We start from the raw sequence: 57671 nt of genomic DNA on the forward strand, positions 1-57671 counted from the left end.
CGGGGCTCCGCTGCGCTGCACTCCTCGCGCTCACCGGACCGACCTTCCGTTCGCGACTGCGGGGCTCCGCTGCGCTGCACTCCTCGCGCTCACCGGGGACGGCTCCGCAGCCAGGGGGTGAGCAGGCGGCCCACGCCGGCCAGGATCAGGTCCAGCACCAGGGCCAGCAGGACGCAGAGCAGCGTGCCGGTCATGATCTGCGCCTTGTAGAAGTTGTTCTGGAAGCCGGCGAAGATCAACTGCCCCAGGCCACCCCGACCGATCACCACCCCGACGGTGACCAACGCGACGGTGGAGACCGTGGCGAGGCGTACCCCGGTGAGGATGCCGGGCAGGGCCAACGGCAGGTCGATGCGGAACAGCCGGGCCCACCGGCCGTACCCCATGCCCTCGGCGGCGTCGCGCACCTCCGGGGGCACCTGGTTCAGCCCGGCCACCGCGTTGCGGACGATCACCAGCAGCGCGTACAGCACCACCACCGTCAACACGGTCACCGCGCCGATGCCCAGATAGGGGGCGATGAACGCGAACAGGGCCAGGGAGGGGATCGTGTACAGCACGCCGGTCAATGCGAGAATCGGCCCAGCGAGACGGCGGTACCAGTAGGCCACCACCGCCAGCGGCAGGGCCACCAGCGCGGCGAGCAGCACGGCCCGGCCGGTCAGGGAGGCGTGCTCGCGCAGCGCGGCGAGAATGGTGTCAGAGTTGTCCCGCACGTACTGCCAGGAGAACCACGGATTACCCGGCTCGGCCCGGTAACTCAGGTGGAAGGACACACGTGGACGTTACCCCCGGGGGCACCGGCGACGCAGGACACACTGCCGCCTCGATCACGCTCGACGGCATCCGCAAGCGGTACCCCGACGGCACCGACGCCGTCCGCGAGCTGAGCCTGGAGGTGCCGGCCGGCGAGCTGGTGGTGCTGATCGGCCCGTCCGGCTGCGGCAAGTCGACGGTGCTGCGGATGATCAACCGGCTGATCGAGCCGACCGGCGGCCGGATCATGCTCGGCGACGAGGACATCACCCGCGTCGACCCGGTGAAACTGCGGCGGCGGATCGGCTACGTCATCCAGAACGTGGGGTTGTTCCCGCACCAGACGGTGACCACCAACGTCGGCACCGTACCCCGGCTGCTCGGCTGGTCGAAGGAGCGGATCCGGCAGCGCAGTGGCGAGCTGCTGGAGCTGGTCGGGTTGGACCCGGCCCAGTTCGGACGCCGCTACCCGCACGAGCTGTCCGGCGGGCAGCGGCAACGGGTCGGGGTGGCCCGCGCGTTGGCCGCCGACCCGGTGGTGCTGCTGATGGACGAGCCGTTCTCCGCCGTCGACCCGATCGTGCGGACCCGGCTGCAGGAGGAGTTCCTCCGGCTCCAGGCCGAGGTCCGCAAGACCATCGTGCTGGTCACCCATGACCTCGACGAGGCAGTCCGGCTGGGCGACCGGATCGCGGTGCTGTCCGAGGGCGGCCGGCTGGAGCAGTACGACACCCCGGCGGCCCTGCTCGGCACGCCCGCCTCGCAGTTCGTCCGGGACTTCGTCGGGGCGGACCGGGGCATCCGCCGGCTGGCGGTCACCCCGGTCACCCGGGAGGTGCTCGACGGGGAGGCCACCGACGCCACCCTGCCGGAGCTGCCGCTGGGCCGCTCGGCGTACGACGCCCTGGCCGCGATGCTCACCGCCGGCACCGACGCGGTCCTGGTCACCGCCGACGGCCGGCTGGCCGGCACGCTCAGCCGCGCCCGGGTCCTCGATCTGGGGCAGCCCGGCAGCTAGCCGGCGTGGAAGTGCCACCCGGACCGGTCCAGCGGGTCGGTGCGGGGGCGGGCCGGCCGCCTGCGGGTCAGGCCCGGCCACCCAGGCTGGCCAGCCCGATGATCCAGCCGGCGAAGAAGCCGTAGCCGGCACCGGTGCCGGTGGCCTCGAACGCGGCCTGCAGCGGTCCGTCCGTGGTGAGTAGCGCCGCCACCAGGGTCGCCGCCGCCCCGGCCAGGGTGTACGCGGCCCAGCCGGAGAAGAACTGGCTGGCCGAACCCGGCACCCGGGCCACCTGGCCGGTCGGCAGCAGGTAAAGCAGCGCGGCGGCGAACACCAGCAGCAGGATGGCCCGCAGGTCGGTGGCGAGCACCCCGTGCGCCGGGTCCGCCGACTCGACCCGCCAGGCCGGCCAGGCGAGCAGCCGCAGATACCAGCCACCGGCGGAGTTCGGGTCGGTGTGCGCCTCGGCCCAGCTCACATACCACGGGCTGCCGCAGACGCCGACGAGGATCAGCGCGGCGAGGGTGCCGGTGCCGGCGGCGGTGCCGTACCCGCGCACGGTACGGGGACGTTGGGTGAGGGCCATGCGGCGGGAAGTGCCCGACCCGCCCCGACCGGCAAACCTCTCCCGCCAGCCGGCGACGCGACCGCTCAGTGCTTCATCAGGTAGTCGATGAACGCGGCCCGCAGCAGCGGCGCGGACTCCTCGTAGCCGTGCCCGGTCAGCTCCCGCCACAGCGCCGCCGCCTCGTCGATGGTCGGCCCGACCGAGTTGGGCGCCCCGTCGAGCGCGGCGGCCTCGTCGGCGTTCGGCAGGTGCCGCAGCACCGACCAGAAGAAGCCGACGTCCCGCCGCTCCCGGGCCCGCGCGAAGGCCCGCTCCCGCAACTCCTCCGTAGAGAGGGCGTCGAGCTGGTCGAAGGTGTGGCCGGTGCCGGCGGAAGGAGTCTCGGTCATGCCCGCGAGCCTAACCGGCGAGATCCTTCCCGGCCCGTCGTCCACGCCCGCCCGTACGGTCGCCACCGGTCCGGGCCCCGCTGGGATGGTCCGCCGCCCGATCGGGGTCACCGTTCGTCGGCGTCCCAGCGCGGCGGGCCGCTCTGCCAACGGGGGGCCTCCCAGGGGTCGGGCGGGGTGTCGGCGTCGGTCGTCCGCTCCGGCAGCGCCGGGGTCCAGTTGCGCGCCTCGCCGGCCGGGGGCATCGACCACCCGGAGCTGATCGCCCCGTCCCGCACCGGCGGCAGCTCCACCGGCTCACCCCGGGCCGTCCGGGGTCGGCCCCACGTCTCGACCATCCGGGTGACCACCAGGCCACCCGCGAGCGCCACCCCACCGACGGCCCACCGGTCGGTCGGAGCGCCGGTCCCGGTCGCCCAGGCCAGATAGGTCACCACCAGGGCGACCGCGAGGAGGGCACCGAAGATCCCGCCCCGCCGGCCGTACGCGCTGGCACCGCCGAGCATGGACACGCCCACCGCGAGCACCGTCCAGTCCAGCCCCGACCCCGGCGTCACCGGGCCGGTCGCGTTGGCGGCGACGAGCACCCCGGCGAGCGTGGCGAGCACGGTGGAGGCGGTCAGCGCGGCGGCGGTCACCAGGGCGGCCGCCATCCCGCGACGCAGGGCCGGATCGGCCACCGGCCGGAACCGGCCGACCAGCCGACGTACCGCCCGGATCGCGCCGAACGCTCCGAGCAGGACGGCCACCGCGGCGAAGCCGGCGAACAGGTAGTAGGCGTTGCGCCGGGGGTCGTAGTCGGCCTGCACCGCCACCGGCAGGGTCCACCGCTCGATCCACACGATCATTCCGGCGGCGGCCGCGAGGCTCGCCGCCCAGCCGGGCACGTGCAGCACCACCACCGCCCAGGCCAGGGCCAGCCCACCCAGGGCGGCGGCGACCAGGGCCGGCACGACCGCCGTGGACACCCCCCGGTCGCCCTGCTCGGCGAAGTGCAGCGCGGCGGCCAGCGCGACCGGGCCGATCGCCAGGTTCACCGCTGCGGTACGCAGGCTCAGCCCGGCGGCGACGACGAGCAGACCCAACGCGACCGCGTCGACGAGCAACCGGCGCAGGCCCGCCCCGCGCAACGCGTCGGGGTTCTCCCGCCAGAGCAGGTAGGCCAACGCGACGAGGGCGAGCAGCAGCACCAGTTCCCAGACCACGTGCACGCCCAGCCGGTCGCGGCCGGGCTCCCCGTGCGTCGGGTCGTCGAAGACGGTGTCCAGTGCGGTCACGGGCACCTCTGCCGACGCCGCCCGGCCCGGTTCGTCGTACACCATGCGGTGCGCCTCCCAGGTGACCGGCCGTCCCCGGTGACGGCTGACTGTTCTCCGGTCGCCAGGCACCGTACCCGCGCGCAGGGCCGGGCGTAACCCCTCGGTCAGCGGCCGGATCGGTCCTGCCGGTCGTCGGCGTCGTCGTCGGACTCGGGGACCCGGCAGGAGCGTTCGAGCCAGAGCGCGGCGGCGACCAGTGCCAGGGAGGCGAGCGCGCCGGCCCCGGCGGCCGGCCGGTCCTCGATCGCCGCGTTGGTCGGCTCGACGAAGAGCCAACCGGTCAGCCCGGCGTAGAAGCCGAGGAAGATCGCCCCGGCCAGCGCGGACGCCTTGGCCAGCACCACGAACCGGGCCACCAGCAGCGGGTTGACCGGTTCCCGGCCGGGCTTGCGCTCGATGCGGCCCCGGGTGTTGACCGCCGCGTACGCCTCGAGCACGGCCAGCGCGGCCAGGGTGACCACCGGCAGCCAGGGCAACCGGGGGATCCCGCTGTAGTAGAAGCTGCTGATCAGCAGCCAGGCCAGGGCCGCGGCGGCGAGCGCGGCGACCACCAGGGTCGAGAACCGGGTGGGGCCCATCCTCGACCCGTCGGGTTCCTGGTCACGGGGCGGTCGGGGCGCTGTCATGCCGGCCGGCTCCACTGGTTCATAAGTCCGACTCTAACGTCAGATCGGGGCGCGGGTTCAGTTCCAGGGCGTCACCGGCGACCGGTTCGGCGTTGAGCAGGTCGGTGAGCCAGCCGTGGCCGGTCAGTCGCCCGTGCGGGTCGATGTCGATCCACGGTCGGAGCACGAAGGCACGCTGGTGGGCGCGGGGGTGCGGCAGGGTCAGCTCCGGGTCGTCGCTGAGCACCGGCTGGCCGCTGTCGTCCCAGACGGCGACGACGTCCACGTCGAGGGTGCGCGGGCCGAACCGGCGGGCCGGGTCGCGGACCCGACCGGCGGCCCGTTCGGCGGCCTGCGCGCGGGCCAACCAGTCGCCCGGGGCCGCCGCCGGGTCGGCGACCATCACCGCCGCGTTGAGGTACGCCGGCTGGTCGGCGTCCCCCCAGGGGGGCGTCTCGTAGACGCCGGAGAGCACCAGCACCGTGTCACCGAGGCGGTGCACCGCGGTCCGCAGGTGGCCAAGCCGGTCGCCCAGGTTGCTGCCGATCGACAGCACCGCCCGGGTCACCGGGTACGCCGCAGGGTGACCGACACGTCGGCGAAGGGGTGCGGGATCGGGGCCTCGGGTTTGTGGACGGTGACGGTGGCGGCGGTGACCAACGGTTCGGCGAGGCAGACCGCGAGCAGCCGGTCGGCGAGCGTCTCGATCAGGTTGACCGGCTCGCCGGTGAGCACCGCGACCAGCCGCTGCGCCAGCTCGCCGTAGTGGACGGTGTCGGTCACCTCGTCGGAGCGGGCGGCCGGGGCGAGGTCGAGTTCGAGGACGGCGTCGACCACGAACTCCTGCCCCTGGGCGCGTTCGAAGTCGTACACGCCGTGTCGGCCCCGGGCCCGCAGGCCGGTCAGGGCGATCCGGTCGGTCATCGTCGTCCTCCCTCTGCCCGGCCGGCGTGGGCCGGGTCCTTCCCGATGGGGGTGGTGGCGAGCCGGGGGTGGCCGGTGGCCGACCAGACGGCGAGCGCGTCGACGGTGCCCAGGACGTCGTGCACGCGGACCCCCCAGGCGCCGGCGGCCACGGCGAGCACGCTGGTGGCGACGGTGGCGGCGGCCCGGCCGTCGGTGTCGCGGGGGGTGCCGTCGGGTGCGGCGAGCAGCCGCCCCAGGTAGGACTTGCGGCTGGCCCCGAAGAGCAGGGGGAGGCCGAGTTCGAGCAGTTCCGGCAGGCGGGCGCTGAGTTCCCAGTTGTGCGCGGCGGTCTTGGCGAAGCCGAGCCCGGGATCGATCACGAGCCGGTCGGCGGCCACCCCGGCGGCCAGCGCGTCGTCGACCCGCTGGGCCAGCTCGGCCCGGACGTCGGCGACCACGTCGGTGTACGCGGCCAGCTCGGCCATTCCGCGCGAGTGTCCCCGCCAGTGCATCAGCACCCAGGGGCAGCCGGCGTCGCGGACCACCCGGGCCATGTCGGGGTCGGCCAGTCCGCCGGAGACGTCGTTGACCACGGCGGCCCCGGCGGCGACGGCCGCCTCGGCCACCGGTGCCCGGGTGGTGTCGATGCTGACCGGCACGCCGGCGGCGGCGAGTTCCCGGATCACCGGCAGCACCCGGGCCGCCTCGGTCCGTGGGTCGACCCGGTCGGCGCCCGGTCGGGTGGACTCGCCACCGACGTCGACCAGGTGCGCACCCTCGTCGCGCAGTCGCACCCCGTGTGCGACGGCGGCGTCCAGATCCGCGTACCGGCCGCCGTCGGAGAAGGAGTCGGGCGTGACGTTGAGGACGCCCATCACCACCGGGGCCTGCGCCCGTACCAGATCGGTCACGACTAGACGGTACCGGTCGCGCCGGGGCGTCCCGGGAACCCCCACCGGCCCTCTCCACGGCCGGACTGACGTGCCGATTAGAACAGGTGTACTATCGGTCTTCCGGGCCGAATCGGGTCGACTCTTCGCGGCTTGTCGCAAAGGGGGGCGGCCCGTACGCTGTGGAATTGCCCAGCATCAAGAGATGGCGAAGCCTGGAGGGAGGGCCAAAGCGGGAAAATCCCCCCAAATCTCGCCACTCTCCGTGGTGGGAGACCCGCACCGCGTCAACGATGCCGTGCACAGTGAGCACATTCCCGCCAGGCTTGCCTACTGCACCACCGCGGCGCCGCCGGCCGCGTTATGGGGAGGTTCCAGTGATCGCCTTCGAGCTGATGGAGACGACGTCGTCCGGCGTCGCGCAGGTGCTGCACACCCTGGCGACGGCGCCACTCGCCGAACCAGCCCCCAAGGGCATCGACACCAACGGTGTCGTCACCTTCTTCGCCAGCAAGATCGCTCCCATCCTGCTCGCGGTGCTCGGGGTCATCTTCATCGGGCGGGCCAGCCGGGGTGAGATCTCCAAGGTGCTCACCAGCTCGGCCATCGCGATCGTCGGGCTGGCCTTCATCGCCGGCGCGGCCACACTCTTCTTCATCGGTGACTATCTGATCGATCTGATCTTCGAATAGGCGCGGGCGAGACATGCGGCTGCGCACCGACGACGACATCTACCGGGCCCGCCTGGTCTACCTCGGGCCGCCCGGCTACACCCTTCCGGTCCACCTGCCCTACGCCCAGTACGGCCTGTTCATGCTGCTCGTACCCCTCTACATGTTCATCCACTGGCTGTTCACGTTGCAGGTCGAGCTGTTTCCCGCCTGGGAGATCGCGCTCGCCATCGTGAGCACCTCGTTCATCTTCCGGTACGTCGACCCGGACCGGCCGGCGCGGATGGTCATCCGCACCGCGCTCACCGACTGGCGACGCACCCGGGAACCGGCCGCCGAGCTGCGGGACCCCCGCCTGGTCGGCAGCCGGATCAGGATCCGGGAGGAACTGGCATGACCGGGTGTACCCGCATCGGGCAGTCGGACCACATGGGTGAGGCGGTCGAATGAGTCGCTCTTCCACGCCGGGTTTCCCGGCCGGACGACACAGCGCCCCACACGGTAACCGTGCGCGCTCGTTCGACTACCCCCAGGAGGAGTTGCGGGACGACGAGCCGTACGACCCGACCCTGCTCACCGGCCCAGGCAAGGTCGGCGTCTTCCAGGCACCCCGCCCAACCCCCGGCGGGGGCACCCCCCCGGTCGAGCCGGTCTCCGCCGCGCCGATGCTGGTGGGTGACGGCACCGACATCGACTCCCCCTTCCTCGATCTCTTCGGCGGCGGTCCACGCCCCGGCACCCCCCCGGCACCCGGTGGGCCGCCCCCCGGCTCCGCCGCGCGGCGCGGCCCCGGCCGGCAGCCCCAGCCCGCCCCGCACCGAATCGCCGCCGCGTCGACGCCACCGGCGGCGATCGAGGCGCAGGCGCCTCCGGCGGCCATCGAGGCGGCCCCGCCGACCGAGCGACCGGCCCGTACCCGGGTTCCACACCAGCAGGGCGACCGGTCGGCGGTCGCCGGTGACCGGCCGACCGAACCACCGCAGCGGGCACCGCGCCGCGTCCCGGCCGAGTTGTTCCCCCGGGACACCGGCGAGCCGCTCACCGCCCGCGAAGCGGCCGAACGGGCCCGCCGGGAAGCCACCGAACGGGCCCGGGAAGCCGCCGACCGCAGTCGCCGGGAAGCCGCCGAGACCGCCCGCCGGGAAGCGGCCGAGCAGGCCCGGCGGGAAGCCGCCGAACAGGCCCGCCGGGCGAGCGCCGAAGCAGCCCGACGGGAGGCGATCGCGCAGACCCAGCGCGAAGCCGCCGAACAGGCCCGACACGAGGCCGCCGAGACGGCGCAGCGGGAAGCCGCCGAGCAGGCCCGCCGGGCGGCGGCCGACGCGGCCCGGATCGAGGCCGCCGAGCGCAGCCGGCGCGAGGCCGCCGAGTCGGCCCGGCGGGACGCCGACGAACAGGTCCGAAGGGCCGCAGCGCTGACGGCTCGGCCCCGCCCCACCCCGGTGGAGTCCCCGCCGACGACCTGGCCCGACCACGTCGAGCCGGTCTGGCCGGAGACCACCGACCCGGCCTGGCCGGAGCCGGCCGAACCGGTCCGCGTCGAGTCCGTGACCGCGCCGGCCGGCGCGCTGACCGCCGAACCGACCCGGCGTGCACTCGTCGAGCCCGACCCCACCGAACCCGGCCCCCGCGAACTGGCCGCGCCGAGGCAACGTGCGGCGAGCCGCCGGACCGAGGCGACCAAGCCCGTCCGGGTACGCCCCCCGAAGATCAAGTTCGGTGACCGGGACCCCTCGATCGACCTGGCGATCACCGAGATCGCCGGACACCTGACCTTCACCCCCAACACGGTCACCGCCTGGTACTGGCTCCCCGAGGTCCGATGGGCGTTCCGCCCGGACGCCGAACGCGAGGCGCTGCTCTCCGCGATCTCCGAGCAGTACGCCGGCCTGGCCGGTTTCCGGCTGCACCTGCGCCGCACCACCCGGCCGTTCCCGGCCGACGAGTGGGCCCGCACCATCGACGCGCACACCGCGTCACCGCTGCCCGACGTCCCCGGCACACCCGGCTGGGCCGACCACCTGGTCGCCGCACAGCAGCACCTGATGTCGGTCAACCACGCCGAGGGACAGACCTACCTGGGGGTCACCTTCGCCCGTCGCTCGCTCGGCGACTCCCTCACCGAACGCCTGCTGCGCGCCTTCGGCAGGGGCACCGCCGACGGGGAGCGTCGCAAGCTGGGCCGCACCGTCGAGCAGTTCGACGAGGTGCTGGGCAGCTTCGGCATGCGGGGTCGGCGGGTCACCGCACAGGAGCTGGAGTGGTTGCTCTACCGCTCGGTGGCGCTGTGCATGGCCCCGCCCGGCACGCTCTCCCCGGTGACCAACGGGCGGTGGGAACGCGGTGACCTGCTCGCCCTCACCGAACAGGTCGAGCGTTACCGCACCCCATACGGCACCACGGTCAAGCTGGTCAACCGGATGACCGGGGAGGAACGGCACGTCGCCGTGCTCGCGGTCGGCCGGATGGAGCCGTTGGAGATCCCCGAACGGCACGAACCGTGGCTGCACTTCCACGAGCGGCTGCCCTGGCCGATGGAGATCTCCACCCGGGTCGACATCCTCGGCTCCGGTGACTCCTTCCGTAACCTCGAACACCGGCTGCGGATGATCCGCTCGCAGCAGCTCGACTACGCCGAACACGGCATCGACGCCCCGCCCGAGCTGGAGCGGCTCGCCAAGCGGGCGCTGGTGATCGGTGACGAGATGACCACCGGCCTGCCGGTCGACTCCGCCCGGGCGCACGGCTGGCACCGGATCGCCGTCGGCGGCCGGACCCGCGAGGAGTGCATGGAACGGGCCCGCCGGCTCATCCAGCTCTACTCACGCGAGCTGCGCATCTCGCTGCAACACCCCAAGAACCAGGACTGGCTGGCCCGGGAGTTCATCCCCGGGGAGCCCATCGCCAACACCGGCTACGTCCGCCGGATGCCGGTGCCGCTGCTGGCCGCCGCGCTCCCCCAGGCGGCGTCCACCGTCGGTGACCGGCGGGGCGACCTGATCGGTCGTACCGCCGGGACCTGCCGCCGGCCGGTCTTCCTCGACCTGCACTTCCCGATGGAGGTACGCGAGCGGTCCGGCCTCGCCGTCTTCGTCGCCGAACCCGGCGGTGGCAAATCGACGCTGCTCGGTGCGCTCGGCTACCTGGCCGCCCGGCGGGGGGTCCAGGTCACCCTGCTCGACCCGTCCGGCCCGTTGGCCCGGCTCTGCGCCATGCCCGAACTCAAGCCGTACGCCCGGGTGCTCAACCTGACCGGCTCGGAACCGGGGACGCTGGCCCCGTACGCGCTCATCCCCACCCCGCTGCGCAGCGAGTTCAACAGCGGCGCGGCGGGTGACCGGGAGTTCGAGATCGCCGTCTCCAACGCCCGGGCCGAGCGACGCATGCTGGTGCAGGACATCTGCATGATGCTGGTGCCACCGCAGGTGGCCAGGGAGGCGTCCACCGCCACCCTGTTCCGGCACGCGGTACGCCAGGTGCCCGCCGAGGAGACCTCCACCCTGGACGACGTGGTCACCTGCCTGCAGGGGCTCGACGACGACGCCGGCCGGGAACTGGCCCACCTGCTGCTCGACACCGCCGAGATGCCGCTGGCCATGCTCTTCTTCGGCCGCCCGCCGGAAGGGCTGCTCGGTGCCGACGCGGCGCTCACCGTGATCACCATGGCCGGTCTCCGACTGCCCGACCTCAAGATCGAACGCGAGTACTGGTCGGCCGAGGAGGCGCTGGCGCTGCCGATGCTGCACACCGCGCACCGCCTCGCCGTACGCCGCTGCTACGGCGGGTCGATGTCCTCCCGCAAGCTCGTCGGCCTGGACGAGGCGCACTTCATGGAGGGCTGGCGCTCCGGCCGGTCCTTCCTGGTCCGCCTCGCCCGCGACTCCCGCAAGTGGAACCTCGCCGCCCTGGTCGCCTCACAGAACCCCAAGGACATCCTCGGCCTCGACGTCCAGAACCTCGTCTCCACCGTCTTCGTCGGCCGGATCGCCGAGGACACCGAGATCGCCTCCGAGGCGCTCCGGCTGCTCCGGGTCCCGGTCGACGACGGCTACGAAGCCACCCTGGCCTCCCTGTCCGCCGTCGACACCACCTCCGCGACCCGGCTCGGCTTCCGCGAGTTCGTCATGCGGGACGTCGACGGCCGGGTGCAGAAGGTCCGGGTTGACGTGTCGTACGTCGAGGGGCTGCTGGACCACCTCGACACCACCCCCGCCGCAGCCGCTCAGGCCGCCGGGATACTACCGACCGTCCTGGCTGATCTGGAGGCGTGACAATGGCGAGGACCCGGGCACGGATCACGGCGCTCCTCCTCGCACTCGGCGTACTCGCCGGTGCCACGATCGCCTGGCCGGTGATCGGGGCCACACCGGCGTACGCCGCGACATCCGTGACGGCACAGGCTGCGGCGGATCTCTGCACCACCAAAGAGTGGCAGGCCGACTTCCGCGCCTGTGTGAAGAAGCTCGATGACATTACGTCCGACAGAGCCGCCTGCCTAGAGCCTCCTACACCCAGCACTCCTGACTCTGGCCTTGCTGGATGGTTCGCGACCGAGCCTGCTGCCGCGACAGCGGGAGGTGTCGCCGGCCGATACAGCCTATATGGATATGCTGGCTACGATTACAACACCTATGATCTCGGGTGCGGAGCCTCCGTCCTTCATGCAGATTACAAATTCACCACCACAGTGGCCAATGGCGAGTTTATGCTCGCCACGGCCGTAGTGGGTGCCTCGAACGCGCTGCGTGAACGCGCCTGGGATCCCAGCTCGATGTGGGGTTGGGCCGACCCTTTGGTAGAGAAGGCAACCAAGGCGGTCTACCAAAAAGTCTTCAGCGTTTTCGGAATCGTTACGCTATGCGTAGTAGGCCTATACCTCCTTTGGCGTTCCCGCCAGTCCGACATGAGCAATGCGATGACTACCGCAGGCTGGGCATTGCTCGTCATGGTCGCTGTGACTGCTCTCGCCGCCTGGCCAGTGAAGTCTGCCAACATAGCCGACGGCACGCTTATCACGTCGCTTGGCGTCGTGCATGACGCCGTCGGACCACAGGCAAAGGATCCAGAGCCTGGTCGCTGCATCGACCCGAATCCCGATCGATGCAAGGATCTCCGCCCTCCAGCCGTCCGCGCAAGTGACACCGCAGCGGAGACCATGCTCTACCGAAACTGGCTGCGTGGCGTCCTCGGCTCCGCCGACAGCGAAACTGCGAAAAAGTATGGACCTGCACTTTACGATGCCCGATCCTTGACTTGGGGTGAAGCCAAGTCGATCCGCAGCAACCCCGCGACCCGCGAGGCGACGGTTCAGGCGAAGAAACAGCAGTGGATGAAAGTCTCCGAGCTGATCAAGGCGGAAGACCCGGAGGCTTACGAATATCTGCAAGGCAAGAGGGACATGGACCGGATCGGCTCCGGGTTCATCGCGGTGCTCGCTTCGCTGCTCTTCGCCATGTTCGACCTCACCGCCTCGTTGTTGGTGTTGCTCGGCTTCATGATCTTCCGTTGGGCGGTCATCGCCGCACCGATCCTGGGCACGATCGGCCTGCTCCGCCCGGCCAGCGCCGGGTTGCGGCGGCTTGCGAACGCCGTGGTCGCCGCCGTCTTCAACATCGCCATCTTCGGCACCGGGGCGGCGATCTACCTGTTCGCCGTCGACCTGATCATGAGCACCCCCACCCTGCCGGGCTGGCTTCAGGTGGTGCTGGTCTGGCTCTGTGGTGTGGTCGGTTGGTTGTTGCTCCGGCCCTACCGGAGGATCACCCAGCTCGGCGGCAAGGACAGTAGTGAGGCGGTCGGCTCGGCCGGGTCGTGGCACCGCCGGTTCTTCCGGGACATGCGCGTCGCCGCCCGCCTCGACGTGGCCGAGCCGGGAGGTACGGCCGAGCCGAAGCTCACCCGGCGGCGCGGGGCCGCGCTGGAACCGGTCACCCTGCGTCCTGAGGCCAGACGCGAGGACCCCAGCCACTCCACGGTCAGCACGCCGGCGCAGCGGGAACGCCCGGATGGACGCGAGCGCGCCGACGAGACCGAGGCGAAGCCACCGTCGCGGGAGACCAGCCGGCCGACGGCCGCACCCCGCCCCCGGCGCCGCACCCCGGCGAGCTGGACCGAGCCGGACGTACCGGAGGAGGCCCCGTCCTTCGTGGTCTACCGACCCGGCTCCGCCACACCCGCACCGACACCGGTGAAGCCCAGCCCCCGTATACGCTCCGAGGCCAGGTGACGCAATGCGGCGAGCAATGGAATTCCTCGTCACCCGGGCTTTCCGTTCCCGGATCGGCATCGCGCTCATGATCGCCGTGTCAGTCCTGGTGGTAATCGGAGCAGCCCGTTTGGTGGCTGGCCCGGGCGAATTCAACACGGGATTGAATAGGCCACGTGAGCCCATTACCACCGTCGACCCGGACGAAGGTGATGACGGCGTCTTAGAAGCGCCATCACCGGAGCCTCCAAGTGTTGCCCCTGGCCAGCTAACACCCGCCCAGACGGCGACCCGATTCGCCGCAGCATGGCTAGACCACACAACCTCTGAGGCCGACCAGTGGCGTAGCAGGCTGAATGCGATTTCCACACCGGCGCTCATGGAAAAGCTCACAGGGGTGGGCCCTGATGATGCCCCCAGAGCTCGTGTCGTCGGCGAGCCGGCGGTGCGCCCGCGGAATGCAGCGTTCGCAGAAGTTGTGATACCACTGGACGCCGGAGCTCTTCGCCTCGAACTGGTCGCGCCGGATGGCCGGTGGCTGGTTGACACTGTGGACTGGGAGCGGAAATGAACTCGAAGCCCAGTTCACCTCGCCGCAGGATCCGAATCGGCGTCGCCTTGGGGCTTTCTGTAGCTCTCTTGTCGCTCCTGTGTTGCGCGGGGGGAACCGCCGCCTTCTTCCTGACCAGCCTCGGTACCGACCGGCAGTCCCCGACCGCCGCAGATTTGAGCTGCGAAGAAGACCACAAGGTCAAGCTATCTGGGACCATCCCTCGTCTGGGGAAATACGGACAGACGCAGATGCGTAATGCCGCAGTCATCATCAAGGTCGGTCAGGAGATGAAGGTTCCGCCCCGGGGCTGGGTGATCGCGGTGGCGACGGCGATGCAGGAATCGGCGTTGCGCAACCTGTCCAACAGCACCGTCGCCGGTTCCAGTGGCATTCCCAACGAGGGGGTCGGGTCTGACCACGACTCCCTCGGCCTGTTCCAGCAGCGGGCCGGCTGGGGCAGCGTCACGCAACGGATGAGCCCCGACTATGCGGCCCGCAAGTTCTACGAAAAGCTGCTGAAGCTCGACGGTTGGGAGCGGATGCCCCTGACCCGGGCCGCGCAGAAGGTGCAGATCAGCGCCTACCCCGACGCGTACGCAAAGCACGAGGACGTCGCCAGTCAGATCGTCAACGCACTGGCAGGTGGGGCCGCCCGGACGGTCCAGATCGCCGACCGGTCGGTGTGTGACCGGGCCTCCGCGCGGACCATCGCCGCTTCCGGATGGACCGCACCGATCGAGGGCGGGGTCGGCTCCGGCTTCCGTACCGCGAGTCGACCGCGACACAACGGCGTAGACATCGGCGCACGCAAGCGCACCGAGATCCATGCCGCTGCCACCGGTCGGGTGCTCGTTGCCCGCTGCGATCCGGACCACGGTGGCAATCTCAGCTGTAATGTCGACGGCTTCCCCGGAAAGGGGGGGTGTGGCTGGTTCGTCGACATCCTGCACGCCGGTGGTTTCGTCAGCCGCTACTGCCACATGATCGAAAAGCCGCGGGTGACCCCCGGGCAGCTCGTCAAGGCCGGTGAGGTGATCGGCCTGGTGGGCAGCAGTGGCAACTCCTCCGGCCCACACCTGCACTTCGAGGTGCACGTCGACAGTGACCGTAGCTTCGCCGGTGGGATCAACCCGGTGCCGTTCATGCGGCAACGTGGTGCACCGCTGAACGGCTCGGCATGAGACCGACGCGACGATGAGCGGACCGCTGCCGGACCCCTTCGCCGGCCAGCCCGACTGGGCGCCGCTACCGCCGAGGCCGATAGAGATCGTTCCCGCCACCAGCCGGGTCGAGCTTCGTGGCCGCCGCGTCCTCGTCGGGCTTCCGGGCCTCGGGTGGCGGGGAGACCTACGCGCCGACGAACGGGTGGTGCAGGGCAGCCGCACCTACGTGCCGATCATTCCCGAACACGAGTGGTACCGGGCAGAGTCCGACCAGGTCGAAGTTTTCGCCCCGCTCGTCCCCGTGGAACGGGTCTGGGTGGAGACCCTCGGGGCCCGCCCATCGACCACTGATGCTGGTCGTGGCCAGGGCATTCGTCTGGTCTCCCTGGACGGACCGACACACCCCGCCCCCACCCCGGTCTTCGAGACGGATGCGGTCAACGGCCGACGGGTGGTGCATGTCGAGGACTCCACGGAACACCGCGATCTTCGCGCGGTGACCGAGTCGTATTCGGGTGCCGACGGCGACATCTGCGTGCGGGTCACTCCGGAACTGGAGTGGTACCGCTGGGCCTGGCGCGGACAACCGCCCACCACCCTTGAGGTTCCGGTCCACCTGCTGTGGATCGAATAAGGTTACTGAACTAACTTCCCTGCACAGACCCGCCAGCCCTCCTTCTGATCGACGACCTCAAAGCTCCACGCGTCGGCCAGACTCTGTTGCAGCCCGTCGATAGTGGCACTCCGCCTGACGACCGCGCGGACCACAGCAGCCGACCTGCCGGTCATGGTCACGCGAACATCCTCGATGTTGACAGAGAAGACAGCGTCCAACTGCCGCTCCCGGCTGACCATCTGGTTTCGAAATTCACTAACCGATGGTATTAGGCCGGTGCAGGTGAAGAGCTTGGCTCTGTTGTCGTCACGGGCGACAAAGGTAGCTTGCAGATAGCTGACCACCACGACGTCCGGGGCGCTGCGGTCGGGGGTGGCGGCCCGCTCGTACAGCACGTAGCCGGTCACTCCGGCCCCCACACAGAGCAACGCCAACACCCCGCCGACGACGGTGAGGACGGTCCGGAGCCGGCGAGGCCGACGCGGCGGCACCGGCAGCGGCGCAGGGGGTGCCGACTGGTCCGGTGGGGTCCGCTGCGCCGGTACGCGGGACACCTGGGAACCGGCGGGGGGCTGCACTGATTCCACCCCCTGAGGCTATCGGCTGGCCGCCTCGTACCCAATGCCCCGGAAGCTGCAGATCGTGACAGGACGACCCCGGCAGGTGAGAGTTCTCCACCATTCGCGACAAGCCCGGCGCATCGCCGTCGTGCATCCCGGGGGAGCGGCCCGGGCTGGGATACGGTCTGCAGTCGGGGGTATCCAACCTCGAAGGAGGGGTGGACACGCCTCGGAAAGAGGGGTGGACGCGGTGGCCGGTCCGAAGGCTCGTACGAACCGCGCCGCAGCCCTGCACCGTCGGGCCGCCGCCACCGTCGCCGCGGCCACCGTCGTCCTCGACGAGATCCGTCCCGCCCCCGCCGACCAGCGTCGCCAGTACGAACTGGCGGACCGGCTGCGCAGCGCCGCCGCCCTGCTCGCACCGGGGTGGGCCGGCGTCCCGCTGGAGACCCTGTCGGCGGACGCCCCGTGTGGTGAGGAAAATCCGCCCTTCGTGCGGATCGGGGTGGCGGCACCGTTGGAGGATGCCCGTTTCCCGGCCCTGGTGCCGTTGTTCGGGTCGGGGCACCTGACGCTCGACGCGGACGCCCGGGACCTGCGGGTGCGCGGCCTGCTGCGGGCCGTACTGCTGCGGGTGCTGGCGGCCATCCCCGCAGGTTGCCTGCTGGTGCGCGGCGTCGACGGCACCACCAGCCGACCCGGCGCGGGCGTCGCCCCGGGCGGTAGCCGGGGCGACGGTGTCGGGTTGGGGGGCGACGGCGTCTTCGCCCCGTTCGCGGCGCTGGTCGACGCGGGTCTGCTGCCGCCTCCGGCGGCGGACGTGGCCGGGCTTCGGTCGGTGCTGACCGAGGCAGAGCAGTGGGTGTCTCCGGGTGCCGGTCGTCCCCGTCGGCACGACCGGACCCTGTTGCTGGTGATCGCCGGGTTGCCCGAGTCGACCGGGTCGAGCGACCTGGACCGGATCGTGGCGCTGGCCGAGCGCGGCCGGGGTGCCGGTCTGCACCTGGTGGTGGCCGGTTGGCCGGTACTGGGTCGGCCGCCGTTGCCACAGGCCACGCCGGTGCGGCTACGCACCTCGTACGCGCTGGTGGGTGATCCGCCAGGCAGCCCGTTCAGCGGACCGGGCACCGAGTCACCGGGTGGGCTGAACTGTCCCGTCCTCGTCGACGAGGATCCCGGTCCGGAGCTGATCGGGGCGGTGTGTCGTCGGCTGGCCGACCAGGTGGAGGCGGGTTCCCGGTTGGGTCTGGCCGAGTTGTTGCCGCCCGGGGATGCCGAGTTGTGGACGACGACGTCGGTCGACGGCCTGTCCACCACTGTCGGGGATGCCGGGGGCCGGCCGGTCACCGTGGGCTTCACCGAGTTGACCCCGCACTGGTTGGTCAGTGGCCGGTCGGACGCGGGTCGGTCGGCGTTCCTGACCACCGCCCTGCTCGGCCTGACCGCCCGGTACGGCCCGGACGAACTGGCGCTGTACCTGGTGGACCTGGGCGACGGCGAGTCGTTCGTGGAGTTCCTCCAGACCGAACGGGACCGGTCGTGGTTGCCGCAGGTCCGCGCGGCGGGTATGGCCGCCGACCCGGAGTACGTCCGGGACCTGTTCGACCAGTTGGCGGCGGAGATCCACCGACGGGAGGAGGCGGCGGCGCGGGCCGGTGGTCAACGGTTCGCGGAGCTGCGTGACCATCAGGTGCTGCCCCGCATCGTCTGTGTCCTCGACAATTTTCCGCTGCTGTTGTCGGATCGGGATCCGGTGGCTGCCGAGGTGCTGGCCCGGTTGGACGGGCTGGCCCGCTCGGGGCGGGGGTACGGCGTCCACCTTGTCTTGGCCGGGGCTGGTGACCTGGGTGTCGGTGCGGGGTCGGCCCCCCGGGACTCGGTGCTGGGGCAGTTCCCGGTGCGGGTGGCGCTCGCCGGGGGCAGCGCGGTGCTGATGCCGACCAACGATGCCGCCGCCGGTCTGGCGGTGGGTAGCGCGGTGGTGAACACGGCCGGTGGGCTGGGTGGTCCACGCGGCGCGACCCGGGGGCACGAGCGGTTGGTCCGGTTCCCCGATCCGCACGACGCCCCGGAGGTGGTCGAAGGGCTGCGGCGTCGCCTGTTCGCAGCGCGGCCGGAGGGTGCCGTACCGCCGGTGGTGTTCGCCGGGTGGGCCCGGCCGTTACTCGGTAACGACCCACGGATGCGGGCCGCCGTCGCCGGGCGGTCCGGTGCCCCGGCGGCGCTGCTGGGTCGGGCGGTCGACGTGGCACGGACGACCGTGGCGGTGCCGCTGGGTCCGGTGGCCGGGCGCAACCTGGCGGTCCTCGGGCCGGGCCTGGCGGCGGCGGCGCTGCTGGCGACGGCCGCCCGGAGCGTCGCCGCGCACCACCCGCCGGGCGGCGCGGAGTTCGTGGTCGCCGCGCTGACCGAGGGGTCCGCCCCGCTGGCCGCCGCGCTCGCCGCCGAGTTGGGTGGGTGTCACCGCGTGTCGACGGTGGACGGGCCGGGCCTGCTGACCGCCTCCACCGGCACCGGCCCGACCTATTTCGTGGTGTTCGGGGTGGACGTACCCAATGCGGAGGAGCTGCCGCCGGAGCGGCTGCGCACGCTGCTGCGGGAGGGCCCACCGGCGGGTCGGCACCTGTTGGGCTGGTGGCGGACGGTTCCGCCGTTCGCGGGGTTGGTGGAGCCGGACGACGAGGTGGGCAAGCTGGCCGCGGTCGCCACCGTCGACGTGCCGGGTGCGCAGCTCGCTTCGCTCTTCGGCCATCCGGTGCAGTGGCGTCCCCGACCGGCCCGGGTGGTTCTCTGGGACAGTGCCGACGACCGGGGCACCGTCCTGGTGCCGTTCGCCGACGAGGAGGAAACCTCGTGACCGGCCGCGTGGGGAACGGGTACGGCCTGACCGGGCGCGGCCTGACCGCGAGGGACCGACCGCCACGGGGGCCGCAGCTGGGCGACCGCGAGGGGGACCTGAGGTGACCGACCGCGAGGGGGACCTGGCCGTGACCTGTCGTGCGGAGCGTCGGGCGTGAGCATCGATGACGCGGTGACGGTGGCACCGGTCCGGCAGCGGCCCGCCGGTGAGCCGGCCCCGTCGATGACCGCAGCGTGGACCGAGTATCTGGCCGCCGCCCGCCAGCTCGACGGGGTACGCCGGGGTGCGGCGACGGCTGCCGCGGCGCAGTCCCGCGCCGTGGAGGCGGCCCGTGCGGAGTTGGCCGAGGTACGCGCCCGGTTGGTGCCGCAGCAGGCGAGGCTGCGCGAGTTGGGTGTACCGGCGATCTCGTTGGCCCCGACGCCGCCGGAGCTGACCGAGGCCACCAGGGTGATGCTGGGCGGTCCGGCGGCGGTGCTGGCCGGACTGCGTACGGCCCAGGGCTGGGTGGAGGGCGCGGACGCGGCGTTGGCCGCGCGCGGTGCGCCGCGTCCGGCGGCCTGGCCACCCCGGTGGCGCAACCTGCTGGTGTACGGTCCGCTGGCGCTGATCGTGCCGGTGGTGCAGTTGGTGCTGTTCCTGACGGTCGACTCCGGCCCGGTGAGCGTGGCGGCGCTGGTGGTGGGCCTGCCGATGCCGGCGGCGGCGTTCGCGGCCGGCTGGGTCGGGATCAGCCGGCTGTTCCCTCCAGGACCGGACGGGAGGTGGGAGCGTACCCCCCGGCTGGGGCTGCTGACCTGCCTGGTGCCGGCGGTGGTGACCACCGCCGGGATCATGCTGGCCCTGCTGGCCGGCTGACCGCCGGCCCCGGCCCGCACCGCTGACCCCGGCCCGCACGCCAGCTCAGGGCTCAGGGCTCAGGGCTCAGGGCTCAGGGCTCAGGGCTCAGGGCTCAGGGCTCAGGGCTCAGGGCTCAGGGCTCAGCGGGGGATGATCAGTGACATCGCCTCGGCGCGGGACTTCGCGTCGTGCTGGAGCACGCCGCGCACGGCCGAGGTGATGGTCTTGGCGCCGCTCTTCTGGATGCCGCGCATGGCCATGCACATGTGCTCGCATTCGAGTATCACGATGACGCCGCGCGGTTGCAGTCGGCTCATCAGCAGGTCGGCGATCTGCGAGGTGAGCCGCTCCTGCACCTGCGGACGCCGGGCGAAGACCTCGACCAGTCGGGCCAGCTTGGACAGGCCGGTGATGCGACCGTCGGGGCCGGGGATGTAGCCGATGTGCGCGCTGCCCCGGAACGGCAGCAGGTGGTGCTCACAGAGGCTCATCATGTCGATGTCCCGGACGAGCACCAACTCCTCGTGGTTGGCCTCGAAGGTGGTGCTGAGCACCTGGGCCGGGTCGACCCGGAGGCCGGCGAAGAGTTCGGCGTACGCCCTGGCGACCCGGGCGGGGGTCTGCTGGAGGCCGTCGCGGTCGGGGTCCTCCCCGACCGCGATGAGGATCTCGCGGACCGCCTTCTCGATCCGGCCGAGGTCCATGGTGTCCTCGATCGGACGACCGTTGAGCTTGCCGCTGATCAGGCGGGCGGCGACGTAGTCGAGTGTCTCGTCTCCGGGCTCGGTGGACGAGGCGGCCAGCCCCGCGTTGTCGGGGCTGGCCGCGGCGTCGGTGTTCAGTGCAGACCGTCCGAGTTGTTCGAGGAGCCGCCGACGGAGATGCCGTCCGCGGTGGCTTGCGCCTTGAGCTTCTCCTTCTCGGCCGGGGTAAGCACCGGCGGCTCAGTGGAGGGCAGGCGCTTGCCGAAGCCGTTGTACGGGGCCATCGGCGGGCGCTTGACCACCCGCGAGCAGATCCGGGCCATGTCGGCGGTGGAGAGGGTTTCCTTCTCCATCAGCTCCAGGACCATCCTGTCCAGGACGTCCCGGTATTCCACCAGGATCTCCCAGGCCTCGTCGTGGGCCAGTTCGATCAGGGCCCGCATCTCGCCGTCGATCTCGGCGGCGACCGAGTCGGAGTAGTCCCGCTCGTGGCCCATGTTGCGGCCGAGGAACGGCTCGTCCCCGCTGGTGCCGTACTTGATCGCGCCGAGCTTCGAGCTCATGCCGTACTGCGTGATCATCGCGCGGGCCAACTGGGTGGCCTTCTCGATGTCGTTGCCGGCGCCGGTGGTGGGCTCGTGGAAGACGAGTTCCTCGGCGGCCCGACCGCCCAGCGCGTACGCCAGGGTGTCGATCATCTCGGCCCGGGTCTGGGTGTACTTGTCCTCGGTCGGCAGGACCAGGGTGTGCCCCAGCGAACGCCCCCGGGACAGGATGGTCACCTTGTGCACCGGCGCGGCGTGCGGCAGCGCCCAGGCGACCAGCGCGTGCCCACCCTCGTGGTACGCGGTGATCTTCTTTTCCTGGTCGCTCATCACCCGGGTCCGGCGCTGCGGCCCGGCGATCACCCGGTCGATCGACTCCTCCAGCGAGTCGTTGCTGATCGCCCGCTGTTCCTTGCGGGCGGTGAGCAGCGCGGACTCGTTGATCACGTTGGCCAGGTCGGCCCCGGAGAAGCCGGGGGTACGCCGGGCGACCGCGTCGAGGTCGACGTCGGGGGTGAACGGCTTGCCCTTGGCGTGCACCCGCAGGATCGCCTTGCGGCCCTCCATGTCGGGGGCGTCGACGGGGATCTGCCGGTCGAACCGGCCCGGACGCAGCAGCGCCGGGTCGAGGATGTCCGGCCGGTTGGTGGCGGCGATCAGGATGACCCCGCCCTTGGTGTCGAAGCCGTCCATCTCGACGAGCAGCTGGTTGAGGGTCTGCTCCCGCTCGTCGTGGCCGCCGCCCATGCCGGCGCCACGGTGCCGGCCCACGGCGTCGATCTCGTCGACGAAGACGATCGCCGGGGCGTTCGCCTTGGCCTGCTCGAAGAGGTCGCGGACCCGGCTGGCGCCGACACCGACGAACATCTCCACGAAGTCCGAGCCGGAGATCGAGTAGAACGGCACCCCGGCCTCGCCGGCGACGGCGCGGGCCAGCAGCGTCTTACCGGTACCGGGCGGGCCGAAGAGCAGTACGCCCTTCGGGATCTTGGCGCCCAGGGCCTGGTATTTCGCGGGGTTCTGGAGGAAGTCCTTGATCTCGTGGAGTTCCTCCACCGCCTCCTCGGCCCCGGCCACGTCCGCGAAGGTCGTCTTCGGGGTGTCCTTGGTGATCATCTTCGCCTTGGACTTGCCGAAGTTGAGCACCCGGGAGCCGCCACCCTGCATCTGCGACATGAAGAACAGCAGCAGGAGCACGAGCAGCGCGATGGGCAGCAGGTTGACCAGCAGGCTCACCCAGATGCTGTCGGACGACACCTTGGCGTCGGCCGGGCCGGTGACCCGGTTGGCCGCCTTGGCCTCGAGGACCTCGTTCCAGACCTGCTCGCCGGCCTGGTACGGGAACTGGGCCTCGATCCGGTCGGTCGTGGTGTCGCCGAACTTGGTCTTCTCGGCCAGGTTGAGCTGGAGCGTCTGCTCCTTGTCCTGGAAGACGACCTTGTTGATCTTGGCGGTGTGCAGTTGGTCGAGCGCAACGGAAGTGTCCACCCGGTGGTAGCTGGGACCAGCGGTGAACAGCTGACTGAGCACAACGGCGCCGAGGATGACCAGGATGATCCAGACCACCGGTCGGCGGAAGAAACGCGTACGTTCCATGCTGTTGTCGAGCGCCGAGGCGCCCGCATCCTCCTGATCGACGTCCTGACCGTCTGAATGGTGTCGCCGCCGGAGGCGGCGTCGAGCCGCCGTGCGGGCCGGCCTCGACCCCGGGGCGCGCGAACTGCCGCACCGCGGTCATTCGACGGTACACCGTGCGCGCCAGGTGCGAGCTTGCGAGCCCCGCAGTCGGGCACATTCGTGACCCCGAGTTGCGAGCCTGCGAGCCCGGCGCCCGCGTGGACGGCGAACCGGGGTCTCAGCCGACGTGGCGGGGAACTGCGCACCGGCTCCGTCGACCGCCCGGTCACGCGGGTCGGGGTGCCGGGCGCGGAGCTGCCCCCACGCCACCCGTCCCTACCGTAGTCGGATTGGCTGGGAGCCCGCTGAACGTCCGCTCGATGACGACCGATACGAGCGGACGTTCAGGCCCGGGCGTAGACCTCGGGCTTGAGCACACCGACGTACGGCAGCTCGCGGTAGCGCTCGCCGAAGTCCAGGCCGTAGCCGACCACGAACTCGGTGGGGATGTCGAAGCCGACGTACTTCACCGGGACCGTGACCTTCACCGCCTCCGGTTTGCGGAACAGGGCCACCACCTCGACGCTGGCCGCCGACCGGGACTCCAGGTAGCGCAGCAGCCAGGACAGGGTCAGGCCGGAGTCGACGATGTCCTCGACCACCACCACGTGCCGACCGGCGATGTCCCGGTCCAGGTCCTTGAGGATGCGTACCACGCCGGAGGAGGTGGTGCCCTGGCCGTACGAGGAGATGGCCATGAAGTCCAGCTCCACGGGTGGACCCTGGCGGCCCAACGCCCTGGCGAAGTCGGCCATGAACATGACCGCGCCCTTGAGTACGCAGACGAGCAGGAGCCCGTCGGTGACCCCGGCATAGTCCGCCGAGACCTGCTTGGCCAGCTCCGCCGTTTTCTCGCGGATCTGTGCCTCGGAGATGATCACGTGATCGATGTCGGCGTCGTACCAGGAGCCGTCAGCCATGCTCCTAGCCTGCCGTACGCCGGCCGACCCGCGTCGGCGGGGCCGCACCTTTCGGCGCGACCCCGCCACGGTTTTTTCCGGCACACCGGGAGCAACCACCTCAGCAGGCGTGGGACCGCCAGCGGCGACCGTCCTCGGTGGGCTTCCAGTCGGCGGAGTCACGGGTGTCGGCGGTCAGGCCGACCGCCGAGGCGACGGCCAGCGCGACGATGAAGAGCAGGAACAACAGCAACTGCATGGCGGCGCTCACTTTCCGGGGATCTGAGTGGTTTTCGCCGCCGGCGCGCACCGGACTGCTACCAGTTTCCGCCCCCACCCCAGCGCCGGACAGTGGCAGTAATGCCATGCCCCCTCGATTTTCTGCCACTCCTGCGGTTACCCTCGTCACATGATCCGATCGGTGGCCGTCATCGCACTGGACCAGGTGGCCGTCTTCGAGCTGGGCGTGCTCACCGAGGTCTTCGGCACCGACCGCACCGACGACGGTTTCCCCGGCTACCGGTTCACGGTCTGCACCGCCGACGGCGACCCGGTGCGCACCGCCTCCGGCTTCGGCCTCACCCCGCACGCCGACCTCGCCCCGGTCGACGACGCCGACCTGGTCGCGGTGCCCGCGTACACCCACGGCGACGGTGAGCTGCCCGAGACGGTGCTGGCCGCGCTGCGCCGCGCCGCCGACCGGGGGGCGTACGTGTTCAGCGTCTGTTCCGCGGCGTTCGTGCTCGGTGCGGCCGGCCTGCTCGACGGCCGGGAGTGCACCACCCACTGGAAGTACGTCGACGAGCTGCAACGCCGCCACCCCTCGGCCCGGGTCCGGTGCAACAGCCTCTACGTGGCCGACGGGCCGGTGCTGACCAGCGCCGGCACCGCCGCCGGCATCGACGCCTGCCTGCACCTGGTACGCCAGGAACACGGTTCGGGCACCGCCACCCGGCTCGCCCGGCGGATGGTGGTCCCGCCGCACCGCGACGGCGGCCAGTCCCAGTACGTCGAGGCGCCGATCCCGGCCACCCCCGACGCCCCCACCCTCGAACCGGTGCTGAGCTGGCTGGTGGGGCACCTGGACCGGCCGACCACCGTGGACGAGCTGGCCGCCCGCGCCGGCATGTCACCGCGGACCTTCGCCCGCCGGTTCCGGGCCGAGACCGGCACCACCCCGCACGACTGGCTCACCAACCAGCGGGTGCTGCTGGCCCGCCGGCTGCTGGAGGAGACCCGGCTCAGCGTGGAGAGCGTCGCCGGCCGCTCGGGTTTCCCCGACGCCGCCGCCCTGCGCCACCACTTCGCCCGCCGGCTCGGCACCACCCCGCAGGGCTACCGCACCACCTTCCGCGACCGGGTCCCCACCGCCTGAGCCCACCACCGATCCGGCACGGACCACATCACCGACCGGACGCGCCGACGATCAGTAGCCCAGTGCCGCGCCGTCCACCCGGGGCTCCGCGCCGACCACCCAGCCGCCGGCCGGGTCACGCCACAGCGCCTGGCCGTACCCGAAGACCGACGGCTCGTCGGCGACGGTGACCTCGTGGCCCCGAGCACGCAACCCCGCGACCAGGCCGGGCTCCGCCGCCAGGGCCGGCTCGACGAGCAGGGTCCGGCCGGCGTGCCAGTACCAGCGGGGAGCGTCCAGGGCGGCCTGCGGATCGAGGCCGGCATCGACGGTCGCGGCGACCAGTTGGACGTGCCCCTGCGGCTGCATGTGCCCGCCCATCACCCCGAACGGCCCGACCGGTGCCCCGGCACGGGTCAGGAAGCCCGGGATGATCGTGTGGAAGGGCCGCTTGGCCGGCCCCACCACGTTGGGATGACCCGGGTCGAGCCGGAAACCGGTACCCCGGTTCTGCAGGGCGAAACCGTGGCCGGGCAACACCACCCGGGAGCCGAACCCCAGGTAGGTGGACTGGATCAGGCTGACCATCAGGCCGTCGGCGTCGGCCGTGCAGAGGTATACGGTGCCGCCCCGTTCGGGCGTGCCGGCCACCGGGTCGCCGGCCCGGTCGGTGAGCAGCGCCCACCGCCCCGCCAGGTAGCCCGGGTCGAGCAGGCCGGCGGTCGGCACGTCGGCCCGGTCCGGGTCGGCCACGTGCGCGTGCGCGTCGGCGAAGCCGAGCTTGACCGCCTCCACCTGCCGGTGCACCCGGTCCACCGGGTCGGCGACCGGGTCGAGCCCGTCGAGGACGCCCAGCGCCTGCAGCGCCGCCAGCCCCTGCCCCGGCGGCGGAAGCTCCCACACCTCGTGCCCCCGGTAGCGGACGCTGACCGGGTCGACCCAGGTCGAGGTGTGCGCGGCCAGGTCGGCGGCGGTGAGGAAGCCACCGGTCCGGGCGGCGTGCCGGTCCAGGGCCGCCGCGATCGCACCCCGGTAGAAGTCCTCCGCGCCGCTGGCGGCGATCAGCCGCAGCGTCCGGGCCGCCGCCGGATTGCGCCAGCGTTCACCCGGCCGGGGTGCCCGACCCGCCACCGTGAAGACCCGGTCGAACTCGGTGAACTCGGCACCCGTCGGCACCGGCTGCGCCAGCGCCCGCGCCCAGGTGGCGGCGGTGCCGGTGGAGACCGGGTGGCCATGCTCGGCGTACCCGACCGCGTCGGTGAACAGGTCGGCGAAGGGCAGCACACCGAACCGGTCGTGCAGGTCCCGCCAGCCGGCCGGCGCACCCGGCACGGTCACCGGCAACCAGCCCCGGGCGGGCATCGCCGGCCCGGCCGCCTGCTCGCCGCCGAGCGCCGCCACCGGTTCCGCCGCCGCCCCGCCGGTGGCGGCCAGCACCACCTCCCGGGTCAGCCCGGCCGGTGACCGCCCGGCGGCGGCGAGACCGTGCAGCCGGTCGCCGTCCCAGACGATGGCGAACAGGTCACCACCGATGTCGTTGGACGGCGGCTGCACCACGGTCAACGTGATCGCGGTGGCCAGCGCCGCGTCGACGGCGTTGCCGCCGCGCCGCAGCACGGCCAGGCCCGCCGCCGCCGCGAGCGGGTGGCTGGTCGAGACGGCACCGTGCGGGGCGAACAGGGCACTGCGGGGGTACGCCATCAGCCCTGTCTACCGCACCACCCCAACCCACCCCCACGGGTACGCGGCCACGCCGCTGCGCGGGCGCCTCGACGCTCGGCGCTCGACGCTCGACGCTCGGCGCTCGGCGCTCGGCGCTCGGCGCTCGGCGCTCGGCGCTCGGCGCTCGGCGCTCGGCGCATCATGATCAGATTGCGAAAATGGAGACGACATGCCGGCCCGAATGCTCAAAACGCAATCTGATCACTCCCCCGCCCCCGGCCACCCTGCCTGAGGCGCACTCGGCCAGCCAACGGATCCCCGCTCGGGACGCGCCCAGCCAACGGGTCCCCCACTCGGGCGCGCCCAGCCGACGGACCCCGATCGGATGTGCTCAGCCGACGGGCAGCAGCCGGCCGCCCCGACGGCCGACGCGTACCCCGCCGGGCAGCGCCGTCGCACCCTGCCCCCGCCAGGCGGTGACCAGCGCGTCCAGCGCGTCCACGTGCCGGTGGGAGAGCGCACCGGGTGGGGCCCCCAACTCCCGCGCCCAGGCGTGCAGCACCCGGCTGCGGACCGCCCCCGGCAATCCGGCCAGCGCCACGACGGACAAGCCCCCACCGTCCCGCAGGGGAGGCCGGTCGACTGCCGCCCCGTCGGATGGGGGTGGCGGGGTGGCGAGGGCGGCGGCGGCCAGGTCGTCCAGGGCGGCGGTGTCGGCGGCGAGCAGTCGGGCTGTCCGGGCCAGATTGTCCAGGACCCCCTCGCCGAGGGCGGTGACCAGGGCCGGCAGCACGTCGGCGCGGACCCGGGCCCGCGCGTACGACGGATCGGTGTTGTGCGGGTCCTGCCACGGGGTCAGGCCCGACGCCGCGCACGCGTCGCGGGTCTGTGCCCGGGTGACGTCGAGCAGGGGGCGCAGCAGCGGCACCCCGGCCAGGTCCCGCCGGGCGGGCATCCCGGCCAGCCCGCGCGGGCCGGCCCCCCGGGCGAGCGCCAGCAGCACCGTCTCGGCCTGGTCGTCGCGGGTGTGTCCGAGCAGGACGGCACTGGCCCGATGCCGGCGGGCGGCGTCCGAGAGCGCCTGGTAGCGGGCCTGCCGGGCGGCCGCCTCGGGCCCCCCCGGCCGGCCGGCCACCGTCACCGGCACCGCCTCGACCGGATCGAACCCGACGCTCGCAGCCCAGTCGGCGACGGCGGCGGCACGTTCGGCCGACCCGGCCTGCAACCCGTGGTCGACGGTCACCAGAGCGGCCCGCCGCCCGAGCCGGGACGTCACGAAGGCGGTGGCGACGGCGAGGGCGAGCGAGTCCGGCCCGCCCGAGCAGGCCACCAGTACCGGCCCGTCAGCGGGCAACCCGGCCAGGGCACGGCGCACCGCGACCCGGAGGGTGGCCACCGACGGCGCGAGGGCCACCCCGGGCGGGGCACCGCGAACGTGCCGTCCGGCCACTGTCGGGTCGACGCAACTGGTTCCGCCCACCGGCTCGGCACCGCTCTGCCCGACCACCGGGCCGACGGTCGGGCCGACAGCGCTGTCCCCAACCACCGGACCCACGGCCGGGCCGACGGAGCTGTCCCCGGCCACCGGGTCGACGGAGCTGGGCCGACCGGCCACCGGGGTCAGCCGGCGGTCGGGGTGGCGCCGGCCGGGCCGTGTACCCGGGCCACCCAGGCGGCCGGGTCACCCAGCTCGTCCAGCCGGGGCAGGGTCAGCGGCGAACCGAAGATCTTGTTGAAGCCGGCCATGCCCACCTGCTCGACCACGCCGTGCACGAACTTGCGCCCCTCGGCGTACTGGCGCATCTTGACGTCCACGCCGAGCAGCCGGCGGATCGCCTTCTCCAGCGGGTTGCCCGCCTCGCGGCGGCGGTTGAACCCCGCCCGGATCCGCTCCACGCTGGGGATGACCTGCGGGCCGACGCCGTCCATCACGAACTCGGCGTGCCCCTCCAGCAGGGTCATCAGCGCGGTCAGCCGGTCCAGCACCGCCCGCTGCGCCGGGGTCTGCACGATGTCCAGCACGCTGGTGCGGCTGTCCGGGTCGCGTACCGCGTCGGAGAGGGTGGACACCCCCCTGCGCAGGCGCTCGACCAGGTGTTCGGTGCCCTGGGAGGCGTCCACGAACGCCTGCACCTCACCGAGGAAGTACGCCCGCATCCACGGCACGGCGGTGAACTGGGTGCGGTGGGTGACCTCGTGCAGGCACACCCAGAGCCGGAAGTCGCGCGGGTCGGCACCGAGCTTGCGCTCCACCTCGACGATGTTCGGCGCGACCAGCAGCAGCTGACCCGGGTCGGCGGAGAAGACCTCGTACTGGCCGAGCACCCGGCCGGAGAGGTACGCCAGCACGGTGCCGGCCTGCACCCCGGTGAGCCGGGAGCCGACGGCCTCCGTGAGTACGCCTGGCGGCTTGTCGCCGGAGAGCCGGCTGACCAGTGGGGTGATCACCTCCCGCAGGCCGGCGATGTTGGTGGCCGCCCAGTCCCGCCGGTCCACCACCCGCACCGGCGGATGACCCACCTGCGGGCGCAGCCCCGTGTAGTCGGCGACGTGCCCGGCCGCCTCGTCGGTGAGCCGGCGTAGATCGCCGACCACCTCGGTGGCCTCCGCGTACGACACGCGGGGGCCCGACTTGCTCAGCGCCCCCGCGGTGGCGGCGGCCAGATCCCAGTCCACGAACTGCGCCATGCCACCCACCGTACCCGCGCCGCGACACCCCGGCCGGTTCCGCACGACTGGCTGCTCGACGGCCGGCCCGGGCGCGACCCGCTGGACGGCAGCGGGCGGACGGGGACCGCTCAGCGGCAGGCGACCGGACCCGCTCAGCGGCAGCCGCAGCCGGCCAGTGCACCGGCGATCCGGTCCAGTGCCGCCCGGGTCACCTCCGGGTCGCCGCCCGGCGCCTGGTCGGTGAGCACGGCGAAGGTGAGCAGCCGGCCGTCGCGGGTGGTCACCAGGCCGGCGATGGCGTGCACCCCGGTCAGGGTGCCGGTCTTGGCCCGGACCACGCCGGCCCCGGCGGCGGTGGACGTCGACTCGTACCGGGTGCCGAGGGTGCCCGACCAGGCGGCCACCGGGAGGCCGCCGAAGATGGCGGTCAACTCCGGGTGGGTGCCGTTGCCGGCCAACGCGATCAGGTCGGTGAGCAGCGAGGGGCTGATCCGGTTGCTCCGGGACAGTCCGCTGGCGTCGGCGAGGCTGATCTCGTCGGCCGGCAGGCCCAGCTCGCCGATCACCTCGTCCATCGCCGCCGCGCCACCGGCGAAGGACGCCTGCTGGTTGCGGGCCAGGGCGACCTGGCGGGCCAGCGCCTCGGCGATCACGTTGTCGCTGTCGGTGATCATGATGTCGACCAGCCGGATCATGGGCAGCGACTCGACCTTGCCCAGTTCGGTGCCGGGCGCGGGTGCGCCACCCTCCGTCGCGCCGCCGGCCGCCGGGGCGGTGCCCCGGACCACCCCGGTCTCCGGCAGGCCGAGCAGTCGGGCGAAGGAGCGGCCGGCGGCCAGGTCGGGCTCGGCGTACCGGGTGGCCGCACCGTGGCTGTCGGCGAAGTTCTTCCGCGCCCCCGCCGGGTCCTGGCGTGCGCCGTCGGTCATCAGCGCGGTGATCGACGCGCCGAAGCCGCCGGTCGGGATGTCCGCGTCCCAGCCGGGACCGTGGACCGGGCCGGGGAAGAGGGTCGAGTCGACCACCACCCGGGTCGGGGCGGTGCGGCCGAGGGCCTGCTTGACCTGGGCGGCGAGGGTGTCGAGCCGGGCGGCACCGGGATAGAAGCCGGATTTGTCGACGGCCAGGGTCGGGTCGCCCCCACCGACCAGCACCACCTCGCCCGGGTTCGCCCCGGCGAGCACGCGGGTCGCGATCCGGTAGCCGGGGCCCCGCGCCTTCAACACGGTCACCCCGGTTGCGAGCTTGGTGACCGAGGCGGGGACGGTGCCGTCGTCGCCGCCCCTGGCGTACAGCGATTCGCCGCTCACCACGTCGGCCACCGACACGTTCACCCGGCTACCCAGGGCGGCGGCACCGGTCAGCGGCTCGACCGCGGCGCGTACCCCGGCGGGGGTCGGCACCGGGGCGGCGGCGTCGGGGCCGGCGAGCACCGGGGACGGATCGGGCTCGGGGGGACGCGCGGAGGGCGACGGGGTGGGGTCCGCGCCCAGCCAGCCGGCGACCGGACCGGGCCGGAGCACCGCCGCCGCCCCGGCGAGGCCGACCAGCAGCACGACGACCAGCAGCACCGGCACCCACCGCCGACGACGACGCGGCGGCCCACCGGCCGCCCCCGGTGGGCCGGTGACCGGCGCGGAACCGGGGGGTACGGGACGCGACGCCGGCCCCGGCTGGCCAGCCGACGACGGGTGGGCAGGCGAAGGATGACCAGTCGACCCCGGCTGGGCAGGTGACGACGAATGGACGGGCGGCGACGGCATCCCGCCCCCGGGGGAGACCGACGCCGCGCCACGGTGCGGCGCGACCTGCGCGGACCCGGCGTGCGGCGTGGCCGGTGCACTGCCGGCGTGCGGCGCGACCTGCGCGGAGCCGGAGTGCGGCGCGGCCGGGGCGCTACCGGCGTGCGGCGGGACCTGCGCGGAGCCGGAGTGCGGGGCTGCCGGGGCGGAGCCGACGGCCGCGCGACCGGCGGCGGCCGTGGCCGGTGGACGCCAGACCGGCGGGGGCGGCTGGTCGGCGGCCCGACCAGCGGCCGACGGTGACTCGGGGGTCGACTCCGGGCGGCGTGGGACGTTCGCGTCGGGCACCGACACCCGGCCGGTGGCCCCGCCGGTCACGGGTCGCCCCGAACCCCGGCCGTCAACCCCCTCCGGGCGGTAGTGTGAATCTTCCCTCCCCACGACCCCCTCCTCCCGCCGCCGAACTCGCCTGGGTGACACTACTTCGGTCCGAAGACTATGCGGCGTCCGGAGCCGACGGGTGGCCATTCATCCGCACCGGGGGCGTCAGTGGTTCCGTTCAGCCAGCGTGGGCAGACGAGGGAGCGTGGGAGATGGATTTCGACGTCACGGTTGAGATCCCGAAGGGTCACCGAAACAAGTACGAGGTGGACCACGCGACCGGCCGGATCCGGCTGGACCGCACCCTGTTCACGTCGACCCAGTACCCAGCCGACTACGGCTTCATCGAGGGCACCCTCGGCGAGGACGGCGACCCGCTGGACGCGCTGGTGCTGGTGCCCGAGCCGACCTTCCCGGGCTGCCTGATCCGCTGCCGCACCATCGGCATGTTCCGGATGACCGACGAGAAGGGCGGCGACGACAAGGTCCTCTGCGTGCCCTACGAGGACCCCCGCCAGGAGCACCTGCGCGACATCCACCACCTGGGCGAGTTCGACCGGCTGGAGATCCAGCACTTCTTCGAGGTCTACAAGGATCTCGAACCGGGCAAGTCGGTCGAGGGTGCCACCTGGGTCGGCCGGGTCGAGGCCGAGGCCGAGGTGTTGGCGTCCTACCAGCGGGCCCGCGACGCCGAGGCGCAGGGCGGCACCGCCCACTGACCCACCAGCTCCGCCGCAGGCCCGGACCCCGGTGGTCCGGGCCTGCGGCGTGACAGGGCGGCCGGTCGGCCTCAGCCCAGCAGGCCCCGGGCGGTGTCGTAGAGGTCCAGCACCGCGCAGGCCACCGGCACCACCGACACCACCAGCGCGGTGTCCGTCAGGTCAGCCACCCGACCGAGGTATGGCGAGACCGGTCGCCGGGCGTACGTCGTACCGGCGGCGACGGCGAGCAGGGCGACGAACAGCCCTCCCCCGCTCAACGCCAGCAGCCCGAGGGCACCGGAACGGCCGGCGAGCACCGCGCCGAGCACCACGAACCCGGCCAGCCCGGCGACCACCGGGGGCACCCGGTGCCGGACCGCCACGAACAGCCGGGACCGCAGCAGCAGCACCGCCGCCCCGACCGCCACCAGCACCCGCCCGGCGACGCCGCCGGTGACGGCGAGCACCGACACGGTCGCGACGACCAGGGTGGCGTGCCCGAGCAGCATCCCGGTCAGCATCTCCTCGCTGCGGGCCACCGCCGCGTACACCCGACCCCGGTCCGGCAGGTCCCGCACCCCGTCCGGGCCGCCCGTCGGGGCGTCCGGCAGGGTGATCGGCGGCAGCGGCACCTTGCCCAGCCGGATCGCCGCCAACGGCAGCACCCCGAGGGCGAAGACCAGCACGCAGAGCAGTACGGCGGCGGTGGCGGCCGAGGTGAGCAGCAGCCCACCCAGGCCGGCGAGCGTACCCACCGCGCCGACGGTCGCGCCGGCCACGAAGACCCGCAGCCGGGTGGCGACGCCGAGCAGACCCAGGACGGCGGCCAGGAGCAGCGCCACCGCACCGGCGAGGAGTTCGGGTGCGCCGAGCCAGGGCAGCGGCTGCACCGACCCGACCGGGTCCCCGGAGCTGACCGCGAGGGCACCCGCCGTCGCGGCGTACGGCAGGGCGTAGCCGCCGAGGGTGGCCCCGGTCGGGCCGTCGCCGTACGCCCGGGAGGCGATCGTGGCGGCGAGGGTGAGCAGCAGCGCCACCGCGCCCGCGGCGGGCCAGCCGGCGGGTTGCCCCGGCCCGGCGGCCAGGACGGCGAGCAGCCCCACGGCCAGCGGCACCCCCGCCCCGGCCAGTACGGCGGCCCGGGTGGTCGCCGCCGACCAGGCGGCCCCCCGGCGGCGGGCGCCGTCGGCGATGGCCTCGACCACGTCGTCGTACTCCAGCTCGGGCCACTGGTCGTGGGCGGGCACCAGGTGCAGCACCTCGCCGTCGCGCACCCCCTGCGGCAGCAGCGGCTGCGCGGTCACCAGGACCGCGCCGTCGGTGCGTCGCAGCACCCAGCCGCCGTGCCGCTCGCCGTCGTCGGCCAACCCCTCGCCGGCGTGCCGCAGCACCTCGGGGAGCAGTTCGGCCAGGGGCACCTGCTCCGGCAGGGCCACGTCGACGCGGCGCCCGGGGGCGCTGATGGTGACCCTGGCCAGCCCGGTTGTCATCGACTGGACTCCATATCGATCGGGAGCGGTGGCTGACGGACGACGCGCACTTTACCTACGATGAGCCAGGTTCGGGTTACCGAGCGCCACAGGGAGGTGCCTTTTGTCCACTGTCGTCATCAAGCGGCCACCGCGCCGGCCCGCGCCGGAGATCCCGGTCGGCGAGCTGCCCGTGGAGGGCCCGCCGGAGATCCCCGTGGTCACCGGCGGACGCTGGCAGCAGGCACTGATGGTGCTGCCGATGCTGGGTGGCACGGTGGCGATGGCGATGATGTTCGGTCGGGGCGGCGGCGCCTACTCGTACGTGGTGGGCGGCATGTTCGGGCTCTCCTCGGTGGCGATGCTGATGACCTCCTGGGGCAGTGCCTCCGGCACGCCGAGGAAGTCGGAGATGATGGCCGCCCGCCGGGAGTACCTGCGGCACCTGACCGGGCTGCGGCGACGGGTCCGGCAGACCGCCCGGCAGCAGCGTGCCGGGCTGTACTACCGGCACCCGGACCCGGGTCGGCTCTGGTCGACGGTGGACAGCCACCGGGTCTGGGAACGCCGCCCCGGCGACCCGGACTTCGGTGTGGTCCGGATCGCCGTCGGGCCGCAGACGCTGGCCACCCCGCTGGTCCCGCCGGTCACCCGCCCCCTGGAGGAGTTGGAGCCGATGACCGCCGGGGCGCTGCGGCGTTTCCTCGACGCGTACTCGGTGGTGCCGGACCTGCCGGTGGCGCTGTCGCTGCGCAGCTTCGCCCGGGTCTTCGTCCGGGGTGGGCGGTCCGACGGCACCGGCGGGGCGGCGGAGAGCGGCGGCACGGGGTCGCCCGACGCGCAGGCGCTGGCCCGCGCGATGCTCACCCAGCTCGCCGTCTTCCACGCCCCCGACGAGTTGCTCGTCGCGGTCTGCGCCGGCCCGGAACGGCGGCGGCACTGGGAGTGGGTCAAGTGGCTGCCGCACGCCCACCACCCGAGCAGGGTCGACGCGCTGGGCCCGGTCCGGCTGGTCGCCAGCTCCGCCGTCGAGCTGGAACGGCTCCTCGGCGAGGTGCTGGCCAGCCGGTCCCGGTTCAGCCCGGCCGGGCCGGCCACCGACGGCCCGCACGTGGTGGTGCTCCTCGACGGCGGCGACCTGACCGACGCCACCGAACTGACCGGCGACGGCGGCATCGACGCGGTCACCGTGCTCGACCTGGACACCCCGCCGCCGCGCCTGCTGGACCGGTTCGCCCTGCTGCTGGAGGTCCGGGCCGGCCGGCTGCACTCCTGGTCGGCCGAGGGGCACGCCGAGGTGGGCCGCGCCGACCGGCTGGACGTCGCCGACGCGGAGGCGGTCGCCCGCCGGCTCGCCCCGCTGCGGCTCGCCGCCGTCAGCCGGGGCACCGAGGCCACCCCCGGTGCCGAACTCGACCTTCCCGAGCTGCTCGGGCTCGGCGATCCGGAGGGGTTCACCGCCGACCAGGGTTGGCTGCCCCGCTCACCCCGCGACCGGCTGCGGGTGCCGATCGGCGTCGGCGTGGACGGCGGCGCGGTCGAGCTGGACCTCAAGGAGTCCGCGCAGGACGGGATGGGCCCGCACGGGTTGCTGATCGGCGCGACCGGCTCCGGCAAGTCGGAGCTGCTGCGTACCCTGGTGTTGGCGTTGGCCGCCACGCACAGCTCGGAGCAGCTCAACTTCGTGCTTGTCGACTTCAAGGGCGGAGCCACCTTCGCCTCCTTCGACCGGCTGCCGCACACCGCCGCCGTGATCACCAACCTGGTCGACGCGTTGCCGCTGGTCGACCGGATGGTGGACGCCATCAACGGCGAGCTGATGCGCCGCCAGGAGCTGCTACGCCGGGCCGGCAACTTCGCCAGCCTGCGCGACTACGAGCGGGCCCGGGCGGCCGGTGCGCCGCTCGCCCCGCTGCCGTCACTGCTGCTGGTCTGCGACGAGTTCTCCGAGCTGCTGTCGGCCAAGCCCGACTTCATCGACCTGTTCGTGCAGATCGGTCGGCTCGGCCGGTCACTCGGCGTGCACCTGCTGCTGGCCAGCCAGCGGCTGGAGGAGGGGCGGCTGCGCGGGTTGGACACCCACCTGTCGTACCGGATCGGGTTGCGGACCTTCTCGGCGTTGGAGTCCCGCACGGTGCTGGGGGTGCCGGACGCCCACGAGCTGCCCCGCTCCCCCGGGCACGGCTACCTGCGCGCCGGCACCGACCCGCTGGTCCGGTTCCGGGCCGCGTACGTCTCCGGGCCGGTCCGGCGGCGCAGCGGGGGGACCGGCGGCGGGGCGGGCGGGGTGGCCCGGCTGCTCGCCTTCTCCACCCACCTCGTCCCGGTGCCGGAACCGGTCGCCCCGGTGGCCCTGCCGGCCGTCGGGGAGACCGCCGAGACCCTGCTCGACACGCTGGTCGGCCGGTTGGCCGGGCAGGGTCCGCCGGCCCACCAGGTGTGGCTGCCGCCGCTGGAGCACGCGCCCACCCTGGACGAGTTGCTCGGTCCGCCCACCGTCGACCCGCAGCGTGGCCTGGGCTTCGCCAACCCGGAGCTGCACGGTGGCCTCCAGGTGCCGGTGGCGATCGTCGACAAGCCGTACGAGCAGCGACGCGACCTGCTGTGGTTGGCGCTGGGCGGGCCGGCCGGGCACGTGGCCGTGGTCGGGGCACCGCAGAGCGGCAAGTCGCACGCGGTGCGGACGTTGGTCTGCGCGCTGGCGCTCACCCACACGCCGACCGAGGTGCAGGTCTACTGCCTGGACTTCGGTGGCGGCGGGTTGACCGCGCTGCGGGAGCTGCCGCACGTGGGCGGGGTGGCCGGCCGGGCCGACCCGACGGTGGTCCGGCGTACCGTCGGGGAGGTCGCCACCCTGCTCGCCGAGCGGGAACGCCGCTTCGCCGAGCTCGGGGTGGAGTCGATGGCGGCGTGGCGTGACCGCCGCCGGGCACTCACCGCCGCCGGTCAGCCCACCGTCGACCCGTTCGGTGACGTGTTCCTCGTCGTGGACGGCTGGGCCACCCTGCGCGGCGAGTACGACGACCTGGAACCCCTGATCACCGACCTGGCCACCCGGGGTCTGTCCTACGGGGTGCACGTGGTGGCGAGCGCCGTGCGTTGGCTGGACTTCCGGCCCGGCATCCGGGACCTGTTCGGTTCCCGGGTGGAGCTGCGTCTGGGCGACCCGTCGGACTCGGTGGTGAAGCGGGCGGCGGCGGCCGGGGTGCCGGAGCAGGCGGGCCGGGGGATCACCGCGCAGAGCCTGCACCTGCTCACGGCCCTGCCGCAGCTCACCGGCGGGGACACCGGGGATCTGGTGAAGGCGGTCGCCGGTGCCTGGTCGGGCCCGGTCGCCCCCCGGGTGCGGTTGCTTCCCCCGGTGCTGCCGTACGCCGAGTTGGACAAGGGTGCCGGCACCGGCCTGGCGTTCCCGGTCGGGATCGCCGAGGCGGATTTGCGCCCGGTGCTGCTCGACTTCACCACCGAGCCGCACTTCGTGGTCTTCGGTGACGCCGAGTGCGGCAAGTCGTCGTTCCTGCGGGCGCTGGCCACCTCGATCATCGACCGGTTCACCCCGGAGCAGGCCCGGGTGATCCTGGTCGACTACCGGCGCAGCCTGCTCGGCACCGTCGAGACCGACCACCTGATCGGGTACGGGACGGCGGCGGCACACACCGCCGAGTTAATCGAGTCGGTCGCCGGTTACATGCAGGGTCGACTGCCCGGCCCGGAGGTCACCCCGGCGCAGTTGCGGGACCGTTCCTGGTGGTCCGGCCCGGAACTGTTCATCCTGGTCGACGACTACGACCTGGTGGCCAGCGGTCCGGCGAACCCGCTGCGGGCGTTGGAGGAGCATCTGCCCCAGGCCCGTGACGTCGGCCTGCACCTGGTGCTGGCCCGCCGCTGCGGTGGCGCCGGCCGGTCCCAGTACGAGCCGATCGTGCAGCGCCTGCGCGAGTTGTCCACCGCCGGACTGGTGATGAGCGGCAGCCCCGACGAGGGGCAGTTGGTGGGTGCGGTCCGGCCGGGTCCGTTGCCGGCGGGGCGTGGCCGGCTGGTCACCCGACGCGAGGGCGTACGCCTCGTGCAACTGGCCCATCTGCCGCCACCGTGATCCGGGTGTGCCGGAACGTGCCGTGTCGGCGGGGAGAACCGGTAATCTCCGTGCAGCAGGTGTCCCGTGATGAATGGCTGACGATGTGACCAGGGTTGGGCAGGGCTCCCCGACGGCGCTGCACCGGTTCGCCGGGCGGGCGCTGCTCGGTGTCGCGGCGACCACCGTCACCGTGTTGGGCACGGCCCCACCTCCGGCTGCCGCCGCGGTCCCCGCCTCCATGCCGGCCCCGTCGTCGGTCTCCACGGTGGCCGGCCGTCCGGCCGCGCTGGCCGGGGCGCGCACCGGCACCCCGCTGGCCGAACCCGACTTCGCCCCGGTGCAGGCCCGTGCCGACCGGGTCCGCGACGACCAGTTCCAGCTCGACGAGCTGAACGCGGCCACCGCCTGGCGTACCTCGACCGGGCGCGGCGTGACGGTCGCGGTGATCGATTCCGGGGTGGACGGTGGCCACCCCGACCTGGTCGGCCAGGTGCTGCCCGGCATGGACCTGGTCTCCCCCGCCGGTGGCGACGAGCCGGACCCGGTGGGGCACGGCACCACGGTGGCCAGCCTGATCGCCGGGCGCGGCGACGACCGGCGGGGGGTGGTCGGGCTCGCGCCGGACGCCCGGATCCTGCCGGTCCGGGTGCTCGACGACGAGAACCGCTACGACGACGCGATGATCGTCGCCAAGGGGGTGCGCTGGGCGGTCGACAACGGCGCCCGCGTGATCAACCTGTCGCTGGGTGGCAGCGGCGACAGCCCGGCCCTGGCCGCCGCGCTGGACTACGCGTTCGCCCGGGACGTGGTGGTGGTGGCCTGCACCGGCAACGTCGCCACCTCCACCACGTCGAAGGTCTGGTATCCGGCCCGGGAGCCGGGGGTGATCGCGGTGGCCGGTCTGGAACGCGACAGTGAGAACCTGTGGTCCGGTTCGATCACCGGCCACGCCACCACGCTGACCGCTCCGGCGACCGGCCTGGTCGGGGCCCGCCCGCCGAGCAACTACTGGGGGGTGCAGGGCACCAGCTTCGCCGCGCCGCTGGTGACGGCGACCGCCGCCCTGGTCCGCGCCCGCTACCCGCAGATGTCCGCCGGGGACGTGGTGAACCGCCTGCTGAGCACCGCGAAGGACATCGGTCCGACCGGCCGGGACGACCGCTTCGGGTACGGCCTGGTCGACCCGGTCGCCGCGCTCACCGCCGACGTGCCGCTGATCTACCGCAACCCGTTGGACGACAACGACTCCCCCGGGGTGGTCGGGTTCGGCCCCGCCCCCGGTGCCGCCGACGACACCCGGGCCGGGGGCACCGGCAGCGACCCGCTCGGCTTCGCCGCACCCCGCCAGCAGACCCGGTGGACGGCCCAGCCGGCCGGCGGTGCCGACGACGCCGCCCCCCGCCGGCTGTGGACCGGGGTAGCCGTGATGGTCGCCCTGGTCACCGGGGTGGCGTTGATGGTGCGCCGGTTCCGGTTGTGGGGCCGTTGAACCGGGCCTGAGATCGGGCGCGGGTGGGTAGAGCAGGGCGCATGAGTTCCTCCGGCCCGCGTACCTCCGTACCCCCGTCGGAACGGTCCTGGCGGGACCGCCGCCTGGACCGGGACCACTCGCTCGGGTTGCGGTTGACCCTGGCGTCGGCGGCGGCGTTCCTGCTGCTGGTGCCGTTCGCGTTGCTGGCGGTGCTGGTGGTGGGGGCCTGGTCGCCGCTGCACGACCTGGACGCCGCGGTCACCGACGCCCTGCACCGGTTCGCCGCCGACCATCCGGTGTGGGTGCGGGCGATGAAGGCGTGGACGCACCTGGCCTCGCCGGGGCCGCTGCGGGTGGCCGCGCTGGTCGTGGTGGTGTGGTCGTGGCGTCGCGGAGCCCGCCGGCTGGCGCTCTGGGTGGTCACCACGATGGCCGTCGGCGGGGCGCTCGGTGCGCTGTTGAAGCTGCTCGTCGGCCGGGAACGACCGGAGCTGCTCGACCCGGTGGCCCGCGCCGCCGGGTTCTCCTTCCCGTCCGGGCACGCGCTGAACGCGACCCTCGCGGCGGGGGTGCTGCTGCTGGTGTTCCTGCCGTTCACCCGGGGCCGCCCGGTGGCCCGGGTGCTGCTCTGGACGGCAGCCGTGCTGCTGGTCGGGGTGACCGGGCTGAGTCGGGTGGCGCTGGGCGTGCACTGGGCCAGCGACGTGTTCGGCGGCTGCCTGCTGGGGGTGGCGGTGGCGGCGGCCACCACGGCGGCGTTGCGCACCTGGCGGGAGCAGGCCGGGCTGCCGGCCACCCGGGCCACCGTGGACGGGGTGTCGCCGGAAGTGGCCGATCGACCGGGCCCGTACGCGTAGCGGGCCACCGGCGGGGGTACTGGGCGGCCATGTCCGCCATCGCTGCGCAGGTCGCCAAGCGGGTCCTTCTCCCGGTGACCCTGCTGCTCGCCTTCATGGTCCTGCTCGGGCTGCTGGTGACCCGGGTCCTCGACGACGTCTGGCCGTTGACCGTGGAGGACACGGTCAACCGGGAGTTGGCCGCCGACCGCACCGGCGGGTGGAACGACGTCTCGCTGGTGTTCAGCACGCTGGCCAGCACCCAACTGATCGTCGTGGTCACCGTGCTGGTGGCGCTGGTGCTCCGGCTGGTGCTGCACCGCTGGCGGGAGCCGCTGTTCCTCTGCGCGGCGGTGACCGCCCAGGCGCTGGTCTTCCTGCTCACCACGATGGCCATCGACCGGCAGCGCCCGGCGGTGGAACACATGGACGTCTCCCCGCCGACGTCGAGCTTCCCGTCCGGCCACACCTCGGCGTCGGTCGCCCTCTATGCCGGTATCGCGCTGCTGCTGGCGCTGCGGGCCAGGAGCACCGCCGGCAAGGTCACCTGGTGGACCCTGCTGGTGCTGGTGCCGGTCGGGGTTGCGGTGACCCGGATGTACCGGGGCATGCACCACCCGAGCGACGTGGTGGCGTCCTTCGTCAACGGCGGCACCTGTGTGGTGATCATGGCGCGGGCGGTGCTCGACCGCTCACTGACCTGGGGCCGGGCCAAGCTGCCCGGCCGCGCCCCGGCGGGCGGGGACACCCCGCCCGCCCACGCTCCGGCCGTCGGCTGACCCCGGGTCCCGCCCGACCGCCGGCTGACCCCGGTCCCGGCCGGTCGGGAGGCGTCGGCGGGCTCAGGTGCAGTCGCCGGTGGCCACCCCACGGGTACGCTCCGCGCCGGCCAGCGCCACCGGTCGGGCCTCCTCGGCGGTGACCGCAAAACCGGTGTTCGGGTCGTCCGCCGCCGCCGCGAAGATCACCCCGAGCACCAGGCCGTTGGAGGAGACCAGCGGGCCGCCGGAGTTCCCGCTGCGCACCAGCGCCCGGATCGTGTAGATCTCCCGGTTCACCTTGCTGGCGTTGTAGATGTCCGGGCCCTCGATCCGGTCCACGTCCCGGATCCGGGCCGGCCGGGCGTCGTACGGGCCGTCGAGGGGGAAACCCAGCACGATCGCGTCCGCGCCGCTGCCGGCCTGCCCGGCGGCGAAGCGCAGGGACGGACCGGGCAGCCCCGGCACGTACAGCACGGCCAGGTCGCGGTCCGGGTCGTAGACGACGACCTCACCGTCGTACCGCTCGCCGCGCAGTTCGACCGCGACGGTACGGGTGCCGGCCACCACGTGCGCGTTGGTCATCACCCGGTCGTCGGCGTAGACGAAGCCGGAACCCTCGATCCGGCGTGAGCAGCTCGGCGCGGAACCCAGCACCTTCACCACCGCCCGCTGGCTGTTCGCCACCACCTGGGAGCCGGCCAGCGCCGGGTCCGGTGGGGCGACCTGCCGCGCCGAGGTACGGCCCAGCCCGTTGAACACGTCGGGGAACCCGTTGGTGTCGACGGTGTCCCGCAGCGCGGTGGACAACTCCTGGGCCTGGTCGGGCAGGACCCGGTCCACCACGGTCAGCAGCGCGCTGTTCTTGACCGAGGCGGCCAACCAGGGCAGCGACGAGGAGCCCAGCGGGACCGCGACCAGCCAGGCCACCAGCATCACCGCGAGGATCGAGACGAACGCGCCCCCGATGTCGTCGGCCCGCCTGGCGGTGTCGTTGGTGATCGTGCGTCGCAGGTGGGAGCCGAGCCAACCGGCCAGCGCCTGGCCGAGCACGGCGAGCCCGAACACCGCGACCAGGGAGACCAGCACCCGTGTCCCGCTGTCGACGAACTGTCGGGCCAGCAACGGCCCGAGCTGGAGACCGATGAGCGCACCCAGGAAGAACCCGGAGAACGACAACGCCCCGATGACGAAGCCCTGACGGTATCCGCTGATCGCGAACACCAGCATGAGCAGGAGCAGAACGAGATCCACGGCCGACACCGGTCAAGGGTACGTGCACCGGACACCCGTGCGGCGCTGTGGATGCGGAACGTGACGGTCAGGTCAGCGGGCCGGCCAGTTCGTCGGCCTCGTCGGTGCCGGCCGAGGGGGCCGGGGTGGCCCCGGTCGGCGGCAGCTCGACCACCCGCGACCAGGGCCACGGCCGGGCCCAACCGCCCATCTCCAGCAGGGCGGCCAGCACTCCGGCGGTGAAACCCCAGACCAGCATCCCCCGGACGGAGAACGCCGGGCCGATCCAGCCGCTGGAGTGGCGGACCCGCAGCCGGTTGGCCGGGTCGACCAACTCGGCGACGGGCAGCCGCGCGACGTGCGCCACCTCGGCCGGCTCCCGGGGGTGCACCGGGTGCGGGCTGTGCCACCAGGCCAGCACCGGGGTGACCACGAAGTCGCTGACCGGGATCCAGAGCTTCGGCAGCTCGGCGAGGACGGTCACGCTGGCCGGGTCGAGGTCGACCTCCTCGTTGGCCTCGCGCAGCGCGGTGGCCCGCGCGTCGGCGTCCTCCGGGTCGGCCGCGCCGCCGGGGAAGGCCGGTTGGCCGGCGTGGTTGCGCAGCGTGGCGGCCCGTTGTAGGACCAGCACGTCGGGGCCGACGCCGGGCTGTTCACCGAGCAGCACCAGCACCGCGCTTTCCCGGCCGCCCTCCTCGGGGGTGGTCAATCGGGTGAAGTCCTCGGCACGGGCGGTGCCGAGCCGGTCCAGCAGCGGGTCGAACCAGGACGGCGGACGGGGATTCACCGGGTCGGCCCGGCACCGGGGGTCGGCCTCACGCGGGCACCGCCAGACCGAGGTGCCGGCGGACCAGGTCGGCGAGGCGGGCGTCGTCGAGCGCGCCGGAGTTGTCGGTGTGCCGGATCCGCCCCTGCGCGTCGACCAGCAGGGTGAGCGGCACGGCCGTGCGACGCAGCTCCCGTTGCAACGCCTCGCCCTGGTCGAAGAGCACCGGGAACCGGATGCCGAAGTCCTCACCGATGGCCTGCGCGCCGTCCCGGCTGTCCCGGCTGTTCACCCCGATCACCTGGAGCTGGCCGGCGGCGCGGACGCTGAGCCGTTGGAAGGCGGGCAGCTCCTGGCGGCAGGGCGGGCACCAGGAGGCCCACACGTTGATCACGGCCGGGCCGTGGATGTCGCGCAACGCCACCGGGGACCCACCGGTGAAGCAGGAGAGCGTCAGCTCGGGCAGGAGGCTGCCGCCACCGTCGGCCGGAGCCGGGCTGCCGGCCGTACCGCTGCCGTCGCCGGCACCGGCGGACCCGGTGGGGGCGGCGGCACCGGCGGACCCGGTGGGGGCGGCGGTGCCGGGGGCCGGCGGGGCGGTCAGGGTGGCGCAGTCGGCGAACGGCGACGGGCGCGGGGCTCGGTCGGGGCCGGTGGCGGAGCCTGTCGGCTCGGCGGCGGCGGTGCAGCCGGCGAGGACCAGCAGCGGCGGGACGAGCAGTGCGGCGAACCGGCGTTTCACGGTGCCTCCGCGACGACGGCCTGTGCCGGCACCAGCTCCGGGTCGACCCCGGCGGCGACCGCGAGCTCCCGGGCCCGGGGGCCCTTGAGCAGCTTGGCGGCGGCGGCCGGCTCGGTCGGCCCGAGCCCGTACGACGGGCAGAGCCGGCTCAGGGTGCACGCCCCGCAGGCCGGCTTGCGGGCGTGACAGACCCGCCGGCCGTGGAAGATGATCCGGTGGGAGAGCATGGTCCACTCCCGCTTGGGGAAGATCGCCCCGATCTCGTGTTCGATCTTGACGGGGTCGGTCTGGATGGTCAGCCCCCAGCGCTGCACCAGCCGCTGGAAGTGGGTGTCGACGGTGATCCCCGGGACGTCGAAGGCGTTGCCGAGGATGACGTTGGCCGTCTTGCGGCCGATCCCGGGCAGCGTCACCAGGTCGGCCAGCCGGCCGGGGACCCGGCCGTCGTACCGCTCGGTCAGGGCCTGGCCCAGCTTGATCAGCGAGTCGGTCTTGTTGCGGTAGAACCCGGTCGGCCGGATCAGCTCCTCCAGCTCGCCCCGGTCCGCCCCGGCGTAGTCGGCCGCCGTCGAATAGCGGGCGAACAGCTTCGGGGTGACCTCGTTGACCTTCTTGTCGGTGCACTGGGCGGAGAGGATCGTGGCGACGGCCAGCTCCAACGCGGTGGAGTGGTCGAGTTCGCAGTGGGCGTCCGGGTGCGCCTCGGTCAGCGCCCGGCCGATCCGCCGGGCACGCCGGGTACGGCCGAGTTCCGTCTCGACCCGGCCGGGAGAGCTGATGGTCACGCCGGCCAGCCTACGTCGCCGCCCCGACGGGCCGCCGGAGCACGCCCCCGGGTCAGCCGGCGTCGGGCGGGCTGATCTTCCCCTTGCCGTCGAACCGCGCCCCGGTACGCGGGAAGTCGTTGCCGCTGAGCTGCTTGACCAGCCCGAGCCCCTGGTCGGCGGAGTCCATCCCCGGCTTGCCCACGGAACTCATCCGGGTGGAGGTGAACGAGCCACCGGCGAAGCTGCCGTCGGGCTTGAGGGAGACCTTCAGCACCCCGCCCCAGCCGAGCCGGCCGGTCGGGTTGAGCGACCGGGCACCCCCGGCGAAGTTGCCCAGGCTGTACGCGATCAACCGGCCCTGGTAGAACTCCATCCCGCGCAGCACGTGCGGACCGTGCCCGACGATCAGGTCGGCCCCGGCGTCGATCATGGCGTGGGAGAACTTCACCGGGTCACCCCGGTTCTCGCCGAGGAACATCTCGGTGCCGGGCCGGACCCGGGTCTTGTCCGACCCCTCGCCACCCATGTGCACCTGCACCACGACCAGGTCGGCCATGGTGGCGGCCTTCTCGACGACCCCCTTGGCGGCGTCGATGTCGACCAGGCTGTTGGACCACGGGTACGACGAGAAGCCGGCCACCGCGACCTTCACCCCGCCGACGTCGACCACGGTGATCTGGTCCGGCGCCCCGGTGTGCTTAAGGCCGTGCTTCTCCAGTGCCTGCTGGGTGTTCTCGTAGCCCTGCGGGCCGAAGTCGTAGCCGTGGTTGTTGGCCTGGTTGAGCAGCTGGAATCCGGCGTCCTTGAGATGGGAGGCGTACTCCGGGGGGACGCGGAACTGGTAGCAGTTGCTGGCGTTCGCGCCGCACTTGCCGGTGCCGGTGTCGGTGGTGAGCGGCTCCTCCAGGTTGCCCATCACCAGGTCGGCCTTGAGCGCACCCTTGACCTCGTCGAAGAAGCCCTTGCCGCCGTTGGCGGGCAGCCGGGACGGGGCCATCCCCATCACGATGTCCCCGGTTGCCGACAGGGTCACCGACTCGTCCTTGCCGGCCGCCCCGGTGGTGGTCGGTACCGGGGAGCCGCTGGCGCCACCGCCACCACCCGGACGCCAGACCGGGTCCGGGGTGTCGTGCTGGGCGCAGCCGGCGAGGACCACGGCGAGCAGCGCGCCGGTGGCGTACGCGGCGCGGCGGCGGGGACGGGACTGGGAGAAGGCGGCAGAGTACATCGCCCGCGACGCTACCGGGTGGGTAATCGACCGACGACGGCCGATCGGACGGAAGTTCAGCACGACCGCCGCTGCGACCACGGGACGCAGGGCACCGCCCCGCCGTCGCGGACCGCCGCGTGGACGACCCGGGCCAACGGGGCGCCCCAGGTCGACCGGGGGCCGCCGTAGGGCTCCGCCCGGCCGGCCGGCGGGCAGAGCACGGTGACCGCGTCGGTGGGGGTGCCGGTGCCCGGTAGGCCGAGTTCCCCGATCGCCTGGCACTTCGCCTCGGTGGCGGTGGCGACGGCGTTCACCAGTGCGGCGTCGCCGAGCGCCACCGGCACGTAGACGACGACGTTGACCGTCCCCACCCGCTGCGCTAGGGCCCCGCCCTGCCCGGGGGTCCCGCCCTGGCCGGGGGCGACGCCCTGCTCGGGAGCAGCGCCCTGCTCGGGGGTAGCGCCCTGCTCGGGGGTAGCGGGCTGGGCGGGGGCGGCGGCCCAGAGGGGGGTGCCGAGGCCGACGGTGACCCAGGCGCGGACGCCGGTGTCGGTCCGGGTCACCACCTCGGCGACGTCCACTCCGGTGAGTAGGCCGATCCCGGGCCCGTCGAGGCCGAGCCGGTCGGCGAGCTCAGCCAGGTGGGCCGCCGGGTCGTCCCGGTGGTACGACATCGGCACGGTCGCGTTGACCACCCAGTGGCGTACGCCGACCCCACCACCGAGCGGACCGGAGCTGACCGCCCGCAGCGGTGAGCCGGCCCGCCACACCAGGAGCGGTATGTCCCATCCGTCCTCGAAGCGGTGGGTCAACACCGGGTCGCCAAGCACCGGGACACCCTACGACCAGCGGCGACAACTGTCGGTGAGCAGGTGGTGTGGGCGGCTGATCGTAGTGGCCGATCGGGTCGGCGGGGTTACGCCCAACGATCAAGTTTCCCGGGGTGCAGCTCTGATTCGTCCTCACGTGCGCCTAGACTTGGCGGCGCGCGAGGGATCAGCGGACGGCGGACCCGGCCGAGGGACGGCAACGCGCAACCGGAGGTGCGCGATGGACGAGGTACTGGCCCGCAGCGGGATCTTCCAGGGTGTCGACCCGGAGGCTGCCGAGGCGCTCGCCAAGGAGATGGAGACGATCGACGTCCGCAAGGGCGAGATCGTGTTCAACGAGGGCGAGCCCGGCGACAGTCTCTACATCCTCCTGTCAGGCAAGATCAAGGTCGGGCGTCGGGCAGCGGACGGCCGGCAGAACCTGATCGCGGTGATGGGCCCGTCGGACATGGTCGGCGAGCTGTCGCTCTTCGACCCGGGTCCGCGTACGGCCACCGCCACGGCGGTCACCGACACCCGGCTGGTCCGGCTGCGCAAGCAGGCGCTGCGGCCCTGGCTGAACAACCGGCCCGAGATCGCCGAGCAGCTGCTGCGGGTGCTGGCCCGTAGGCTGCGCCGGACGAACGACTCGCTGGCCGACCTGATCTTCACCGACGTGCCGGGCCGGGTCGCCAAGAACCTGCTCCAGATGGCCGGCCGGTTCGGCACCCGCGACGGCGGCGTGCTGCGGGTGACCCACGACCTGACCCAGGAGGAGATCGCTCAGCTCGTCGGCGCCTCCCGCGAGACGGTCAACAAGGCGCTCGCCGACTTCGCCTCGCGGGGCTGGCTACGACTCGACGGCAAGAGCATCATCATCCTCGACCCGGAGCGTCTCGCCCGCCGCGCCCGGGTCTGACCGGCACCGCCTCACCGTCCGAGCCAGGACCGCCCTCGCCGGCGGCCCTGGCTCGTCGGCATTCCGGCGCCGGTTCCGCCCGCCCCGGTCGACCGGTCGGTGATGACCCGCTCTGCCCGGCGCAGAATCCCTCGACAACCCGCTCCGCCGGGCGCGACCCTGGACCGGTGCTGGAACGCGTAGCGGTGCTCTCCGACGTCCACGGCGCGTTGCCCGCGCTGGAGGCGGTGCTGGCCGAGCCGGAGGTGGCCGCCGCTGACCTGATCGTGGTCACCGGTGACGTGGCGGCCGGCCCACAGCCGGTCGAGGTGTTGGACCTGCTGACCGGGCTGGGTGCCCGGGTCCGCTGGGTACGCGGCAACGCCGACCGGGAGCTGGTGCAGGCCCGCGCCGGCCGACCGTCGGAGCACGACGTCTCGAACTGGGCGGCGGAACAGCTCCGGGCCGACCAGGTGGTTCTGCTGGCCGCGCTGCCGTTGACGCTCACCCTCCCGGTCGCCGGCCTCGGTCCGGTGCTCTTCTGCCACGCCACGCCCCGCGACGACGAGGAGGTGGTGCTCGTCGACTCCCGGCCGGCCCGCTGGGCCGAGGTGTTCGCCGGATTGCCCCCGGAGGTGCGCACCGTGGTCTGCGGGCACACCCACATGCCGTTCACCCGGCTGGTCGACCGCCGCCTGGTGATCAATCCGGGCAGCGTGGGCATGCCGTACGGCGGGCCGGGGGCGTACTGGGCACTGCTCGGTCCGGGGGTGCAGCTGCGCCGTACGGGATTCGACGTCGACGCGGCCTGTGCCCGGGTCGCCGCCGGGTCGGGCTATCCGGACGCCGCCGCCTGGGCGGACGAGTACCTGCGCTCCCGGCACAGCGACCTCGACGCGCTCACCGCCTTCGCCCCGCGCGACGGCCGCTGACCGGCGACCGGCACCGGAACGGACCGACGGCACCGGCCGGGGTCACCACGGAGCCTAAAAAAGTCAGGCTTGACTGTTTGTTTCGGCGACGGCACGCTGTTCCCGTGTCCACCCCGTCGACCCGCGTCCCCCAGCAGGAACGCAGCCGCGCCACCCAGGCCCGGCTGCTGGAGGCGACGGTCGACTGCCTGGTGCGGTACGGCTGGTCGGGCACCACCACGACCGTGGTCGCCGCCCACGCCGGTGTGTCCCGGGGCGCCCAACTGCACCACTACCCCACCAAGGCGGCCCTGGTCACCGCCGCCGTCGCCCACCTCGCCGAGCGCCGCGCCGAGGAGTTGCGCGTCGAGGCCGAGGCGCTGCCGGTCGGGCCGCAGCGGCTCGACCGGGTGATCGACCTGCTCGGCGTCGCGTTCACCGGGCCGCTCTTCGTCGCCGCGCTGGAGCTGTGGGTGGCCGCCCGCACCGACCCGGAGCTGCGCGGCGCGCTGGTGCCGTTGGAGGCGCGGGTGGGTCGGGAGATGCACCGGCTCACCGTCGCGCTGCTCGACGTGGACGAGCGCCGCCCCGGCGTCCGCGAGGCCGTACAGGCCACCCTCGACCTGCTGCGCGGGCTCGGCGTGGCCAACCTGCTCAACGACGACTCGGCCCGGCGCACCGCCCTGCTGCACACCTGGAAACACCAGCTCGCCACCCTGCTCGCCCCCGGAGCAGCAGCACCGGGCCACGACGACCCGGCCTGACCCTCACTCACCGGCCCACCCGACCGGAGGCACCATGGTCGACCCGACCGCACTGCTCGTCGACCTGACCGACGGGTCCGACCAGCTCGTCGCCGCGCCGCCCCCACCGGACGTGCTGCCCGACCGCAGCGGCCGTACCGTGCTCGCCGCCGCGTGGCTGGACGTGGCGCAGGTCCGCGCCGGCCCGCCGGGGGCAGGCCGCGCACCCCGCGCGGGCGCAGCCGGGACGGTCCTGCGGTGACCGGGGTGCTGCGGGTCGGCAACGCCTCCGGCTTCTACGGCGACCGGTCCACCGCCTGGCGGGAGATGCTCGACGGCGGTGAGCTGGACGTGCTGACCGGCGACTACCTGGCCGAGCTGACCATGCTGATCCTCGGCCGGGACCGGCTGCGCGACCCCGGCCTCGGTTATGCGAAGACCTTCCTGCGCCAGCTCGAAGGTTGCCTCGGCACCGCCCTCGACCGGGGGGTGCGGATCGTCACCAACGCGGGTGGGCTGAACCCGGCCGGGCTGGCCGCCGCGATCGGCGTGCTCGCCGACCGGCTCGGCCTCGCCGTCCGGGTCGCCCACGTCGAGGGCGACGCCCTGGCCCTGCCGGACGCGCTCACCGCCAACGCCTACCTCGGCGCGTTCGGCATCGCCGCCTGCCTCGACGCCGGGGCGGACGTGGTGGTCACCGGGCGGGTCACCGACGCGTCGCTGGCGGTCGGGCCGGCCATCGCCCGGTTCGGCTGGGGACGCGACGACCTGGACGCGCTGGCCGGGGCGACCGTCGCCGGGCACCTGATCGAGTGCGGGGCACAGGTCACCGGCGGCAACTTCAGCTTCTTCACCGAGCTGCCCGACGGCGGGCACCGGCCCGGCTTCCCGATCGCCGAGATCCACCCGGACGGCTCGTCGGTGCTCACCAAGCACCCCGGCACCGGCGGCGCGGTCACCGTCGAGACGGTCACCGCCCAACTGTTGTACGAGGTGGGCGGCCCCGACTACCTCGGCCCGGACGTGGTGACCCGGCTGGACACGGTACGGCTGCACCCGGACGGGCCGGACCGGGTCCGGGTGGACGGGGTCCGGGGCACCCCACCGCCGGCCACCCTCAAGGTGGGCGTCAACAACCTGGGCGGCTTCCGCAACGCGATGACGTTCGTGCTCTGCGGGCTGGACATCCCGGCCAAGGCGGCCCTGGTCCGGGGGCAGGTCGAGGCGGCGGTCGGCCCGGACGGGCTGGAGTTCACGCTGGCCCGTACCGACCATGTCGATGCGGTCGACACCGAGACGGCGAGCGCGCTGCTGCACGTACACCTGCGTGACGGTGACCGGGCTCGGGCCGGGCGGGCGTTCTCGGCGGCGGCGGTGGAGCTTGCCCTGGCCTCCTATCCCGGTTGCACGTTGACCACCCTGCCCGGCGACGCCACCCCGTACGGGGTCTTCACCGCCGACGCCGTGCCGCAGGCCGACGTGCCGCACGTGGCCGTCCTGCCCGACGGCACCCGCCTGCCGGTCCCGCCGCCACGGACGGTGGCACCGGCCGTGGCCGGGCCGACGCCCGGCACGGCGGGCCCGACCCCGGTGGCCGGGCCGACCCGGCGGGGTCCGTTGGGTGAGCTGGTCGGGGCGCGGTCGGGTGACAAGGGTGGCGACGCCAACCTCGGCGTCTGGGCGCGTACCGACGCGACCTGGGAGTGGCTGCGCGGGTGGCTGACCGTCGACCGGCTGGCCGGGCTGCTGCCGGAGACGGCCGCGTCGACCGTCGAGCGGTACGAGCTGCCGAACCTGCGGGCGGTCAACTTCGTGATCCGGGGCCTGCTCGGGCCGGGGGTGGCCGCCTCCACCCGGTTCGACCCGCAGGCCAAGGCGCTCGGCGAACTGCTCCGCTCCCGCATCGTCGACCTGCCCGCCGCCCTCACCCCCGGACGGCCCGCAGCCGGGGAGGCCGACCGGTGACCATCGTGGACACCCCGGAGCGGCGGCAGTTACGGGAGCTGACCCGGGCCTTCGTGACCCGGGAGGTGCTGCCGCACCTGGCCGACTGGGAACGGGCCGGTGAGGTCCCGCGCGCGCTGCACGCCACCGCCGCGAAGCTCGGCCTGCTCGGCGTCGGCTTCCCCGAGTCGGTCGGCGGCAGTGGCGGCGACCTGCTCGACTCGATCGTGGTCACCGAGGAGATCATCCGCTCCGGCGGCTCGTCCGGGCTGGTCGCGGCCCTGTTCACGCACGGTGTCGCGCTGCCGCACATCGTCGCGGCGGCCGGCGGGCGGACCGGCGGCACGCTCGGTGGCCGGCTCGCCGCCCGCCCGTCCGCCGCCGACGACCCGCTGGTCACCAGGTACGTCCGGCCGACGCTGGCGGGTGAGCTGATCGGCGCGCTGGCGATCACCGAACCGGAGGGCGGCTCCGACGTCGCCTCGATCCGCACCACCGCGCGCCGCGACGGCGACCACTACCTGGTGAACGGGACGAAGACGTACGTGACCAGCGGGGTACGCGCCGACTTCGTCACCACTGCGGTCTGCGGTGACTTTCCCGGCAGCGGGTCGCTGCACCTACTGGTGCTCGACAAGGGCACCCCCGGGTTCACCGTCGGCCGGAAGCTGGACAAGCTCGGCTGGCACTGCTCGGACACCGCCGAGTTGTCCTTCGTGGACGTCCGGGTGCCGGTGGGCAACCGGATCGGCGAGGAGGACACCGGCTTCCTGGCGATCATGCAGGGCTTCGCCGCCGAGCGGCTCTCCCTGGCCACCCAGGCGTACGCGACGGCGCAGCGCTGCGTGGAGCTTTCGACCCGCTGGTGTCGGGACCGGTCCACGTTCGGTCGTCCGCTGGCCAGCCGGCAACTGGTCCGGCACCGGCTGGCCGAGATGCACACCCGCGCCGAGGCGGCCCGCGCGTACGTGCACCAGGTGGCCGCCCGGGTGGCGGCCGGCGAGCCGGTGGTGACCGAGGTGGCGATGGCGAAGAACGTCGCGGTGGCCGCCTGCGACCAGGTGGTCGACGCCGCGCTGCAACTGCACGGTGGCTTCGGCTACCTGCGCGACGCCGAGGTCGAGCGGCACTACCGGGACGCCCGCATCCTCGGCATCGGCGGCGGCACCACCGAGATCATGAACGAGATCATCGCGAAGGGCCTGGGCCTGTGAGCGCGAGGAGTGAGCCGGGTTTGCGAGCCCCGCAGTCGCGAACGAAAGACGGACCTGTGAGCGCGAGGAGTGAGCCGGGTTTGCGAGCCCCGCAGTCGCGAACGAACGGGGGAAATCTGTGAGCACACTGGAGAGTGCGGTCGATCCGGCCGCGCCGGCCTTCGTGGCCAACCGGGACGCGCTGCGGGACCGGCTCGCCGAGTTGGACGCCGCGCTCGACCAGGCGCGGGCCGGCGGTGGCGAGAAGTACGTGGCCCGGCACCACCAGCGCGGGAAACTGCTGCCCCGGGAGCGGATCGAGTTGCTGCTGGACCGGGACAGCCCGTTCCTGGAGTTGTCGCCGGTCGCCGGGTACGGCAGCGACTTCCCGGTCGGGGCGAGCGTGGTCACCGGCATCGGCGTGGTCGAGGGCGTCCAGTGTCTGATCGTCGCCAACGATCCGACGGTACGCGGCGGCGCGGTGAACCCGTGGTCGCTGGCGAAGACCCGGCGGGCCGGCGAGATCGCCCTGGCGAACCGGCTGCCGATGGTCAACCTGGTGGAGAGCGCCGGGGCGGACCTGCCCACCCAGGCGGAGATCTTCATTCCGGGCGGTCGGGTGTTCCGCGACCTGACCCGGCTCTCCGCCGCCGGGATCCCCACGGTCAGCGTGGTCTTCGGCAACGCCACCGCCGGTGGCGCGTACGTGCCGGGGATGTCCGACCACGTGATCATGATCCGGGACCGGTCGCAGGTCTACCTGGCCGGGCCGCCGCTGGTGAAGATGGCCACCGGCGAGGTCACCGACGACGAGTCGCTCGGTGGCGCGGCGATGCACGCCGGCACGTCGGGCCTCGCCGACCAGCTCGCCGAGGACGAACGGGACGGCATCCGGCTGGCCCGGCGGTGCGTACGCCGGTTCAACTGGCGCAAGCAGGGTCCGCCGCCGCGCGACCCGGCACCCCGACCGCCGAGGTACGACCCGGAGGAGCTGCTGGGCATCGTCAGCGCCGACCTGAAGGTGCCGTTCGACCCGCGTGAGGTGCTGGCCCGGGTCCTCGACGGCAGCGAGTTCGACGAGTTCAAGCCGGCGTACGGCACCGCGCTGGTCACCGGCTGGGGTGAGCTGCACGGCTACCCGGTGGGGGTGCTGGCGAACGCGCGGGGGGTGCTGTTCAGCGCGGAGGCGCAGAAGGCGGCCCAGTTCATCCAGCTCGCCAACGCCGCCGACACCCCGCTGCTGTTCCTCCAGAACACCACCGGCTACATGGTCGGCACCGAGTACGAGCAGCGCGGCATCATCAAGCACGGCGCGCTGATGATCAACGCGGTGGCGAACTCGACGGTGCCGCACCTGACGGTCAACCTGGGCGCCTCGTACGGGGCCGGCAACTACGGCATGTGCGGCCGGGCGTACGAGCCGAGGTTCCTGTTCACCTGGCCGAACGCGAAGTCGGCGGTGATGGGTCCGGCGCAGTTGGCCGGGGTGCTGTCGATCGTCGCCCGGCAGGCCGCCGCCGCCCGGGGCCGGGACTACGACGAGGACTCCGACGCGGCGATGCGGATGATGGTCGAGCAGCAGATCGAGTCGCAGTCGGGGGCGCTGTTCCTGTCCGGCCGGCTCTACGACGACGGGGTGATCGACCCCCGGGACACCCGTACCGTCCTCGGGCTCTGCCTGTCGGCGATCCACAACGCACCGGTGAAGGGCGCCGACGGCTTCGGCGTCTTCCGGATGTAGCCCCGTGAGCGCGAGGAACGCAGCGCAGCGGAGTCCCGCAGTCGCGAACACCAGCGAGAGGGCGTGATCATGGTTGTTCGGAAGCTGCTGGTGGCCAACCGGGGGGAGATCGCCCGCCGGGTCTTCGCCACCTGCCGGGCGCTGGGCGTGGCGACGGTCGCCGTGCACTCCGACGCGGACGCCGACGCGCCGTACGTGGCCGAGGCCGACGAGGCGGTCCGGCTGCCGGGGAACACGCCCGTCGAGACGTACCTGCGGATCGAGCTGATCCTGGACGCGGCCCGGCGCACCGGCGCGGACGCGGTCCACCCGGGTTACGGGTTCCTCGCCGAGCACGCCGGGTTCGCGGCGGCCGTGGTCGACGCGGGCCTGACCTGGGTCGGTCCGCCGGCCGGGGCGATCGCGGCGATGGGCGACAAACTGGCGGCGAAGGAGCTGCTCGCCGACGCGGGCGTGCCGATGCTGCCTTCCTGGACCGACGGCGACGAGGTCACCGACTTCCCGGTGCTGGTCAAGGCGTCCGCCGGGGGCGGCGGCCGGGGGATGCGCATCGTCCGCGACCCGGCCGACCTGCCGACGGCCGTCGACTCGGCACGCCGCGAGGCCGCCGCCGCGTTCGGCGACGGCACGGTCTTCGTCGAGCGGTACGTCGAGCGCGGCCGGCACGTCGAGGTGCAGATCTTCGGCGACACCCACGGTACGGTCGTGGCCCTCGGTGAGCGGGACTGCTCGATCCAGCGGCGGCACCAGAAGATCGTCGAGGAGGCCCCGGCGGTGCTGCCCGACGGGGTGCGGGAGCGGCTGCACGCGGCGGCGGTCGCCGCCGGGCGGGCTGTCGACTACGTCGGGGCGGGGACGGTGGAGTTCCTGCTCGCCCCGACGGGTGAGTTCTTCTTCCTGGAGATGAACACCCGGCTCCAGGTGGAGCACCCGGTCACCGAGGCGGTCACCGGGCTGGACCTGGTCCGGCTGCAACTGCTGGTCGCCGAGGGTGGCGCGTTGCCGGTGCCGGCGACCCCGCCGGCCGACGGCCACGCCATCGAGGTACGGCTGTGCGCGGAGGACCCGACGCAGGGGTTCCGGCCGGCGACCGGCACGCTGCACCGGTTCGCGGTGCCCGGGGTGGTCGGCGAGTTCACCCCGACCCGGGGCCTGCGGCTCGACTCGGGGGTGGACACCGGTTCGACGGTGGGCGTGCACTACGACTCGATGCTCGCCAAGCTGGTCGCCTGGGCGCCGACCCGGGGCGAGGCGGCCCGGGCGCTGGCCGGGGCGCTGGCCCGCGCCGAGTTGCACGGGGTGGTCACCAACCGGGACCTGCTGGTCCGGGTGCTGCGCAGCGCGGAGTTCGGGTCGGCGCAGGTGGACACCGGGTTCCTGGACGCGCACCCGGAGGTATTCGCGCCGCTGCTGCCGGCCGACGGGCTCCCGCTCGCCGCGCTGGCTGCCGCGCTGGCCGGGGCCGCCGCGCGCCGGGCCGTCGCCCCGGTGCTCGCCGGCCTCCCGTCGGGTTGGCGCAACGTGCCGGCCGTTCCCCAGGTCGTCCGGTACGCCACGGCGACCGGGGACGAGATCGAGGTGCGCTACCGCCTGGACCGGTCCGGCGCGCTCGCCGACTGGTCCACCGACCCGGCCGTCGCCGGCCCCGGCCCGACGACGGCCGACGCACCGGACGCCCCGCCGGTGGTGGAGCTGGTGACGGCGGCACCGGACCGGGTGCTGCTCGACGTGGCCGGGGTACGGCGGGCGTTGCGCGTCCACCGGGCGGGGTCGGTGGTCTTCGTGGACGGCCCGGACGGGGCGGCGGAGCTGACCGAGCTGCCCCGCTTCCCACTGCCCCGCGCCGTGTTGGCGGTCGGGTCGCTGCTCGCGCCGCTGCCCGGCACGGTGACCCGGGTGCACGTGGCGGCCGGTCAGCGGGTCGCCGCCGGTGACCTGCTGCTGACCCTGGAGGCGATGAAGCTGGAACATCCCGTGCTCGCCCCGACCGACGGCGTGGTCGCCGACCTGCCGGTGCCCGCCGGTGGGCAGGTCGAGACGGGTGCGGTGCTGGCCGTGGTCAACCCTGAGGAGGCACCCCGATGAACTTCGACCTCACCCCTGAGCAGGATCAGCTCCGCGACGCCGTCCGCGCGCTGGGCCGCCGGTACGGCCACTCCTACTTCGTCGAGAAGGCGAAATCCGGCGGGCACACCACCGAGTTGTGGGAGGAGGCCGGCCGGCTCGGCTACCTGGGCGTCAACGTCCCCACCGAGTACGGCGGCGGCGGTGGCGGCCTCACCGAGCTGGCCATCGTCTGCGAGGAGTTGGCCGCCGCCGGTTGCCCGCTGCTGCTGCTGGTGGTGTCGCCGGCCATCGCCGCCACGGTGATCCACCTGCACGGCACCGATGAGCAGCGCAAGCGTTTCCTGCCCGGGTTCGCCGACGGCTCGCTGAAGGTGGTCTTCGCGATCACCGAGCCGGACGCCGGGTCGAACTTCCACCGGCTCGGCACGGTGGCCCGCCGCGACGGCGACGACTGGCTGCTCTCCGGCCGCAAGTGCTACATCTCCGGCGTGGACGAGGCGCAGTACGTGCTGGTGGTGGCCCGTACCGAGGACGCGGCGACCGGAAAGCTCAAGCCCGCGCTGTTCCTGGTGCCGACCGACGCGGCGGGGTTGACCCGGTCCAAGCTGGACATGGAGATCGTCTCCCCGGAGAACCAGTTCCTGCTCTTTCTGGACGACGTCCGGCTGCCCGCCGACGCGCTGGTCGGCGGGTCGTTGGACGCCGGCCTGCCGGCGCTGTTCGCCGGGCTGAACCCGGAGCGGATCACGGTCGCCGCGATGGGTGTCGGCACCGGCCGGTACGCCATCGAGCGGGCCACCGACTACACCGCCACCCGCAAGGTCTGGGGTGGGCGGAGCATCGGCGCGCACCAGGGGGTGGCGCATCCGTTGGCGCACGCGGCGGTGCAGGTGGAACTCGCCCGACTGATGATCCACAAGGCGGCCACCCTGTACGACGCGGGCCGCGACCTGGAGGCCGGCGTCTGCGGCAACATGGCCAAGTACGCGGCCGGGGAGGCCGCCGCGCTGGCCGTGGACACCGCCGTGCAGGCCCTCGGCGGGGCCGGTATGACCACCGAGTACGGCGTGGCGACGCTGCTCGGCGCGGTGCGGGCCGGCCGGATCGCCCCGGTCAGCCGGGAGATGATCCTCAACTTCGTCGCCCAGCACGTGCTGGGTCAGGAGAAGTCCTACTGACCCTGCGGGTCGACGGCGTCAGCGCGGGGTGCGGCAGGCGGCGTCGGTGCGGTGCACCGGTCGGACCCGCCGGCCCAACCCCTCCAGCAGCGAGTCCTCCACGTGGTAGTCGCGGATCCGCAGCCGGTGCCGGGGCAGCTCCTCCTCGCTGGGGCAGAGCACCTGGGCGCGGACGTCGTCCACCGGCACGTACCGGACGCCGCCGCGTTCCTGGAGCAGCACCATGTTGACGTCGTCCACGGTGACCACGTGCCCCCGGACGTCCTCGGTGACGCCGGGGCTCGACTCCACGGTGGTCACGGTGAGCGGCAGCACCGGTGTGGTGATCACCGGTAGCGCCGCCCAGACCAGCATGGCCAGTACCGCCGCCTCGGTGACGGAGGCGAGCGGCCGGATCACCGCCCCGGGCAGTGGGCCGGTCACCGCGAGCGCGAGCAGCGGCGGGGCGACGAACAGCACCAGGGCGAGCAGTTCCCGTTGCTGCCAGGCGTCGAGCAGGGTGGGGGCGAGCAGCCAGCCGTAGCCGGCGAGGAGCGTCACCACGATCAGCGTCCGGGGCACGGGGTGCTCGTGCAGTCGCGCCGGGGTGAGCTGGAACGCTGCGACGAACGCCGGCAGCAG

Annotated in this window: 50 protein-coding genes (1 of these 50 only partly in view); 25 read left to right on the plus strand and 25 right to left on the minus strand. The window is 73.3% G+C overall.

Annotated features, from left to right (window positions below; genetic code table 11):
* Window positions 1–89 precede the first annotated feature (89 nt).
* Window positions 90–776, minus strand: coding sequence for an ABC transporter permease (locus tag AB0K25_RS11300; protein WP_208567751.1), 687 nt, complete (start codon window positions 774–776; stop codon window positions 90–92).
* A 2-nt stretch (window positions 777–778) separates the two neighbouring features.
* Here AB0K25_RS11300 and AB0K25_RS11305 point away from each other — a divergent pair, with 2 nt between their 5' ends.
* Window positions 779–1774, plus strand: a complete 996-nt coding sequence (locus AB0K25_RS11305) for an ATP-binding cassette domain-containing protein (protein ID WP_357536468.1) — start codon at window positions 779–781, stop codon at window positions 1772–1774.
* A gap of 67 nt (window positions 1775–1841) precedes the next feature.
* Here AB0K25_RS11305 and AB0K25_RS11310 read toward each other — a convergent pair whose 3' ends face one another.
* The 7 genes from AB0K25_RS11310 to folP form a co-directional block, all read right to left on the minus strand.
* Window positions 1842–2342 carry a hypothetical protein gene (locus tag AB0K25_RS11310; protein ID WP_219465081.1) on the minus strand — a complete coding sequence of 167 codons (501 nt, stop codon included), beginning with the start codon at window positions 2340–2342 and terminating at the stop codon, window positions 1842–1844.
* Window positions 2343–2407: 65 nt separating this feature from the next.
* Complete coding sequence (locus AB0K25_RS11315) at window positions 2408–2713, minus strand: hypothetical protein (RefSeq protein WP_088643875.1); 306 nt, start codon at window positions 2711–2713, stop codon at window positions 2408–2410.
* A gap of 107 nt (window positions 2714–2820) precedes the next feature.
* A complete protein-coding gene (locus AB0K25_RS11320; protein WP_208567748.1) occupies window positions 2821–4035 on the minus strand; it encodes an ABC transporter permease in 1215 nt (404 codons plus the stop codon).
* A gap of 101 nt (window positions 4036–4136) precedes the next feature.
* Window positions 4137–4610 carry a DUF3180 domain-containing protein gene (locus AB0K25_RS11325; protein ID WP_219470426.1) on the minus strand — a complete coding sequence of 158 codons (474 nt, stop codon included), beginning with the start codon at window positions 4608–4610 and terminating at the stop codon, window positions 4137–4139.
* Window positions 4611–4677: 67 nt separating this feature from the next.
* Window positions 4678–5205, minus strand: coding sequence for a 2-amino-4-hydroxy-6-hydroxymethyldihydropteridine diphosphokinase (folK, locus tag AB0K25_RS11330; RefSeq protein ID WP_219465082.1), 528 nt, complete (start codon window positions 5203–5205; stop codon window positions 4678–4680).
* Entirely contained in the window at window positions 5202–5561 is a 360-nt protein-coding gene (gene folB, locus AB0K25_RS11335) for a dihydroneopterin aldolase (RefSeq protein ID WP_208567746.1), read from the minus strand. The genes folK and folB overlap by 4 nt, the downstream gene beginning before the upstream one ends.
* Window positions 5558–6454 carry a dihydropteroate synthase gene (gene folP / locus AB0K25_RS11340; RefSeq protein WP_219465084.1) on the minus strand — a complete coding sequence of 299 codons (897 nt, stop codon included), beginning with the start codon at window positions 6452–6454 and terminating at the stop codon, window positions 5558–5560. The genes folB and folP overlap by 4 nt, the downstream gene beginning before the upstream one ends.
* A gap of 356 nt (window positions 6455–6810) precedes the next feature.
* On the opposite strand from folP, the gene AB0K25_RS11345 reads away from it, so the two are divergent.
* The 7 genes from AB0K25_RS11345 to AB0K25_RS11375 are packed head-to-tail and all read left to right on the plus strand — an operon-like array spanning window position 6811 to window position 15659.
* Entirely contained in the window at window positions 6811–7125 is a 315-nt protein-coding gene (locus AB0K25_RS11345) for a hypothetical protein (protein ID WP_091247662.1), read from the plus strand.
* A 13-nt stretch (window positions 7126–7138) separates the two neighbouring features.
* Window positions 7139–7501 (plus strand): hypothetical protein, encoded by a 363-nt coding sequence (locus tag AB0K25_RS11350; protein ID WP_067302246.1) that lies wholly within the window; start codon window positions 7139–7141, stop codon window positions 7499–7501.
* 49 nt (window positions 7502–7550) lie between these two features.
* Window positions 7551–11375 (plus strand): ATP-binding protein, encoded by a 3825-nt coding sequence (locus tag AB0K25_RS11355; RefSeq protein ID WP_363819837.1) that lies wholly within the window; start codon window positions 7551–7553, stop codon window positions 11373–11375.
* Window positions 11376–11377: 2 nt separating this feature from the next.
* Window positions 11378–13330: an MFS transporter gene (locus tag AB0K25_RS11360; RefSeq protein ID WP_357536471.1), complete on the plus strand. Its 1953-nt coding sequence runs from the start codon at window positions 11378–11380 to the stop codon at window positions 13328–13330.
* Between the two features lie 16 nt (window positions 13331–13346).
* Entirely contained in the window at window positions 13347–13880 is a 534-nt protein-coding gene (locus tag AB0K25_RS11365) for a hypothetical protein (RefSeq protein WP_357536473.1), read from the plus strand.
* Window positions 13877–15043 (plus strand): M23 family metallopeptidase, encoded by a 1167-nt coding sequence (locus tag AB0K25_RS11370; RefSeq protein WP_357536475.1) that lies wholly within the window; start codon window positions 13877–13879, stop codon window positions 15041–15043. The genes AB0K25_RS11365 and AB0K25_RS11370 overlap by 4 nt, the downstream gene beginning before the upstream one ends.
* Window positions 15044–15056: 13 nt before the next feature.
* A complete protein-coding gene (locus AB0K25_RS11375; RefSeq protein WP_357536477.1) occupies window positions 15057–15659 on the plus strand; it encodes a hypothetical protein in 603 nt (200 codons plus the stop codon).
* A 2-nt stretch (window positions 15660–15661) separates the two neighbouring features.
* Here the strand turns inward: AB0K25_RS11375 and AB0K25_RS11380 are convergent, their stop codons facing one another.
* Entirely contained in the window at window positions 15662–16048 is a 387-nt protein-coding gene (locus AB0K25_RS11380) for a hypothetical protein (protein WP_357536478.1), read from the minus strand.
* 394 nt (window positions 16049–16442) lie between these two features.
* Between AB0K25_RS11380 and AB0K25_RS11385 the strand changes: the two genes are divergently transcribed.
* On the plus strand, window positions 16443–19058 hold the full coding sequence (locus AB0K25_RS11385; protein WP_357536480.1) for an FtsK/SpoIIIE domain-containing protein: 2616 nt from the start codon (window positions 16443–16445) through the stop codon (window positions 19056–19058).
* Window positions 19059–19232: 174 nt separating this feature from the next.
* Window positions 19233–19919, plus strand: a complete 687-nt coding sequence (locus AB0K25_RS11390) for a hypothetical protein (protein WP_357536604.1) — start codon at window positions 19233–19235, stop codon at window positions 19917–19919.
* Between the two features lie 122 nt (window positions 19920–20041).
* On the opposite strand, the gene folE is transcribed toward AB0K25_RS11390, so the two are convergent.
* The 4 genes from folE to AB0K25_RS11410 form a co-directional block, all read right to left on the minus strand.
* Window positions 20042–20704, minus strand: a complete 663-nt coding sequence (folE, locus tag AB0K25_RS11395; protein WP_219470430.1) for a GTP cyclohydrolase I FolE — start codon at window positions 20702–20704, stop codon at window positions 20042–20044.
* Window positions 20705–20739: 35 nt separating this feature from the next.
* Window positions 20740–22746 (minus strand): ATP-dependent zinc metalloprotease FtsH, encoded by a 2007-nt coding sequence (ftsH, locus tag AB0K25_RS11400; protein ID WP_219465091.1) that lies wholly within the window; start codon window positions 22744–22746, stop codon window positions 20740–20742.
* A gap of 425 nt (window positions 22747–23171) precedes the next feature.
* Complete coding sequence (hpt, locus tag AB0K25_RS11405) at window positions 23172–23747, minus strand: hypoxanthine phosphoribosyltransferase (protein ID WP_208567737.1); 576 nt, start codon at window positions 23745–23747, stop codon at window positions 23172–23174.
* A gap of 100 nt (window positions 23748–23847) precedes the next feature.
* Window positions 23848–23985 carry a hypothetical protein gene (locus AB0K25_RS11410; protein WP_363819843.1) on the minus strand — a complete coding sequence of 46 codons (138 nt, stop codon included), beginning with the start codon at window positions 23983–23985 and terminating at the stop codon, window positions 23848–23850.
* A 150-nt stretch (window positions 23986–24135) separates the two neighbouring features.
* Between AB0K25_RS11410 and AB0K25_RS11415 the strand changes: the two genes are divergently transcribed.
* A complete protein-coding gene (locus tag AB0K25_RS11415; RefSeq protein WP_219465093.1) occupies window positions 24136–25101 on the plus strand; it encodes a helix-turn-helix domain-containing protein in 966 nt (321 codons plus the stop codon).
* 51 nt (window positions 25102–25152) lie between these two features.
* Here AB0K25_RS11415 and AB0K25_RS11420 read toward each other — a convergent pair whose 3' ends face one another.
* The 4 genes from AB0K25_RS11420 to dacB all read right to left on the minus strand — a co-directional run bounded on the left by AB0K25_RS11420 (window position 25153) and on the right by dacB (window position 31175).
* Window positions 25153–26781, minus strand: a complete 1629-nt coding sequence (locus tag AB0K25_RS11420; RefSeq protein WP_357536484.1) for a gamma-glutamyltransferase family protein — start codon at window positions 26779–26781, stop codon at window positions 25153–25155.
* A 352-nt stretch (window positions 26782–27133) separates the two neighbouring features.
* Entirely contained in the window at window positions 27134–28156 is a 1023-nt protein-coding gene (tilS, locus tag AB0K25_RS11425) for a tRNA lysidine(34) synthetase TilS (RefSeq protein WP_357536607.1), read from the minus strand.
* A gap of 206 nt (window positions 28157–28362) precedes the next feature.
* Window positions 28363–29430: a zinc-dependent metalloprotease gene (locus AB0K25_RS11430; protein WP_208567733.1), complete on the minus strand. Its 1068-nt coding sequence runs from the start codon at window positions 29428–29430 to the stop codon at window positions 28363–28365.
* 134 nt (window positions 29431–29564) lie between these two features.
* Window positions 29565–31175: a D-alanyl-D-alanine carboxypeptidase/D-alanyl-D-alanine-endopeptidase gene (dacB, locus tag AB0K25_RS11435; RefSeq protein WP_363819897.1), complete on the minus strand. Its 1611-nt coding sequence runs from the start codon at window positions 31173–31175 to the stop codon at window positions 29565–29567.
* Between the two features lie 572 nt (window positions 31176–31747).
* Here dacB and AB0K25_RS11440 point away from each other — a divergent pair.
* Complete coding sequence (locus tag AB0K25_RS11440) at window positions 31748–32254, plus strand: inorganic diphosphatase (protein WP_204927072.1); 507 nt, start codon at window positions 31748–31750, stop codon at window positions 32252–32254.
* 71 nt (window positions 32255–32325) lie between these two features.
* Here the strand turns inward: AB0K25_RS11440 and eccD are convergent, their stop codons facing one another.
* Complete coding sequence (eccD, locus tag AB0K25_RS11445; RefSeq protein WP_357021399.1) at window positions 32326–33726, minus strand: type VII secretion integral membrane protein EccD; 1401 nt, start codon at window positions 33724–33726, stop codon at window positions 32326–32328.
* Window positions 33727–33829: 103 nt separating this feature from the next.
* On the opposite strand from eccD, the gene eccCa reads away from it, so the two are divergent.
* The 4 genes from eccCa (at window position 33830) to AB0K25_RS11465 (ending at window position 40869) form a co-directional block, all read left to right on the plus strand.
* Complete coding sequence (eccCa, locus tag AB0K25_RS11450) at window positions 33830–37801, plus strand: type VII secretion protein EccCa (protein ID WP_357536488.1); 3972 nt, start codon at window positions 33830–33832, stop codon at window positions 37799–37801.
* Between the two features lie 73 nt (window positions 37802–37874).
* Window positions 37875–39272, plus strand: a complete 1398-nt coding sequence (gene mycP, locus AB0K25_RS11455) for a type VII secretion-associated serine protease mycosin (RefSeq protein WP_357536490.1) — start codon at window positions 37875–37877, stop codon at window positions 39270–39272.
* 41 nt (window positions 39273–39313) lie between these two features.
* Window positions 39314–40111, plus strand: coding sequence for a phosphatase PAP2 family protein (locus AB0K25_RS11460; protein ID WP_357536492.1), 798 nt, complete (start codon window positions 39314–39316; stop codon window positions 40109–40111).
* Window positions 40112–40140: 29 nt separating this feature from the next.
* A complete protein-coding gene (locus AB0K25_RS11465; protein ID WP_357536494.1) occupies window positions 40141–40869 on the plus strand; it encodes a phosphatase PAP2 family protein in 729 nt (242 codons plus the stop codon).
* 63 nt (window positions 40870–40932) lie between these two features.
* Here the strand turns inward: AB0K25_RS11465 and AB0K25_RS11470 are convergent, their stop codons facing one another.
* From AB0K25_RS11470 to AB0K25_RS11495, 6 genes are read right to left on the minus strand one after another with little or no spacing between them, the layout of a single operon-like run.
* On the minus strand, window positions 40933–42111 hold the full coding sequence (locus AB0K25_RS11470) for a MarP family serine protease (protein WP_208567727.1): 1179 nt from the start codon (window positions 42109–42111) through the stop codon (window positions 40933–40935).
* Window positions 42112–42169: 58 nt separating this feature from the next.
* Window positions 42170–42868 carry a CoA pyrophosphatase gene (locus AB0K25_RS11475; RefSeq protein WP_208567726.1) on the minus strand — a complete coding sequence of 233 codons (699 nt, stop codon included), beginning with the start codon at window positions 42866–42868 and terminating at the stop codon, window positions 42170–42172.
* A gap of 28 nt (window positions 42869–42896) precedes the next feature.
* Complete coding sequence (locus AB0K25_RS11480; RefSeq protein WP_357536496.1) at window positions 42897–43589, minus strand: TlpA disulfide reductase family protein; 693 nt, start codon at window positions 43587–43589, stop codon at window positions 42897–42899.
* Window positions 43586–44374, minus strand: coding sequence for an endonuclease III (gene nth, locus AB0K25_RS11485; RefSeq protein WP_357536498.1), 789 nt, complete (start codon window positions 44372–44374; stop codon window positions 43586–43588). Before nth ends, AB0K25_RS11480 begins: the two co-directional genes overlap by 4 nt.
* A 52-nt stretch (window positions 44375–44426) precedes the next feature.
* Window positions 44427–45584: a CapA family protein gene (locus AB0K25_RS11490; RefSeq protein WP_219465101.1), complete on the minus strand. Its 1158-nt coding sequence runs from the start codon at window positions 45582–45584 to the stop codon at window positions 44427–44429.
* Between the two features lie 56 nt (window positions 45585–45640).
* On the minus strand, window positions 45641–46396 hold the full coding sequence (locus AB0K25_RS11495; protein WP_363819852.1) for an adenosylcobinamide amidohydrolase: 756 nt from the start codon (window positions 46394–46396) through the stop codon (window positions 45641–45643).
* A 220-nt stretch (window positions 46397–46616) separates the two neighbouring features.
* Between AB0K25_RS11495 and AB0K25_RS11500 the strand changes: the two genes are divergently transcribed.
* The 9 genes from AB0K25_RS11500 (at window position 46617) to AB0K25_RS11540 (ending at window position 57050) form a co-directional block, all read left to right on the plus strand.
* Window positions 46617–47294 carry a Crp/Fnr family transcriptional regulator gene (locus AB0K25_RS11500; RefSeq protein ID WP_067306583.1) on the plus strand — a complete coding sequence of 226 codons (678 nt, stop codon included), beginning with the start codon at window positions 46617–46619 and terminating at the stop codon, window positions 47292–47294.
* A gap of 167 nt (window positions 47295–47461) precedes the next feature.
* Complete coding sequence (locus AB0K25_RS11505; protein WP_357536504.1) at window positions 47462–48205, plus strand: metallophosphoesterase family protein; 744 nt, start codon at window positions 47462–47464, stop codon at window positions 48203–48205.
* Between the two features lie 104 nt (window positions 48206–48309).
* The gene (locus AB0K25_RS11510; RefSeq protein ID WP_208567720.1) at window positions 48310–48948 is read left to right on the plus strand and encodes a TetR/AcrR family transcriptional regulator; all 639 of its coding nucleotides are present in this window, start codon (window positions 48310–48312) and stop codon (window positions 48946–48948) included.
* Between the two features lie 34 nt (window positions 48949–48982).
* On the plus strand, window positions 48983–49189 hold the full coding sequence (locus AB0K25_RS11515; protein WP_357536506.1) for a hypothetical protein: 207 nt from the start codon (window positions 48983–48985) through the stop codon (window positions 49187–49189).
* Window positions 49186–50892, plus strand: a complete 1707-nt coding sequence (locus tag AB0K25_RS11520) for an acyclic terpene utilization AtuA family protein (protein ID WP_357536508.1) — start codon at window positions 49186–49188, stop codon at window positions 50890–50892. Before AB0K25_RS11515 ends, AB0K25_RS11520 begins: the two co-directional genes overlap by 4 nt.
* Window positions 50889–52085 carry an acyl-CoA dehydrogenase family protein gene (locus AB0K25_RS11525; RefSeq protein WP_357536510.1) on the plus strand — a complete coding sequence of 399 codons (1197 nt, stop codon included), beginning with the start codon at window positions 50889–50891 and terminating at the stop codon, window positions 52083–52085. Before AB0K25_RS11520 ends, AB0K25_RS11525 begins: the two co-directional genes overlap by 4 nt.
* Window positions 52086–52203: 118 nt before the next feature.
* A complete protein-coding gene (locus tag AB0K25_RS11530) occupies window positions 52204–53805 on the plus strand; it encodes a carboxyl transferase domain-containing protein (protein WP_357536512.1) in 1602 nt (533 codons plus the stop codon).
* A gap of 69 nt (window positions 53806–53874) precedes the next feature.
* Window positions 53875–55890 carry a biotin carboxylase N-terminal domain-containing protein gene (locus AB0K25_RS11535; RefSeq protein WP_357536514.1) on the plus strand — a complete coding sequence of 672 codons (2016 nt, stop codon included), beginning with the start codon at window positions 53875–53877 and terminating at the stop codon, window positions 55888–55890.
* Window positions 55887–57050 (plus strand): acyl-CoA dehydrogenase family protein, encoded by a 1164-nt coding sequence (locus tag AB0K25_RS11540; protein WP_357536516.1) that lies wholly within the window; start codon window positions 55887–55889, stop codon window positions 57048–57050. The genes AB0K25_RS11535 and AB0K25_RS11540 overlap by 4 nt, the downstream gene beginning before the upstream one ends.
* Before the next feature lie 18 nt (window positions 57051–57068).
* Here AB0K25_RS11540 and AB0K25_RS11545 read toward each other — a convergent pair whose 3' ends face one another.
* Window positions 57069–57671, minus strand: the 3' portion of a protein-coding gene (locus AB0K25_RS11545) for a hypothetical protein (RefSeq protein ID WP_208567713.1). 438 nt of this gene lie beyond the right edge of the window; the window shows 603 of its 1041 coding nt (coding positions 439–1041); its start codon lies off the right edge, out of view; it ends in the stop codon at window positions 57069–57071.

Source organism: Micromonospora sp. NPDC049257 (assembly GCF_040678915.1).
Classification (GTDB): domain Bacteria; phylum Actinomycetota; class Actinomycetes; order Mycobacteriales; family Micromonosporaceae; genus Micromonospora; species Micromonospora antibiotica.

Bases quoted from the DNA above. Each gene is read 5' to 3' on its own strand.
- AB0K25_RS11375 (WP_357536477.1), top strand. From the start codon at position 15,057: ATGAGCGGACCGCTGCCGGACCCCTTCGCCGGCCAGCCCGACTGGGCG.
- AB0K25_RS11465 (WP_357536494.1), top strand. From the start codon at position 40,141: ATGTCCGCCATCGCTGCGCAGGTCGCCAAGCGGGTCCTTCTCCCGGTG.
- AB0K25_RS11430 (WP_208567733.1), bottom strand. From the start codon at position 29,430: ATGGCGCAGTTCGTGGACTGGGATCTGGCCGCCGCCACCGCGGGGGCG.
- mycP (WP_357536490.1), top strand. From the start codon at position 37,875: ATGGCTGACGATGTGACCAGGGTTGGGCAGGGCTCCCCGACGGCGCTG.
- AB0K25_RS11415 (WP_219465093.1), top strand. From the start codon at position 24,136: ATGATCCGATCGGTGGCCGTCATCGCACTGGACCAGGTGGCCGTCTTC.
- AB0K25_RS11355 (WP_363819837.1), top strand. From the start codon at position 7,551: ATGAGTCGCTCTTCCACGCCGGGTTTCCCGGCCGGACGACACAGCGCC.
- AB0K25_RS11500 (WP_067306583.1), top strand. From the start codon at position 46,617: ATGGACGAGGTACTGGCCCGCAGCGGGATCTTCCAGGGTGTCGACCCG.
- AB0K25_RS11360 (WP_357536471.1), top strand. From the start codon at position 11,378: ATGGCGAGGACCCGGGCACGGATCACGGCGCTCCTCCTCGCACTCGGC.
- dacB (WP_363819897.1), bottom strand. From the start codon at position 31,175: ATGCCGTCGCCGCCCGTCCATTCGTCGTCACCTGCCCAGCCGGGGTCG.
- hpt (WP_208567737.1), bottom strand. From the start codon at position 23,747: ATGGCTGACGGCTCCTGGTACGACGCCGACATCGATCACGTGATCATC.
- AB0K25_RS11320 (WP_208567748.1), bottom strand. From the start codon at position 4,035: ATGGTGTACGACGAACCGGGCCGGGCGGCGTCGGCAGAGGTGCCCGTG.
- AB0K25_RS11325 (WP_219470426.1), bottom strand. From the start codon at position 4,610: ATGGGCCCCACCCGGTTCTCGACCCTGGTGGTCGCCGCGCTCGCCGCC.
- AB0K25_RS11420 (WP_357536484.1), bottom strand. From the start codon at position 26,781: ATGGCGTACCCCCGCAGTGCCCTGTTCGCCCCGCACGGTGCCGTCTCG.
- AB0K25_RS11460 (WP_357536492.1), top strand. From the start codon at position 39,314: ATGAGTTCCTCCGGCCCGCGTACCTCCGTACCCCCGTCGGAACGGTCC.
- AB0K25_RS11370 (WP_357536475.1), top strand. From the start codon at position 13,877: ATGAACTCGAAGCCCAGTTCACCTCGCCGCAGGATCCGAATCGGCGTC.
- AB0K25_RS11490 (WP_219465101.1), bottom strand. From the start codon at position 45,584: ATGTACTCTGCCGCCTTCTCCCAGTCCCGTCCCCGCCGCCGCGCCGCG.
- AB0K25_RS11350 (WP_067302246.1), top strand. From the start codon at position 7,139: ATGCGGCTGCGCACCGACGACGACATCTACCGGGCCCGCCTGGTCTAC.
- AB0K25_RS11440 (WP_204927072.1), top strand. From the start codon at position 31,748: ATGGATTTCGACGTCACGGTTGAGATCCCGAAGGGTCACCGAAACAAG.
- ftsH (WP_219465091.1), bottom strand. From the start codon at position 22,746: ATGGAACGTACGCGTTTCTTCCGCCGACCGGTGGTCTGGATCATCCTG.
- AB0K25_RS11535 (WP_357536514.1), top strand. From the start codon at position 53,875: ATGGTTGTTCGGAAGCTGCTGGTGGCCAACCGGGGGGAGATCGCCCGC.
- AB0K25_RS11540 (WP_357536516.1), top strand. From the start codon at position 55,887: ATGAACTTCGACCTCACCCCTGAGCAGGATCAGCTCCGCGACGCCGTC.
- AB0K25_RS11310 (WP_219465081.1), bottom strand. From the start codon at position 2,342: ATGGCCCTCACCCAACGTCCCCGTACCGTGCGCGGGTACGGCACCGCC.
- AB0K25_RS11365 (WP_357536473.1), top strand. From the start codon at position 13,347: ATGGAATTCCTCGTCACCCGGGCTTTCCGTTCCCGGATCGGCATCGCG.
- AB0K25_RS11515 (WP_357536506.1), top strand. From the start codon at position 48,983: ATGGTCGACCCGACCGCACTGCTCGTCGACCTGACCGACGGGTCCGAC.
- eccD (WP_357021399.1), bottom strand. From the start codon at position 33,726: ATGACAACCGGGCTGGCCAGGGTCACCATCAGCGCCCCCGGGCGCCGC.
- folB (WP_208567746.1), bottom strand. From the start codon at position 5,561: ATGACCGACCGGATCGCCCTGACCGGCCTGCGGGCCCGGGGCCGACAC.
- AB0K25_RS11410 (WP_363819843.1), bottom strand. From the start codon at position 23,985: ATGCAGTTGCTGTTGTTCCTGCTCTTCATCGTCGCGCTGGCCGTCGCC.
- AB0K25_RS11315 (WP_088643875.1), bottom strand. From the start codon at position 2,713: ATGACCGAGACTCCTTCCGCCGGCACCGGCCACACCTTCGACCAGCTC.